Origin of the sequence: Kocuria sp. CCUG 69068 (genome assembly GCF_020833785.1) — a bacterium.
In the GTDB taxonomy this organism is placed as follows: Bacteria; Actinomycetota; Actinomycetes; order Actinomycetales; family Micrococcaceae; genus Kocuria; species Kocuria rosea.
Window position 1 is genome coordinate 1 of record NZ_PDDL01000022.1, and the last position, 44,304, is coordinate 44,304.

Annotated in this window: 42 protein-coding genes; 27 read left to right on the top strand and 15 right to left on the bottom strand. The window is 74.6% G+C overall.

What is annotated here, in order from left to right:
- Nucleotides 1-312 (top strand): TspO/MBR family protein (locus CRM73_RS06430; protein ID WP_229587195.1); only part of this gene is annotated, 312 nt, incomplete at its 5' end.
- A gap of 26 nt (nucleotides 313-338) precedes the next feature.
- Here CRM73_RS06430 and CRM73_RS06435 read toward each other — a convergent pair.
- From CRM73_RS06435 to CRM73_RS06445, 3 genes are all read right to left on the bottom strand, one after another.
- Nucleotides 339-2,471 (bottom strand): S8 family serine peptidase, encoded by a 2,133-nt coding sequence (locus CRM73_RS06435; RefSeq protein WP_229587196.1) that lies wholly within the window; start codon nucleotides 2,469-2,471, stop codon nucleotides 339-341.
- A gap of 237 nt (nucleotides 2,472-2,708) precedes the next feature.
- Nucleotides 2,709-4,364 (bottom strand): S8 family serine peptidase, encoded by a 1,656-nt coding sequence (locus tag CRM73_RS06440; RefSeq protein ID WP_095651200.1) that lies wholly within the window; start codon nucleotides 4,362-4,364, stop codon nucleotides 2,709-2,711.
- 203 nt (nucleotides 4,365-4,567) lie between these two features.
- Complete coding sequence (locus CRM73_RS06445; protein WP_229587198.1) at nucleotides 4,568-4,990, bottom strand: hypothetical protein; 423 nt, start codon at nucleotides 4,988-4,990, stop codon at nucleotides 4,568-4,570.
- Between the two features lie 126 nt (nucleotides 4,991-5,116).
- Between CRM73_RS06445 and CRM73_RS06450 the strand changes: the two genes are divergently transcribed.
- The 3 genes from CRM73_RS06450 (at nucleotide 5,117) to CRM73_RS06460 (ending at nucleotide 8,230) form a co-directional block, all read left to right on the top strand.
- Complete coding sequence (locus CRM73_RS06450; protein ID WP_217987552.1) at nucleotides 5,117-5,728, top strand: malonic semialdehyde reductase; 612 nt, start codon at nucleotides 5,117-5,119, stop codon at nucleotides 5,726-5,728.
- A 93-nt stretch (nucleotides 5,729-5,821) separates the two neighbouring features.
- On the top strand, nucleotides 5,822-6,994 hold the full coding sequence (locus tag CRM73_RS06455; RefSeq protein WP_095651201.1) for a type III polyketide synthase: 1,173 nt from the start codon (nucleotides 5,822-5,824) through the stop codon (nucleotides 6,992-6,994).
- Nucleotides 6,995-7,003: 9 nt separating this feature from the next.
- On the top strand, nucleotides 7,004-8,230 hold the full coding sequence (locus CRM73_RS06460; protein WP_095651202.1) for an NAD(P)/FAD-dependent oxidoreductase: 1,227 nt from the start codon (nucleotides 7,004-7,006) through the stop codon (nucleotides 8,228-8,230).
- Nucleotides 8,231-8,271: 41 nt separating this feature from the next.
- Here the strand turns inward: CRM73_RS06460 and CRM73_RS06465 are convergent, their stop codons facing one another.
- From CRM73_RS06465 to CRM73_RS06510, 10 genes are all read right to left on the bottom strand, one after another.
- Complete coding sequence (locus tag CRM73_RS06465; RefSeq protein ID WP_136341376.1) at nucleotides 8,272-9,363, bottom strand: DUF2267 domain-containing protein; 1,092 nt, start codon at nucleotides 9,361-9,363, stop codon at nucleotides 8,272-8,274.
- Between the two features lie 203 nt (nucleotides 9,364-9,566).
- Nucleotides 9,567-10,889, bottom strand: a complete 1,323-nt coding sequence (locus tag CRM73_RS06470) for an MFS transporter (RefSeq protein WP_095651204.1) — start codon at nucleotides 10,887-10,889, stop codon at nucleotides 9,567-9,569.
- Nucleotides 10,876-12,510 (bottom strand): ABC transporter ATP-binding protein, encoded by a 1,635-nt coding sequence (locus CRM73_RS06475; RefSeq protein ID WP_095651205.1) that lies wholly within the window; start codon nucleotides 12,508-12,510, stop codon nucleotides 10,876-10,878. The genes CRM73_RS06470 and CRM73_RS06475 overlap by 14 nt, the downstream gene beginning before the upstream one ends.
- On the bottom strand, nucleotides 12,503-13,345 hold the full coding sequence (locus CRM73_RS06480) for an ABC transporter permease (RefSeq protein ID WP_095651206.1): 843 nt from the start codon (nucleotides 13,343-13,345) through the stop codon (nucleotides 12,503-12,505). Before CRM73_RS06480 ends, CRM73_RS06475 begins: the two co-directional genes overlap by 8 nt.
- Entirely contained in the window at nucleotides 13,338-14,279 is a 942-nt protein-coding gene (locus tag CRM73_RS06485; protein WP_095651207.1) for an ABC transporter permease, read from the bottom strand. The genes CRM73_RS06480 and CRM73_RS06485 overlap by 8 nt, the downstream gene beginning before the upstream one ends.
- A gap of 43 nt (nucleotides 14,280-14,322) precedes the next feature.
- On the bottom strand, nucleotides 14,323-15,744 hold the full coding sequence (locus CRM73_RS06490; protein WP_229587199.1) for an ABC transporter substrate-binding protein: 1,422 nt from the start codon (nucleotides 15,742-15,744) through the stop codon (nucleotides 14,323-14,325).
- Between the two features lie 346 nt (nucleotides 15,745-16,090).
- The gene (locus CRM73_RS06495; protein WP_017834815.1) at nucleotides 16,091-16,849 is read right to left on the bottom strand and encodes an alpha/beta fold hydrolase; all 759 of its coding nucleotides are present in this window, start codon (nucleotides 16,847-16,849) and stop codon (nucleotides 16,091-16,093) included.
- A 66-nt stretch (nucleotides 16,850-16,915) separates the two neighbouring features.
- Complete coding sequence (locus tag CRM73_RS06500) at nucleotides 16,916-18,139, bottom strand: PLP-dependent aminotransferase family protein (protein ID WP_229587200.1); 1,224 nt, start codon at nucleotides 18,137-18,139, stop codon at nucleotides 16,916-16,918.
- A complete protein-coding gene (speB, locus tag CRM73_RS06505; RefSeq protein WP_095651209.1) occupies nucleotides 18,136-19,203 on the bottom strand; it encodes an agmatinase in 1,068 nt (355 codons plus the stop codon). Before speB ends, CRM73_RS06500 begins: the two co-directional genes overlap by 4 nt.
- A gap of 82 nt (nucleotides 19,204-19,285) precedes the next feature.
- Entirely contained in the window at nucleotides 19,286-19,852 is a 567-nt protein-coding gene (locus CRM73_RS06510; protein WP_017834812.1) for a helix-turn-helix domain-containing protein, read from the bottom strand.
- Nucleotides 19,853-20,031: 179 nt separating this feature from the next.
- On the opposite strand from CRM73_RS06510, the gene CRM73_RS06515 reads away from it, so the two are divergent.
- The 5 genes from CRM73_RS06515 (at nucleotide 20,032) to CRM73_RS06535 (ending at nucleotide 26,864) form a co-directional block, all read left to right on the top strand.
- Complete coding sequence (locus tag CRM73_RS06515) at nucleotides 20,032-21,492, top strand: sodium:solute symporter (protein ID WP_115163497.1); 1,461 nt, start codon at nucleotides 20,032-20,034, stop codon at nucleotides 21,490-21,492.
- Complete coding sequence (locus CRM73_RS06520) at nucleotides 21,489-23,012, top strand: cytosine permease (RefSeq protein ID WP_229587201.1); 1,524 nt, start codon at nucleotides 21,489-21,491, stop codon at nucleotides 23,010-23,012. Before CRM73_RS06515 ends, CRM73_RS06520 begins: the two co-directional genes overlap by 4 nt.
- Nucleotides 22,999-23,655, top strand: a complete 657-nt coding sequence (locus tag CRM73_RS06525) for a cyclase family protein (protein ID WP_095651243.1) — start codon at nucleotides 22,999-23,001, stop codon at nucleotides 23,653-23,655. The genes CRM73_RS06520 and CRM73_RS06525 overlap by 14 nt, the downstream gene beginning before the upstream one ends.
- 119 nt (nucleotides 23,656-23,774) lie before the next feature.
- A complete protein-coding gene (locus CRM73_RS06530) occupies nucleotides 23,775-25,196 on the top strand; it encodes an NAD-dependent succinate-semialdehyde dehydrogenase (protein WP_229587202.1) in 1,422 nt (473 codons plus the stop codon).
- Nucleotides 25,197-25,280: 84 nt separating this feature from the next.
- On the top strand, nucleotides 25,281-26,864 hold the full coding sequence (locus tag CRM73_RS06535) for a thiamine pyrophosphate-binding protein (protein WP_017834806.1): 1,584 nt from the start codon (nucleotides 25,281-25,283) through the stop codon (nucleotides 26,862-26,864).
- A gap of 112 nt (nucleotides 26,865-26,976) precedes the next feature.
- Here CRM73_RS06535 and CRM73_RS06540 read toward each other — a convergent pair whose 3' ends face one another.
- Complete coding sequence (locus tag CRM73_RS06540; protein WP_229587203.1) at nucleotides 26,977-27,960, bottom strand: cation diffusion facilitator family transporter; 984 nt, start codon at nucleotides 27,958-27,960, stop codon at nucleotides 26,977-26,979.
- The gene (locus CRM73_RS06545; RefSeq protein WP_229587204.1) at nucleotides 27,960-28,439 is read right to left on the bottom strand and encodes a transporter substrate-binding domain-containing protein; all 480 of its coding nucleotides are present in this window, start codon (nucleotides 28,437-28,439) and stop codon (nucleotides 27,960-27,962) included. Before CRM73_RS06545 ends, CRM73_RS06540 begins: the two co-directional genes overlap by 1 nt.
- Nucleotides 28,440-28,710: 271 nt before the next feature.
- On the opposite strand from CRM73_RS06545, the gene urtA reads away from it, so the two are divergent.
- From urtA to CRM73_RS06635, 18 genes are all read left to right on the top strand, one after another.
- Nucleotides 28,711-29,967 carry an urea ABC transporter substrate-binding protein gene (gene urtA, locus CRM73_RS06550; RefSeq protein ID WP_095651214.1) on the top strand — a complete coding sequence of 419 codons (1,257 nt, stop codon included), beginning with the start codon at nucleotides 28,711-28,713 and terminating at the stop codon, nucleotides 29,965-29,967.
- Nucleotides 29,968-30,027: 60 nt separating this feature from the next.
- Nucleotides 30,028-30,912 carry an urea ABC transporter permease subunit UrtB gene (gene urtB, locus CRM73_RS06555; RefSeq protein WP_095651215.1) on the top strand — a complete coding sequence of 295 codons (885 nt, stop codon included), beginning with the start codon at nucleotides 30,028-30,030 and terminating at the stop codon, nucleotides 30,910-30,912.
- Entirely contained in the window at nucleotides 30,909-32,102 is a 1,194-nt protein-coding gene (urtC, locus tag CRM73_RS06560) for an urea ABC transporter permease subunit UrtC (protein ID WP_229587205.1), read from the top strand. The genes urtB and urtC overlap by 4 nt, the downstream gene beginning before the upstream one ends.
- Nucleotides 32,099-32,977: an urea ABC transporter ATP-binding protein UrtD gene (urtD, locus tag CRM73_RS06565; protein ID WP_197722654.1), complete on the top strand. Its 879-nt coding sequence runs from the start codon at nucleotides 32,099-32,101 to the stop codon at nucleotides 32,975-32,977. The genes urtC and urtD overlap by 4 nt, the downstream gene beginning before the upstream one ends.
- On the top strand, nucleotides 32,977-33,669 hold the full coding sequence (locus CRM73_RS06570; RefSeq protein WP_035923281.1) for an ATP-binding cassette domain-containing protein: 693 nt from the start codon (nucleotides 32,977-32,979) through the stop codon (nucleotides 33,667-33,669). The genes urtD and CRM73_RS06570 overlap by 1 nt, the downstream gene beginning before the upstream one ends.
- 142 nt (nucleotides 33,670-33,811) lie before the next feature.
- A complete protein-coding gene (locus CRM73_RS06575) occupies nucleotides 33,812-34,114 on the top strand; it encodes an urease subunit gamma (RefSeq protein WP_017834798.1) in 303 nt (100 codons plus the stop codon).
- Nucleotides 34,115-34,145: 31 nt separating this feature from the next.
- Nucleotides 34,146-34,523 (top strand): urease subunit beta, encoded by a 378-nt coding sequence (locus tag CRM73_RS06580; protein ID WP_109243089.1) that lies wholly within the window; start codon nucleotides 34,146-34,148, stop codon nucleotides 34,521-34,523.
- On the top strand, nucleotides 34,520-36,232 hold the full coding sequence (ureC, locus tag CRM73_RS06585; protein ID WP_229587207.1) for an urease subunit alpha: 1,713 nt from the start codon (nucleotides 34,520-34,522) through the stop codon (nucleotides 36,230-36,232). Before CRM73_RS06580 ends, ureC begins: the two co-directional genes overlap by 4 nt.
- Before the next feature lie 66 nt (nucleotides 36,233-36,298).
- On the top strand, nucleotides 36,299-36,787 hold the full coding sequence (locus CRM73_RS06590) for an urease accessory protein UreE (RefSeq protein WP_017834795.1): 489 nt from the start codon (nucleotides 36,299-36,301) through the stop codon (nucleotides 36,785-36,787).
- A complete protein-coding gene (locus tag CRM73_RS06595; RefSeq protein ID WP_229587208.1) occupies nucleotides 36,768-37,490 on the top strand; it encodes an urease accessory UreF family protein in 723 nt (240 codons plus the stop codon). The genes CRM73_RS06590 and CRM73_RS06595 overlap by 20 nt, the downstream gene beginning before the upstream one ends.
- Before the next feature lie 39 nt (nucleotides 37,491-37,529).
- Complete coding sequence (gene ureG / locus CRM73_RS06600) at nucleotides 37,530-38,183, top strand: urease accessory protein UreG (RefSeq protein ID WP_017834793.1); 654 nt, start codon at nucleotides 37,530-37,532, stop codon at nucleotides 38,181-38,183.
- Entirely contained in the window at nucleotides 38,180-39,031 is an 852-nt protein-coding gene (locus tag CRM73_RS06605) for an urease accessory protein UreD (protein WP_035923288.1), read from the top strand. Before ureG ends, CRM73_RS06605 begins: the two co-directional genes overlap by 4 nt.
- A gap of 142 nt (nucleotides 39,032-39,173) precedes the next feature.
- Nucleotides 39,174-39,395 (top strand): hypothetical protein, encoded by a 222-nt coding sequence (locus CRM73_RS06610; protein ID WP_109221332.1) that lies wholly within the window; start codon nucleotides 39,174-39,176, stop codon nucleotides 39,393-39,395.
- Nucleotides 39,396-39,486: 91 nt separating this feature from the next.
- On the top strand, nucleotides 39,487-40,434 hold the full coding sequence (locus tag CRM73_RS06615; RefSeq protein WP_229587209.1) for an alpha/beta hydrolase: 948 nt from the start codon (nucleotides 39,487-39,489) through the stop codon (nucleotides 40,432-40,434).
- 136 nt (nucleotides 40,435-40,570) lie between these two features.
- The gene (locus tag CRM73_RS06620) at nucleotides 40,571-41,044 is read left to right on the top strand and encodes a hypothetical protein (protein ID WP_017834789.1); all 474 of its coding nucleotides are present in this window, start codon (nucleotides 40,571-40,573) and stop codon (nucleotides 41,042-41,044) included.
- Between the two features lie 105 nt (nucleotides 41,045-41,149).
- Nucleotides 41,150-42,565 (top strand): histidine kinase, encoded by a 1,416-nt coding sequence (locus CRM73_RS06625; RefSeq protein ID WP_109221334.1) that lies wholly within the window; start codon nucleotides 41,150-41,152, stop codon nucleotides 42,563-42,565.
- Nucleotides 42,565-43,269, top strand: coding sequence for a response regulator transcription factor (locus CRM73_RS06630; protein WP_017834787.1), 705 nt, complete (start codon nucleotides 42,565-42,567; stop codon nucleotides 43,267-43,269). Before CRM73_RS06625 ends, CRM73_RS06630 begins: the two co-directional genes overlap by 1 nt.
- Complete coding sequence (locus CRM73_RS06635; RefSeq protein WP_017834786.1) at nucleotides 43,266-44,168, top strand: hypothetical protein; 903 nt, start codon at nucleotides 43,266-43,268, stop codon at nucleotides 44,166-44,168. Before CRM73_RS06630 ends, CRM73_RS06635 begins: the two co-directional genes overlap by 4 nt.
- Nucleotides 44,169-44,304 lie beyond the last annotated feature (136 nt).

The following is a 44,304-nucleotide window of genomic DNA, read 5'->3' on the forward strand; positions in this document are numbered from 1 at the left end:
CGCGGCCCGCGGGTGCGGACGATCCGGCGCCCGGGGTGCGCCCCGTCCGAGGCGGCACGGCGCGAGCGCGGCTACCGCCGGGCGCTCGCGCTGAACCTCGCCCTCAATGCGGGGTGGAGCTGGGTCTTCTTCACGAAGCACGACACCGGCCTGGCCACCGTCACGGCCGCGGCGCTGACCGTCAGCACCGCCGATCTCGCGCGCCGGGCGGCGCAGGCACGGCCCCTGCACGGCGCCGCCCTGCTCCCCTACGCCGGCTGGTGCGGCTTCGCCACGGTCCTGAGCGCCCGCATCCACCAGCTCAACTCCTGAAGCGGGTCCGGGCGGCCCGGGCCCGCTCAGCGGGCGGAGACCGTGATCGCGCCGTGGCGGTAGCCGATCGATCCGCCCTGGAAGCGCTGGACGACCGTGTCCCCGGAGCGCTGCTCCGGGGTCACCGGGTAGCCCAGGCGGCCGTGCTCGCCCCGGAGGTCGGCGTGGGCCCGGCCGATCGCCCCGCGCACGGGCTGCGCGCCGGTCGCGGGCGACCACAGGATCCTGCCCCGCTCGAAGGACTGGTGCGCCCCGCCGGCCGGGCCGCGGTGCTCACCGCCCAGCGGGTGCCCCAGCAGACCCGTCTCCGCGCCGAGGGCCGCCCAGCGCGCGCCGACGGCGCCGTGCACGGGGGCCGCACCGGTCCCGGCGCTCCAGACGACCGTGCCCCGCTGGAAGTGCTGGTGGACGCCGCCGGCGCCGTTGTCGCGCTCCCCGGTCCGGGGATAGCCCAGGAGGCCGTTCACGCCGCCGGCGCGGTTCCAGGCGCCGCGCACACCGCCGTGCACCCACCGGGCGCCCGAGTCCGCGCTCCAGTAGACGGCTCCGCGCTCGAACTCCTGGTAGCAGCCGTCCTGGGCGAGGCCGCACCGTTCGTGCGAGCGCGGCGCCCCGGTGGAGGCGCCGATCCGGGCGTGGAGGGCGCCGATGGCGCCCTGGGTGCGGTAGCCCTCCTGGAGCGTGGCCCGGGCGACGGCGGCCCTGGGGTGCACGAGCCCTGCGCCGCAGCCGCCCGGGCAGGACCCGGGCAGGGGCCGGGCCGTGGCGGCCAGGACCTCCTTGACCTGGGCCGGGGAGAGGGACGGGTCCGTCTCGCGGACCAGCGCCACGACCCCCGCGACCGTGGGGCTGGCCATCGAGGTGCCGTACTTGTAGGAGTAGGTGCCGCCGCCGGGCCGGGCGCTCCCGGTGTCGGCGGTGGACAGGATCTGCCGGGAGGGGTCCCCGCCCGGGGCGGCCAGCGTGACCCGGCCCCAGTTGGAGTACCCGGCGCGGGCGCCCTGGGCGGTGCTGGCGGCCACGGTGATCACCCCCCGGCAGTTGGCCGGGGACTCCATCCTGGCGTCGCGATCGTGGTTGCCCGCCGCCACGACCACGCTCGCCCCGCGGGACAGGGCCCGGTCGATCCCGTCCTGCAGGGCGGCCGGGCACGTGCTGGAGAGGAAGCCCAGGCTGAGGTTCACCACGGTCGCCGGGTGGGGGTTCGCCGGGACGGCGTCGACGTCCTCGCCGGCGGCCCAGGCGATGGCCACGGCGATGTCGGACACGTACCCGTCCCCGCAGGCCCCGAGGGCGCGCACCGGCAGGAGCGTCGCGCCGTGGGCGACACCGGCCACACCGGTGCCGTTGTTGCCCCGCGCCGCCGCGATGCCCGCCGTGTGCGTGCCGTGCCAGGAGGAGGAGCGGGCGGCGGAGCCGGATCCGCACTCGCCGGGACCGGCGTGGTCCCCCTCGTCCCGTGGGTCCGGGTCCCAGCCGTCCCCGTCGCGGGAGTGGCCCGGCTGCACGCCCCCGGCGTGCAGGGAGACGAAGTCGTGGCCCGGTGCCACGTTGGCGTCCAGGTCGGGGTGGGACGTGATCCCGGTGTCCACGACCGCGATGGTCTGGCCCCTGCCGGTCGCCCGGTCCCAGGCGCTGGGCAGGTCGAGGCCTGCCGCGGCGGGCTGGAGGTTCCACTGCGACGTCGCGTAGTACGGGTCGTCGGGCACCGCGGCGATGCTCGCGAGATGGTCCGGCTCGGCGTACTCGACGGCCGGGTCCTCCTCGAGGGCGCCGGTCAGGGTCTCGAGCTGTTCCGCGTCGAGGAGCCCGTCCGCCGCCACGACCCGGGCCGAGTCCACGGTCCGGCTGATCTCGTCCAGCAGGGGCGCCGCCGCCGGCTCGCCCGCCGCCGCGCCCCCGGGCGCGATCCGTTCCGCGGCCTCCGCGTAGACGCGCTCGCGGGCCCGCGGGGCGGGTTCCGCGCCGTCCTTGAACTTCACGATCACCCGGTCGGTCGCGCCGGGGCTCCCGGCCCCCTCCGCAGCGGGCGCGGGCGCGGGCGCCGGTGCGGCGGGCACGGTGGCCTCGGCCGGGGGCCGGGCCGCGGCGGGGGCCGCGGCGCCGGCCAGGATCAGGACCAGGGCGGCCGTCAGGGCGCGGCCGTGGAAGGACGTCATGGACTCTCCAGCCGGTGGGGGGGGTGCAGCGCGCAGCGGGGGAGCTGCGGCGCGCCGACCACGGGAAGGGGAGTCGGCGCCGCTGCGCTCAGCGTACGGAGCGTCTGCTCGTGTTACCGAATGGGAAGATCCATGCTTTTCGCTGGACTTAGAGGTGGTCCCGGAGGAACGGCCCGGGGACGACGACGGCGCCGCCCACCCCGAGCGGGTGGACGGCGCCGGCGGGCGGGGCGAGGGTCAGCCGGCGGCGGGGATCGCCCACCACTGGGCCGGGAGGACCTGCTGCCAGCGGGCCCCGAGGCCGGAGTTCCAGACGATCCAGCCGTTGGCGAACTCCTGGAAGCAGGGCGTGCCGCCCAGGGCGCACAGCTCCCGGGAGCGGGCCTCGCCGGTGGTCGCGCCGATCTTCCGGTGCAGCGCCCCGATGCCGCCCGCGGTGCTGAAGGGCTCGCCGCCCTGCACCGCGACCAGCGCGGAGACCGGGTCGACGATGCCGGCGCCGCAGCCGGGCGCGCACCCGCCGGGGGCCTGCCGGGCCGTCGAGGTCAGGGCGTCCTGGAGACCCGCCACGCCCAGCCCCGGGGCGAGCTCCCGGAGCAGCGCCACGGTGCCGGCGACCGCCGGGGCCGCCATGGACGTGCCGTTGCGCTCCGTGTACGTGGGTGCGCCGAGGCCCTGCGCCCCGGCGTTGCCGGTCGAGAGGATCTGCGCGTAGGGGTCCCCGCCCGGGGCCGCGACCGTGACCGAGCCGAAGTTGGAGTAGGGGGCCAGCGCGCCCGAGACGTCCGTCGCGGCGACCGAGATCACGCCGGCGCAGTTGGCCGGCGCGGACTGCGCGGCGTCCACGGCCTGGTTGCCCGCGGCCACGACCACGGGGATCCCGCGGTTCACGGCCTCGCTGATCGCGGACTGCAGCACCGCCGGGCACTCCCCCGGCACGCCGAGGCTGAGGTTGATGACCGTCGCGGGGTTCGGGTTGGCGGCGGCGCCCGCCACCGGGGCGCCGGCGGCCCACAGGACGCCGGCGGCGACGTCGGTGATGTACCCCTGGCTGCAGGCGCCCACGGCGCGCACGGGCAGGATCCTCGCGTCCGGGGCCACCCCCGCGACGCCCAGTCCGTTGTTCGCGTCGGCCGCGGCGATGCCGGCCGTGTGGGTGCCGTGCCAGGTGGAGCTCGGGGGCATGGGGCTGTTGGGGCACAGCACGGCGTCGGGGTAGTCGCCCATGTCCGTCGGGTCGGCGTCCCACCCGTCGCCGTCCCGGCCGTTCTGGGCCGTGGAGACGAAGTCGTAGCCGGGCAGGACGTTGGCGTCCAGGTCGGGGTGGGCGGTGATGCCGGTGTCCACGACGGCGATGGTCTGCCCGGCGCCGGTGGCCCGGTCCCACGCGAGGGGCATGCCCAGTCCGGCCGGGTCGTCCCACAGGCTCCACTGCAGCGCGGCGTAGGACGGGTCGTTCGGCACGGCGGTGGTGGTCGCCAGGAGGTCCGGCTCCGCGTACTCCACGGCGGGGTCCTGCTCCAGGGCGGTGGTCAGCGCGTCGAGCTCGGCGCCGGCCAGCATCCCGTCGGTCCGCACCACCTGGGCGCCGTCCGCGGTGGCCGTGGTCTCCACGAGCCCGGCGCCCCCGGACCGGCCGGCGGCCTGCGCGTACACGACGTCGCGGGAGTCCTCGGGGGCGGTGCCGTCCCGGAACTTCACGACGACGCGGTCGGTCGCCGCCGCCGTTGCCGAGTCGGCACCGGGAGCGGTTCCGGTGGTCGCCGGGACCGGCTGGACGGCCTGGCCCGCGGTCGCGGCGGCCCCGGGCTCCGCCGCGGCGGAGCCCAGCGGGACGAGGGCGAGGGCGGCCGCGAGCGCGAGGGAAGCGGTGGTGCTGCGGGTGGTGGTCAAGGATTCCTCCGGCCGTCGGGACGGGAGGCGGGATGGTGCGCACGGCCCACCCCCCGATGGACTGGAGCGAGAGCGATCCCCCTGCGGAAACGGAGCCCCCACTCCTGTGCTCTGCCCAGCGTAGGGACGGTGTGCGTGTGTGACCGAATGCGAACCCCGTGGACCGGGGTCCGGGGGACGCCCCCGGGCCGGGCGGCGGGCCCTCAGCCCGCCCGGGCGATGCGCAGGGCTGTGGCGATCAGGGGGACCTGCAGGGGGAGCCGCACGAGCGTCACGGCCCGCCGGACCGGGGAGCCGCGGCGGGCCCGCCAGGCCATGGTGACGTTGCCCGGCCACACGCCCACGAACAGGGCGGCCGCGGCCCAGCCGCCGGCGCGGCGGGTGCCGGGACGGAGCAGCAGCGCCCCGACGCCGATCTCCGCCGCCCCGGAGCCCAGCGTCCAGGCGCGGGGCGGGCCCGGCAGGGACCGCGGGATCAGCCCGTCGAAGAGCGCGGGCCGGACGAGGTGGAGCACGCCCGTCCCGCACAGGGCCGCGCCCAATCGGAGGGCGCGTGCCGCCTCGGCGCCGGAGCGGGCCGCGCGGCGGTCCGGTCCGGACAGGAGCTGCGGGAGACGGAGGGGCATGGGGCCAGGGTACCCAGCGGGAGGCGCCGCGACGTGACGGACGGCACACGACGTCCCCGGCATAGACCCGCCCCGCTCTTTGTTGACGTGTACATCAAGATGACCGTGCCTCCGAAAGGACACCCCGTGGCCCCCGAGACCCTGCAGGACCAGCTCACCCTCGACGCCCTCGCCGCCGACCTCCTCTTCCGCGAGGCCCGCACGGCCTCGGAGTTCCTCGACGACCCCGTGGCCGACGAGCAGCTCCGGGCGGCCTTCGAGCTCGCCAAGATGGGCCCCACGGCCATGAACATCCAGCCGCTGCGCGTGACGTGGATCCGCTCCGCGGAGGCCCGGGAGCGCCTGCTCCCCCACATGGCCGAGGGCAACCGGGCGAAGACCGCCGCGGCGCCCGCCGTCGCGGTGCTCAGCTACGACGTGGACTGGCACGAGCACCTGCCCGTCGTCTTCCCGCCCGCCGCCGGCAACCAGGAGATGTTCGCGGGCAACGAGGAGCTGCGCGCGCAGATGGGCCGGGACAACGCCCACCTGCAGGCCGGGTACTTCGTGCTGGCCGTGCGCGCCGTCGGTCTCGCCGCGGGCCCCATGGGCGGTTTCGACGCCCCCGGGGTGGACGCCGAGTTCCACGCGGGGACGAGCCTGCGCGCGCTGATGGTCGTGAACATCGGCGCCCCCGCCGCCCCGCGCCACGACCGGCTGCCGCGCCTGGACTTCGACGCCGCGACCCGCACTGTCTGAGGCGGCCCCGGGCGGACCCGCCGGCCGCGGGTCCGCCCGGCCCCCGCGCGCCCTCCGTGGCACCTGTCGGCCCGAGGACGGATACTGGACGGGATGACGCCCGCACTCCTGTCCCTCGGCACGGCCCTCCCGCCGCACGTGCTCGAGCAGACCGACGCCCAGGACCTCTACCAGGCCCAGCCCGGCACCGACCGGCTCAACGCCCGGCTGCTGCGCACGGTGTTCGGCGCCTCCGGGGTTCGGCGCCGGCACACGGTGCTGTCCGAGCTGGTCGAGGACGGCGCCCGCGCCGGATCCCCGTACATCACGGAGGACGGCCGGTTCCTGACCCCCCTCACCGGCGTCCGGAACCGGACCTACGTGGAGCAGGCCCCCGCGCTCTTCGCCGAGGCCGCGCGGGACGCCCTCGCCCGCTGCCCCGGGCTCGACCCCGCGACCGTCACCGACGTGGTGACCGTCTCCTGCACCGGCTTCTTCGCCCCGGGCCCCGACTACCAGCTGGTCCGGGACCTCGGCCTCGACCCGGCCGTCCGCCGTGCGCACATCGGCTTCATGGGCTGCCACGGCGGGCTGATCGGGCTGCGCCAGGCCGCGGCCATCGCCACGGCGGACCCGGACGCCGTCGTCCTGCTCGTGGCCGTGGAGCTGTGCACGCTGCACCTGCGCCCGGCCCGGGACCCGGACGCCATCCGGGGGGCCGCGCTCTTCGCCGACGGCGCCGCGGCGGCCGTGGTCAGCGCGCGGGCCCCCGAGGGCGTCACCCCGCTGCTCGAGCTCGACCGGTTCCGCACCCTCGTGATCCCGGACGGGGAGGACGCCATGGCCTGGACCATCGGCGACGCCGGGTTCGAGATGATCCTCGGCGCCGCGGTGCCCCAGGTCCTCGAGGACAACATCCACACCGCCCTCGCCGCGCTGCTGGACGGGCCGGAGGGGCCCGTCGACCGGGACCGCATCACCGACTGGGCCCTCCACCCCGGCGGCCGCGGCATCCTCGACAAGCTCGAGGACACCCTGGGGCTGCCGCCCGAGGCGCTGCGGGAGTCCCGCGACGTGCTCGCCACGCGCGGCAACATGAGCAGCGTGACCGTCCTGCACGTCCTGCGCCAGGTGATCGACGCGGCCCCGGCGGACGAGACCCGCACCGTCTGCGCCCTGGCGTTCGGGCCGGGCCTGACCGTAGAGTCGGCGCTGTTCACGATCCCCGCCCGGGCCGCGGCACCGGCCGCGGAGCTCGATCCCGCCGCGGCCGTCCCGATCCGCTAGGAGGTTCCCGTGGACCACGACGTCGTCGTCGTCGGCGCCGGGCTCGCCGGCCTGCAGTGCGCCCACCTGCTCGAACGGCACGGACTGGACGTGGTGGTGCTGGAGGCCTCCGACGGCGTCGGGGGCCGGATCCGCACCGACACGGTCGACGGCTTCCGCTGCGACCGCGGGTTCCAGGTGCTCAACCCCGCTTACACCGAGCTGCGGCGCAGCGTGGACGTCGCGGCCCTGGGGATCCAGAAGTTCGACGCCGCCGCCGGGGTCCGCCGCGGCGACGGCATCGACGTCCTCGCCGACCCCCGCCGCGTCCCCTCCCGGCTGCCGGGGACGCTGCGCAGCCCGCTCGTGGAGCTGCGCCGGCTGCCCGCCCTGGCGGCCTGGCTCGCCCCGGGCCTGGACCTCCGCGCACGGCGCCGGGAGCGGCGGGACCTGCCCTGGCACGAGTCCCTCGACGCCGCCGGGGTGCGGGGACCGCTGCGGGACCTGGTGCTCGAGCCGTTCCTGGCGGGCGTGATCCTCGAGGACGAGGGCCGCACCTCGGCCGCCTTCGTGCGCGAGCTCGTCGGCTGGTTCCTGCTCGGCACCCCCGGCCTGCCCTCCGGGGGCATGGGCGCGCTCCCGGCCTGGATCCACGACGGGCTCCGGTCCCCGGCCGTCCTCGGTGCCCGCGTGGAAGCGGTGGAGCGCACCGGGAACGGGTGGACCGTGGGCGCCGGGGACGCCGCCTGGCGGGCGTCCTCCGTGGTCGTGGCCACCGAGGGCCCGGCCGCCGCCCGGCTCCTGGACCTGCCGGACACCCCCATGAAGGGCGAGGCGACCTGGTGGTTCGCGGCGGACGCCGCGCCCTCCGACCTCGGGTGCCTGGTCCTGCCGGGCGAGTCGACCGGCCCGCTCGTCGACACGGCCGTGGTCAGCAACGCCGCCCCCAGCTACGCCCCGGACGGCCGGGCGCTGATCCAGGCGACCGCCCTCCTGCCGCGGGGCGCCGAGCTCCCCGCCGAGGCCGACGTCCGCCGGCAGCTGGGCACGATCTGGTCCGCCGACGCCGCCGCCTGGGACCTGCTGACCGTGCACGAGGTGCGCCGGGCGCTGCCGGAGCAGCCGCCCGGGCTCGTGGCCGACCGGCCCGCCGCCCTCGGCGACGGCCTGTACGTGTGCGGCGACCACCGCACCGACGGCTCGACCCAGGGCGCCCTGCGCTCCGGGCGCCGCGCGGCCGAGGCCCTGCTGGCCTGAGCCCGCTGGTTGCGGGGGGGGGGTGACCCGGCCGCGCCGGGTCAGTCGTCGTAGGTGTCGGCGAGTCGGCGGCGCTGGTGCTCCCGGCGGCTGTAGGTGGCCTCGCGGATGGCCTCGTCGCTGTCGAAGTTCGAGCCCAGGGCGCCGGCCAGGGTGCCCAGCGACGCGGCGAGCCAGGACAGGTGCAGGTAGTCGAGGAGATCGACGGGATGGCCCAGCTGGGACTCGAGGTAGCCGGCCTCGATCACCGCCAGGCCCACGAGGAGCAGCATCGCCCACAGGAGTACGTACATCAGGGCCACGCTCAGCCACACGGTGATGACGGTGGAGGCGTTGTCCGACCGGGACCGCCAGGGTTCGCCGTCGTCCGCGGAACGGTTCCACAGGCCGTTGTGGAGGATGAGCCAGCCGCTGAGCGCGGCGGTGACCACCACGCTGATCGTGGCCAGCCGGAGCGGGGACAGGACGTCGGACATGTTCCAGATGGAGGCGTAGAAGATGCCGAAGGCGCCGGTGGCGGCCGCGGCCGCCACGCAGCTGGCCAGGGCCGGCAGCAGGCGCCCGGGCTGGTTGCTCAGGATCATGCCGATCAGCAGCCGCAGCCGGTTCATCCGCCCGGGAAGCACGACGTAGGCCGCGCCTCCCGCCTCCCCGGAGGAGACCTTGCGCGCCGCCGCCCGTCCCAGGGCCCCGTGCACCGCGGACGGCGAAGGGGCGTCCTCGGCGCCGTCCCGGATCGCGCCGACCAGGGCGGCCAGCAGCCGGCAGGCCTTGCGGGAGAAGTGGTCAGCGCCCAGGCCCGGCAGCGAGACCAGCGCCGCGGCGTCGGCCGCGCCGACCTCGCAGAGCAGCGGTTCCCCGTCGTGGACGCGCGGCAGGTCCGTCAGGTACACCACGAAGTCCCACCCGTGCTCCTCGCGCAGCCGGCCGGCCTTGTCCAGCAGCGGGATGTTCCCCTCGGCCGTCAGGGGCAGGGTCTCGCGGCTGACCTCCACCGTCCAGGAGATCTCCGGGCCGGAGCGTTCCCGGCCGGAGCGTTCCGCGAGCGCCCGCGGCAGGTCCTCGGCCACCCGGCGGGCCACCTTCTCCGGCAACCCCGGATCAGCGAGAACCCCTACGGTCAGTGACTGCACATGGCCTCCTCCCCCGAGCGCACGGCACGTGGCGCCGCGGCCTCGGAGGCTGCCCCGCGGAGCAGCTCGACGTCGTCCCCCGAGCTTAGCCATCGGCAGGCCGACGACCGGACGGAACCAGTGGGGCGCCGGTGCGCGAGGTTCCCGCCGCCGTTGCGGAGCCCCGTCCCCTGCCGAGGAGCAGGCCCCGCGGCCGCCGGTCGTCAGCGGGTTCGTCGAGCCGGTGCCGTGGTGGAGGGCGCGTCGGCGGGCCGGGCGGTGCGGTGGCCGCGGAGCACGGTCGGCAAGCCCGCGGCGGCCAGGAGCGCGAGCACGACCAGAGGCGCCCAGGGGGTGCCGGGCCACCAGTGGTGCCGGTCGGTGAGATCGAGCAGCTGCCCGAGCACGGCGTTGCCGGCCAGCACGGTGATGCCGCCGCAGGTGGCGGCCAGCCCGTAGTAGGCGCCCCGCCCCGAGGTGGGTCCGTGCGCCGGGACGAACGACGGGATCAGGGACAGGATCGTGGGGGTCAGGAGCATGTGGCCCAGGATCAGGACGGCGACGGCGCCCATCAGCGGCGCCATCGAGCCGGAGGCGGTCCCGGGGTGCATCGAGGTCGCGGCGACCAGGGTGAACGCGCCGGCTTCGAGCACGAAGCCGACCGCCAGGGCGGCGCCGGGGCCCATGCGCAGACCGGCGGCGGAGACCGGCAGCTGCAGCAGCAGGGTCAGGACCGAGGCGAGCAGGAACAGCGCGCCGAGCCAGGCACCGTCGAGGCCTCGCCGGCCCAGCTCGACGGGCACGGCGAAGTAGAGCTGGTGGTAGGCCAGCATCTTCATCCCGGCCAGTGCGCAGAACGTCACGAAGCGCCGATCCCGCAGGCAGGCCCACCGGGGGCCGGCCGCGGAGGGCGCCGCGGCGGGCAACGCGGCGTCTCGGTCCGGCTGATGGTGGGCCGGTTCGGCCGGGAGCAGGTACCAGAGCAGGACCGTCACCGCGGTGAACACCCCGATCCCCAGGAACAGGGCCGCGTCGAATCCCCAGCCCAGGAGGAACGACCCCAGCACCGGGCCCAGGACGGCGCCGATCTCTCCGGTGATCGCCAGCCACACGAACACCGACCGCCGGCGGCCGGTCCGGCGGCCCGGGCCCTCCGTCCCCGCCGGCTGGTCGGCGTGGGAGAGCCGGGACTCCAGGGCGGGTGAGAACAGGGCGCCCCCGGCACCGGTGAGCACCGCGCCCAGGAGGAACAGGGCGAAGTCGGACGCCGCCGCCAGCGTGGCGTAGCCGACGATGCGCACCAGGCAGCCGGTGAGGACGGCCCGGCGGGCACCCCACCGGTCGGCCAGCATGCCGCCGATGAGGAACATGCCCTGTTGACTGAAGGTCCGGGCTCCCAGCACCAGTCCGATGGCCGCGGCGCCCAGGCCGTACTCGGTGCCCATGGCTCCGGCCAGGAAGGGCACCACGGCGTAGAAGCCGAGGTTGAACACCAGCTGCGCGCCCAGCAGGGTGCGCGTCTCGGCCCGGTGGTCACGGAAGGGCATCGAGCTGCTCCTCGGACAGGCGGTGGGTGTCCAGGATCGCGCACACCTGGGGCAGTGCCGCCGCCACCAGCTGCCTGCTGTGCTCGTGGCGCGGTCGGGCGAAGAGCTCGGAGGTCTCCGCGAGCTCGACCAGGCGGCCCTGGAAGAGCACCGCGACCCGGTGGCTCATGTAGCGGACGACGCTCAGGTCGTGGGAGATCATCACCAGCGACAGGCGCCGGTCCCGGTGCAGGCGCAGCAGCAGGTCCAGAACGGTGCGCTGGGTCACCGCGTCCAGGGCCGAGGTGGCCTCGTCGCAGATGAGCACCGCCGGTTCCAGCAGCAGTGCTCTGGCGATGGTGAGCCGCTGCAGCTGGCCTCCGGAGCACTGGCCGGGACGCCTGTCCAGCAGCTCCGGCTCCAGTCCCACCTCCCGCACGACCTCGTGGATGCTCGCACGCCGTTGCCCGGGCGTGCCGTTCCGGTGCCGCAGGAGGGGGGCCTCGAGGCTGGTGCCCAGCGGCATGCGGGGATCGAAGGAGTCGTGCGGGTCCTGGAAGACGAGCTGCACGTGCGAGGCCGCCGCGCCGGAGCCGGCGCGGTCGGCGCCCGGGGTGCTGGTGACCCGTCCGCTGTCCGGTGCCTCGAGTCCGACGATCAACCGGGCGAGCGTGCTCTTGCCGGAGCCAGACTGGCCCAGCACCCCGAGGATCTCGCCCTCCCGCAGGTCGAGGGACACCCGGTCCACCGCGGGACGGGCCTCCCGCCGCCTCGGCCCGAAGCGCTTGGTGAGGTCGTCCAGCACCACGAGGGGGCGCGCCCCGCCGGTGGCGGGCGGAGTCCCGGTGGGGGTGAGGGCAGATGCCTCCAGGAGGGCCTTCGTGCACGTGCTGCGCGGATCGTTGAGCACGGTGCCGGCCGGCCCGGACTCCTGCACGCGCCCGGCGTCCAGCACCACGACCCGGTCGGCGTAGGCGGACACGGTGGCCAGGTTGTGGGTGATGTAGAGGACCCCCAGCCCTCGGTCGCGCCGTTCGCGGTCGATCAGCTCCAGGATCTGCCGCTCGAGCACCGTGTCCAGGGCTGACGTCGGCTCGTCGGCCAGCAACAGTCCGGGGCGACCGGCCAGGGCCAGGGCCACCATGGCCCGTTGGGCCATGCCGCCCGAGAGCTGGTGGGGACGTGCCCGGGCGCACCACCGAGGGTCCTCGAACCCCACTTCGGCCAGCAGTTCCAGCGTCCGTGCACGAGCCTGCGTGCCGCGGAGGCCGGCATGGAGCGTCAGCGGTTCCCGCAGGTGCTCGCCGACGGTCCGGCGGGGGTTGAACATGCGCTGGGGCTGCTGGTAGAGCATGCCGATCCGGCCGCCGCGCACACGGTTCAGCTCCGCTTCGCCGGCCCGGGCGAGGTCGGTGTCACCCAGCCGGATCGTCCCGGCGTCCCGGTGCACCTGCGGGGGCAGCAGGCCCAGGACGGACATGGCCGTCAGGGTCTTGCCCGACCCGGAGGCGCCCACCAGCGCCACGAACTCCCCCGGAGCCACGGTGAGGTCGACGCCGGACAGGAGGGGGCGGCCAGCGGCGCCGTCCGCGCCCGGCCGGTGGCTGAGGTGCAGGCCCTCGACGACGAGGCGCTCAGACATCGTGTTCCGTCCGCGACGATGCCGGCAGCAGCATGCGGGTGCTGCTCATGTGCGCCAGCCGTTGGCCGATCAGGGTCACGCACAGCGCAACGGTGAAGACCACCAGGCCCGGGGCGAGGACCGTCACCGGCGCCCGGACGGCGTACGGCTGGGCCGCGGCCAGCATCGCCCCCCAGTCCGACTGCGGCGGCTGCACCCCCAGCCCCAGGTAGGACAGGGCGCCGACGGTGATCAGGAACTGGCCGAACCGCAGGGCGGCCTGCCCGAGCAGGGGCCCGGACAGGTGCGGCAGGATGTGCCGGAGGACGACGAAGGACGGCGAGCACCCCAGGACACGCGCGGCCTCGACGAAGCCGCGGGCCGAGACGTCGTAGGCCAGTGCCCGGGCCAGCCGGGCGAAGGGCGTCCAGCCGGTCACGGTCAGGGCCAGGAGCAGGGACAGGGGGCCGGGACCCAGCACGGCGACCAGGAACAGGGCCACCACCATCTCCGGCAGCGCCAGCAGGACGTCGTTGGTCCGGGTGAGCAGCTCGTCCACCCACCCCCGGCGGCGGGCGCTCAGCACCCCGATCCCCGTGCCGATCGCAGCGGTCAGCACGGTGGCCACGGCGGCGGTCACCAGGGAGAACCGGCCGCCGTCGAGCAGCCGGCTCAGGGTGTCCCGGCCCAGGTGGTCCGTCCCCAGCCAGTGCGCCGGGCCGGGCGGGGCGAGCCGTGCCGTGAGGTCCTGGGCTGCCGGCGGGTACGGTGCGATCCAGGGCGAGAACACCACGGACAGCACGATCAGGGCCAGGAGCGCCGCCGCCGCCCGGACCAGGACGGGCCGGTCACGCATGACGCCCCCTGATCCGGGGGTTGAGGATGCCGTGCACCAGATCCGCCGCGGTCGTCAGGACGACCGCCAGTCCCACGACCACCACCACGCCGCCCTGGGCGAGGGGGATGTCGCTGTTGCGGACGGCGTCGAACAGCAGCCTCCCCATGCCGGGGATCGCGAAGACGACCTCCACGATGACGGACCCGCCCAGCAGACCGGCGAACCACACGGCCACCAGCGTGGTGAGGGGCAGCAGACCGTTGGGGAGCACGTGGCGCCAGACCGCCTGCGGGTGGCTGAGTCCCCGGGCCCGGGCGGCGACGACGTGCTCGGCGCCCAGCGCCTCGAGCATCCCCTCGCGCACCGCCGAGGTGAAGTAGCTGATGGGGCGCAGGGCCAGGACCGCCACCGGAAGGACCGCGGACGCGGGGCCCTCCCACCCGGCGGAGGGCAGCAGGGACAGCTGCAGCGCGAAGACCAGCACGAGCATCGGGGCCAGCCAGTACTCGGGCATCGCGATGAAGGCCTGGGTGACCGTGGTGATCACCCGGTCGGCCGGGCGCCCCTCCTGCAGGGCGGCCACGGCCCCCAGCACCACGGACACCGCGGCCGCCACCCCGAGGCTCACGACCACCAGGCTCACGGTGATCCACAGGGCGGGCAGCACCTGCTCGATCACCGGTGTCCGGCTGGCGTAGGACAGGCCCAGGTCACCGCCGGCGAGCCGGCCGAGCCAGCGCAGGTACTGCACCGCGAGGGGGTCCTGGAGTCCCAGCTCGAGCGCCAGCCCCTGGGCGGCGGCGTCGTCGACCACCTCCCCCGCCACCCGCGACCGGATGATCTTGCGCACCGGGTCCCCCGGGGTGACGTAGGGGATGAGGAACACCACGAAGGACGCCAGCAGGACGGTGACCCCCAGGGTCGCCGTCCTCCTGGCGAGGAACGCCGTCATCGACGCCCCCGCGCTCGCGGGGCTCTGCGGCTGCCGGTCGTGCTCACGAGCCGGACTTCGTCGTCTCCGCGCGCAGCACGTACCGGGACAGCGGGTCCTGGACGTAGTTCTGCAGGTCGGTGCGGACCGCGTCGATGGCCTGCTCGTTGACCAGCCAGACGTTCACGGCCTGGTCCTCGAGGATCTTCCCGGCCTGGGCGTACAGCTCGTAGCGCTGCTCGGCGTCGGCGGTCCCGGCGGCCCGGGCGATGAGCGCGTCGTAGTCCTCGTCGCAGAAGTGGCTGAGGTTGTAGCTGCCCTCGCACGTGTAGTCGGCGGTGAGGAACCCGATCGGGTCGGCGATGTCGATCAGGCGGTTGCGCTGGCTGAGCACCATGTCGTAGTCCCCGGACAGCAGGTCCGGCTCCACCGCGGCGTACTCCTTGGTCGTGATGGTGACGGGGACGCCGACGCTCTCCAGGTTCTCCTGGATGACGGTGGCCACGTCGGCGAACTCGGCCCGCTCCACGATCGCGATGATCTCCAGCGGCCGCTCGGCGGTGTAGCCGGCGGCGTCCAGGAGCTCCTTCGCCGCCGCCACGTCCTGCTGCGGCGTCTCGGCCTCCTCGCCCGCCCAGGGCTCGGACGAAGCGAAGGGCCCGGTGCTCGGCAGGGCCGCGCCCTCGTAGACGCTGCCGGCCAGGGCGTCGAGATCCAGTGCGGAGCGGACGGCCCTGCGGAAGTCGACGTCGTCGAACGGCGCCCTGCCGTTGTTCATGTACAGCGTCGCGGTCCGCGGGGACTCGGCCTTGAGGACCTCGACGCCGGGATCGGCCTCCAGCGCGGACAGGTTGGCGACGGGGATGGACAGGGAGACGTCGGCCTCGCCGGTCTGCACCTGCGTCGCCCGCGTCGCCCCGTCCGTGATGAACCGGACCTCGGCCCCGGCGAGCTGCACCGGTCCGCCCCAGTAGTCCTCGTTCCGGTCCAGGGTCAGTGACTGCTTGGGCTGCTCCGAGACCGGGGTGAACGGCCCGGTGCAGTGCCCGAACGGGTCCACCGCCCCGCCCTCGAAGGCGGCGGGGGCCAGCACGCCGGTGTTGACACTGGCCAGCCGGTAGGGAACCAGGGGGCTCTCCTCCGGAGTGGTGACCCGCACCGTGCGCTCGTCGACGGCCTCGACGCCGCTGACGACGGCCGGGCTGAAGGCCCGGGCCGGGACCTCTGCGTCCAGGACGTTCTGGAGCGAGGTCACCACCGCGTCGGCGGTGAGCGGGGTGCCGTCCTGGAACTGCACGCCGTCCCGCAGGGTGAAGTCCCACTCCGTGGGGGAGACCTGGTCCCACTCCGCGGCCAGGGCCGGGACGATCTCCCCCTGGACCTCGTCGTAGCGGGTCAGGGTCTCCAGGCAACCGGACAGGGACAGGATGTAGGCGGCGTCGCTCTCGAGGGCCCAGTCGGCCACCGGTGCACGGAAGTTGTCCACCACGATCCGCTGGCCGGTATCCGCCGCCTGCTCGCTCCCTCCGTCCCCGCCGCTGAAACCGCACCCGGACAACGTGAGAACGGCGACGGCACCCGTCGATGCCGCTACCCGGAAAACTGCGCGCACAGAACCACCTCAGTTCGACGTCCCTGGACAGAGCGCCCGCCGAGGACATGTGAATGATCGGGGAATCCCCCGGAGGAGAGGTTAGGCTACCCTCAGTCCCCGGTCCACTCGGCGGACCGGGATCGTCACGAACGGGACCGGATCCGGCGTCCGCCGCGGAGGTGCCGGTGCTCCGTCGGGGCCGTCCGCCCGACGGCGACGCCCCGTCGGGCCCGTTCCGTCAGGATCCCGGCCGGCGCCGTCTCGGGGCGAACGTGGCCGGCTTGTCGGCGGCGTGGAAGTCGGTGATCAGGCGCGCGCACAGCTGCGGCTTCTCGACCAGTACGCCGTGGGAGGCGTGCGGGACCACGGCCAGCTCCCCGTGGGGCAGAGCGCGGTACGCGGCCACGGCGTGCTCGAGCCGCACCTCGTCGTCGTCGCCGACGAGCACCAGGACGGGGAGGTCGAGGCCCGCCAGGTCCGCGTCCGTGAAGACCGGCCCCTCCTCGTGCATCCGCCGCAGCTTCGCCGCGACCTCGCCGTAGTGCTCGCGCCCGTCGGGGGAGACCTCCGCGTAGGCGTCGACCATGAAGGCCGGCACCTCCGCCTCGCCCGCCAGGACGCCGGGCTCCCACCCGTCGCGGTGGTGCACCCCCGCCGCCAGCACCAGGTCCCGGACCAGGTCGGGACGGCGCAGCGCCACGGTCAGGGCGACGACGGCGCCGTCGCTGTACCCCAGCAGGTGCACCGGGGCGCCGGCCTCCTCCTCGAGGAAGGCGATCGTGTCCTCGGCCATCGCCGCGTAGGAGAGCGGGCCCTCCCGGTCGGGGGTGCGGCCGTGCGCGCGCTGATCGGGGGTGATCACCCGGTACCGGCCGGCCAGTTCCGCGACCAGCGGGCCCAGGGCCCGGGAGTCCGTGCCCCCGGGGTGCAGCAGGACGAACTCCGGCCCGCTTCCCCGGGCGCGGAACCACAGTCCCCCGGCCCGCTCCTCGCTCATGCGGTCAGTATCGCCCCTCCCGGGGACACCGCACCAGCTCCGGGGGCGGCGCCGAGGCCCAGCAGGTCAGTCGCACAGCATCTCCCCCACCCGCCGGACCCCTTCGGTGATGTCCTCCGGCGAGGCCGCGGAGTAGGCGAGGCGCAGGCTCGTGGAGGCGCGCCCGTCCGCGTAGCAGGCGCCGCCGGGCACCAGCACCACGCCGTGCCCGATGGCCCGGCCCAGGAGGTCCCCGTGGTCGAGGGCCGGGTCCAGGTCCAGCCACGTGAAGAAGCCGCCGGCGGGACGCGTCCAGCGCACCCCCTCGGGCATGAACCGCTCGAGGGCGGTCATCATGGCGGCGCAGCGCGCGCGGTACAGGTCCACCGCCCGGTCCAGGGCGGGCCGCCAGTGCTCGCTGGCCACGTACTCGGCGGCGAGCTCCTGGCCGAGCACGGACGGGTGGATGGTCACGGCCTCGGCCGCGATCTGCAGCCGGGCCCGCACCGCCGGCGCCGCCGCGATCCAGCCGACCCGCAGCCCGGGCGAGAAGATCTTGGAGAAGCTGCCCAGATGGATCACGGTGCCCGGGTCCAGCGAGTACAGGGACGGGAGCCGGTGGGCGCGGTCGAAGCCGAGCAGCGCGTACGGGTCGTCCTCGAGGATGAGCACCCCGCGCTCGGCGCAGACCTCCACGAGCCGCCGGCGCCGCTCCTCGGTGAGGGTCACCCCGGTGGGGTTGTGGAAGTTCGGGATGGTGTAGACGAACTTCACGCTCCGGCCGGCGGCCCGCAGCCCGTCGATCCGCCCGGCGACCGCCTCGGGGTCCAGTCCGTCGTCGTCGACGTCCACGTGGGCGACCTCGACCTCGTAGCTGCCGAACACGCCGAGGGCCCCCACGTAGGTGGGGCCCTCGGCCACGACCACGTCCCCCGGGTCGCAGAACAGCTTGGTCACGAGGTCGAGACCCGCCTGGGACCCGGCGGTGATCTGGATCGTGTCGGGCGTGGTCTCCGCGCCCTGCAGGCGCATGAGCTCCACGACCAGCCCCGGCAGGCGCCCGATCCCGGCCCCGGAGCCGTACTGGAGCACCTCGGGGCCGCGCTCGGCGAGGATCCGCGCCGACATCGCGGCCACCACGTCGTGCGGGAGCACGCTCATGTCCGGGTTGCCGCCGGCCAGGGAGATGATCCCGGGGCGCATCGCGATCTCGAACACGGCCCGGACCGGGGAGGGGCGGAACTCCTCGGAGCGGTGGGCGAACAGCGAGGTGTGGTCGGGCCGGGGGGCCACGGCCGCGCCCCCGGTCACCGGCCCTCCCCCGCCGGGGCCTGCGCCGGGACGGCGTCCCCGTAGACGTGCCCGGCCAGCCCGTAGGCGGGTCCGCCCGGCGCCGCGCCGGGTCCCAGCGCGAGGAGGCTGATGAGCTCGTAGGCCACGTGGGCGGCCGCCACCCCGGTGATCTCGGCGTGGTCGTAGGCCGGGGCGACCTCGACGACGTCGCAGCCGACCACGTTCGTCCCGCGCAGCCCGCGCAGGATCTCGAGCACCTCCCGGCTGGTCATGCCGCCGGCCTCGGGGGTCCCGGTGCCGGGGGCGTGGGCCGGGTCCAGCACGTCGATGTCCAGCGAGACGTAGAGCGGGCGGTCGCCGACGCGCTCGCGCAGGTGCGCGACGACGGCGTCCACCCCCAGCCGCATGACGTCGGCGGAGGAGACGATGCCGAAGCCGAAGCGGGCGTCGTCGTCGAGGTCCTCGGTGCCGTAGAGCGGCCCGCGGGTGCCGACGTGGCACACGGCGTCCGTGTCGAGCAGGCCCTCCTCGAACGCCCGGCGGAAGGGGGTGCCGTGGGTGTACTCGGCGCCGAAGTAGGTGTCCCAGGTGTCCAGGTGGGCGTCGAAGTGCAGCAGCGCGACCTCGCCGTGGCGCGCGTGGGCGGCGCGCAGCAGCGGCAGGGCGATGGTGTGGTCGCCGCCGATCGCCACGAGCCGGGTGTCCTCGCCCATGAGCTCCTTGGCCTGGGCCTCGATGGAGGCGATCGCCTCGGGGATGTCGAAGGGGTTGGCCACGATGTCCCCGGCGTCGGCGACCTGCGCCCCGGCGAACGGCGAGACGTTCTGCGCGGGGTTGTAGGGGCGCAGCAGGCGCGAGGACTCCCGGACGTGGTTGGCCCCGAACCGGGCGCCGGGCCGGTAGGAGACGCCGGCGTCGAACGGCACGCCCACCACCGCGATGTCCGTGTGCTCGACCTCGTCCGTGCGCGGCAGGCGGGCGAACGTGCCCAGCCCCGCCCAGCGCGGGGTCAGGGCGGCGTTGACGGGTCCGACGACGGGGGCGCCGTCCGGGGTGGTGCCGGTGATGCGCTCGGGGTTCATGGTGTGCGGTCCTCTCGGTGGATGCTGACGGGGGTGCTGACGGGGGTGCCGGCGGGGGCGGCGGACGGGCCGGGCGGGGGGCTCACGAGCCGAGGATCCACAGCAGCACGGCGTCCTCGGTGCCGGGGTTCTCCCAGGTGTGCGGTTCGGAGCCGGGGAAGGTGACGGTGTCCCCGGCCGCCAGGTCGAAGGTGCGGTCCGGGACGTGCAGCCGGAACCGGCCGCTGATCAGGTGCAGCACCTCGGTCTCGCAGTCCATGCTGTACATCGCGTCCTCGCCCCGGCCCCCGGCGGCCACGCGGGCCCGGATGACCTGGACCTGGCGCTGGGCCGACGGCGTGACGAGCTGCTCCTCGATGCCCTCGCCGCCGAGGTCGATGTGCGGGGCGTCCTCGAGCCGGACCAGCTCCACGTCGGCGGGCCCGGCGAAGAGCGCGCCCACGTCGATCCGCAGCACCTGGCACATCCGCACCAGGGAGTCCACGGACGGGGAGGTGATGTCCCGCTCCACCCGGCTGACGAAGCCCTTGGTGAGGCCCGCGGCGGAGGCGAGCTGGTCGATGGTCATGTGGCTGCGCCGCCGGTGGTTGCGCAGCCGCGACCCCACGGCGGCGGTGTGCCCGGAGCTCTCGATGGGCAGTGCTTTCACGACGACGACGCCTCCTCCCGGACGGTTTTACCCGCCCGTCACGACCCGGACCCGTTCCCAAAACATGATCTGCATCATACTATGTGGGACAACTTTTGTTTCTTGTAGAGCAACCCCGTTCCGGGGAGGCTCCCGATCGACCCCGTGGGCGCCCGCGCCCCGAGGAAGCAGCGACACCCATGAACGTGCTGATCATCGTGCTGTACCTGGTCGCCATGGTGGCGGTCGGGCTCTGGGCCAGCCGCCGGGCCCACGACGCCGAGGACTACCGGGTGGCCGGCCGCCGCCTGGGCCCCGGCTTCTACACCGGGACGATGGCCGCGGTGGTCCTCGGCGGCGCGTCCACCGTGGGCGGGGTGGGCCTCGGCTACACCTACGGCATCTCCGGGATGTGGCTGGTGGTGGCGATCGCCACCGGCCTGGCCGCGCTGAGCCTGTTCTTCGCCGGCCGCATCCAGTCCCTCAAGGTGTTCACCGTCTCCCAGATGCTGCAGCTGCGCTACGGCGAGCGCGGCGGGGCCAAGGCGTCCTCGTTCGTGATGCTGGCCTACACCGTGATGCTCTCGGTGACCTCCACCTCCGCGTACGCCGCGATCTTCTCGGTCCTCTTCCCGCTCGACCGGTCGTGGGCGATCCTGCTCGGCGGCGTGGTGGTCGTGGCCTACTCCGTGCTCGGCGGGATGTGGTCGATCACGCTCACCGACATGATGCAGTTCGTGTTCATGACGGTCGGCATCTTCCTGGTGCTGCTGCCGTTCTCCCTCTCCGCGGCGGGCGGCTGGACCGGGCTCGAGGACCGGCTGGACGCCACGTTCTTCACCTGGGACGGCATGGGCACGCAGGCGATCGTCACCCAGTTCGTGGTCTACGGCTTCGGCATGCTGATCGGCCAGGACATCTGGCAGCGCGTCTTCACCGCCCGCTCCCCGCAGGTCGCCCGCTGGGGCGGGCTCGCCTCCGCGGCCTACGTGGCGCTCTACGGCGTGGCCGGGGCCGTCATCGGGATGACGGCCGCCGCCGTGGCCCCGGACCTCTCCTCCCCGGACGACGCGTTCGCCACGATGGCGCAGCAGTACGTCCCGGCCGGGCTCGGCGGGGTCGTGCTCGCGGCCGGGGTCGCCGCCATGATGTCCACGGCCTCGGGCGCGCTCATCGCCGCGGCCACGGTGGCCCGCGTCGACGTCGTGCCGACCCTGAGGTCCCTGCTCACCCGGCACGCGGCCCCCGCCCCGGAGGGCACCGCCGAGGCGCTGCGCGGGGACCGGCTCTACGTGCTCGTCTTCGGCGTGGTGATCACGGTGATCTCGATCTTCGTCTCGGACACCGTCACCGCCCTGACCATCGCCTACGACATCCTGGTGGGCGGCCTTCTCGTCGCCATCCTCGGCGGGCTCCTGTGGCGGCGGGGGACGAGCCTCGGCGCGGCCCTGTCCATGCTCGTCGGGTCCGTGGTGACCGTGGCGTCCATGGCGGTCTTCGGCGTGCTGGCCAACGCCCCCATCTACCTGGGACTGGCGAGCTCCGCGCTGGTCTACGTGGTGGTCTCGCTGCTGTCCCGCCCCACGCACGCCGGGGTGCTGCGGCAGTGGAACGAGCGCCTCGCGGGCTCCGGCGCCGACCGCGCGGAGGCCCGCCCGTGAGCGCCTGGTCCCGGCTCTCGGACCACCTGGACGAGAACTCCGAGGGCTACGGCCCGCTGCGCGGCACGCTGGGCGCGGGCCGGATCGGGATGATCTGGCTCGCGGCGAACCTGGTGGTGACCACCCTGCTGACGGGGACGCTGTTCGTGCCCGGGGTGTCCTGGCCCACGGCCCTGGCCATGATCGTCCTGGGCACGCTGATCGGCGGGGCGGTGCTGGTGCTCGTGGGGAACATGGGCACCCGCACCGGTCTCGCCACCATGTCCCTGACCAAGGGCTCCTTCGGCCTGCGCGGGTCCTTCCTGCCGGTGGCCGCGAACGTGGTCATCCTCATGGGCTGGAGCTGGGTGCAGGCGATGCTCGCCGGCGTCACCGTGAACTTCCTCGTGGCGCAGGCGACCGGCTACTCGAACCCGGTGCTGTTCTCGGTGCTCTGCCAGGCGCTGGTCGTGGCGCTGGCCGTCCTCGGCCACGAGGGCATCGCCCGGGTGGAGCCGTGGCTGGCGGTGGTGATCCTGGGCATCATGGCCTGGGTCTTCACGGTGGCGTTCACGTCCTACCCCGTGGCCGACTTCGCCGCCCTGCCCGTGGACCCCGGAGCGGGCTGGTCCTCCATCGCGGTCCTCGACGTCGTCATCGCCACGGCCATCTCCTGGACCGTGCTCTCCGCGGAGTTCAACCGGCTCGCGCGCCGGCAGTCCGCGGGCATGATCGGCTCCGGCACGGGGTACGTCCTGTCCACGGTGGCGGCCATGAGCCTGGGGGCCACCGCCGTCGCCTACGTGGTGCTCGACGGCGGGGAGGCGGTCGGGTTCGACCCGACGGTGCTCGTCGCCGCCTTCGGCGCGCCCCTGGCGGTGGTGGTCTTCCTGTCGGTGATGGCCACCAACACCATGGTCGTCTACGGCATGGTCTCCTCGGTGGTGAACCTGACACCCTCGCGGAGGCTGCGGTTCCTGCCCACGGCGCTCGTGCTGGGGGCCGTGTCGGTCCTCGGGTCCACCCGGCTGGGCCTGCTGGACCAGTTCACCGAGTTCCTGGTGCTGATCGGCTCGCTGTTCATCCCCGTCTTCGCGATCATGCTGGTGGACTACTACGTGGTCCAGCGCGGCGCCTACGCGGCGGACATCCTGCGCGGTCGCGGCGGCCGGTACTGGTACCGGGGCGGGGTCAACCCCGCCGCCGTGGCGGTGTGGGCCGTCGGCGCGGTCTGCTCGCTGGTGCTCACCTACGTGCTGCCGAGCCCCGTGGGCGCGACCATTCCCACGTTCGTCCTCTCCGCGGCGCTCTACCTGCTCTGGGCCCTGGCGGCGAAGCGGATCGTGCCGGGCGGGCCGGTCCAGCGCCACCTCGCCGAGGCGGGGAGGAACGGGACGGACGGGGCCGGGGCGCGGGACGGGGCCGCCGCGCCCGAGCGGACCGGCGGACCCTGCACGGTCGGCGCTGTCGGCACTGTCGGCACTGTCGGCACTGTCGGCGCGGCCGGCAGGCCGGAGGAGGCCGCCGATGCGCCTCGTTGACCTGAGCCACCCCGTGGAGGCCGGCATGCAGGTCTTCCCGGGGGACCCGGCCGTGGACTCCCGGCTCGCGGCGTCCGTCCCGCGGGACGGCTTCCAGGTGGCCGAGCTGCACCTGGGCACGCACAGCGGCACGCACGTGGACGCCCCGCTGCACACCGTGGACGGCGGCTCGCCCGTGGACGAGCTCGACCTCGCCCGCCTGGTGGGACCGGCGCGCATCGTGCACGTGCCGGAGCTCCGGGAGCACGAGGTGATCCGCTGGGCGCACGTCCGCGCACAGCTGGAGGACGTGCGGGCCGGCACGATCGTGCTGTTCCGCACCGACTGGTCCCGGCACTTCGGCACCCCGCGCTACCTGGCGCACCCGGTGCTGGACGTGGAGATCGCCGAGCGCCTGCTGGCCGCGGGCGTGCACGTGCTCGGCACGGACACCCTCAACCCGGACCGCACCCCGGACGCCGGCGCGTCCGGCCCGCCCGAGCTGCCGGTGCACGCGGCGGTCCTCGGGGCGGGCGGGGCGATCGTCGAGAACCTGACGAACCTGCACGCCGTCGACTGGCGGGACCCGCTGGTGAGCGTCCTGCCGCTGCGGCTGCGCGGACTGGACGGCTCCCCGGTGCGGGCGGTGGCGATGCAGCCGTGAGCCCCGCGCCGCCGCTGCCCGGTCCCCGCCCCGGGACCACGACGCCACCGACGCCGACGCCGCCGACGCCGACGCCGACGCCGACGACGACATCCGATCACTCCCGAGGAGACCCCGCCATGACCGCCGACGCCCGATCCACCGCCCCGTCCGCCTACCGGTCCGTCAACCCGGCGACCGGCCGGGTCCTGGCCGAGCACCCGACCGCCACCGATGCCCAGGTGCAGGAGGCCCTGGCCGGCGCCGACGCCGCGTTCCGCGCCTGGCGGACCCTGCCGATCGAGGAGCGGGCGGCCGTCGCGGCCCGCGTCGGGACGCTGTTCGCCGAACGGATCGAGGAGCTGGCCGCCGTCATCACCGAGGAGATGGGCAAGCCGCTCGCCGAGGCCCGGGACGAGGTCGCGTTCTGCGCCGAGATCTTCGCGTACTTCGCCGAGCAGGGCCCGGCCCTGGCCGCGGACCAGCCCATCACGGCCTCCGGCGGCGGCCGGGCGGTGGTCCAGAAGCGTCCTGTGGGGGTGCTGCTGGGGATCATGCCGTGGAACTACCCCTACTACCAGGTGGCCCGCTTCGCCGCCCCCAACCTGGTGCTGGGCAACACGATCCTGCTCAAGCACGCCGAGTCCTGCCCCCGGGCGGCCCTGGCCCTCCAGCAGCTGATGGACGACGCCGGGGTGCCGGCCGGCGCCTACGCCAACGTCTTCGCGAGCCACGACCAGGTCGCGGACATCATCGCCGACCCGCGGGTCCAGGGGGTGTCCCTGACCGGCTCCGAGCGGGCCGGGGCGAAGGTCGCCGAGATCGCCGGGCGGAACCTGAAGAAGGTCGTCCTCGAGCTCGGCGGCTCCGACCCCTACGTCGTGCTCGACACCGACGACGTGCGCGAGTCCGCCCGGACGGCCTTCGCCACCCGGATGGGCAACACGGGCCAGGCGTGCAACTCCAACAAGCGGATGATCGTCATGGCGGACCTCTACGACGAGTTCGTGGCCGAGCTGACCCGCCAGGCCGAGGCGCTGACCCCGGGCGACCCGGCCGAGGCCGCCCCCGGGACCTTCGCCCCCCTGTCCTCCCGGGCCGCGGCCGAGGGACTGGCCCGTCAGATCCGGGCCGCCGTGGACGCCGGCGCCACCCTGCACGCCGGCGGGCGGCTGCTCGAGGGCCCGGGCGCGTACCTGGAGCCCACCGTGCTCACCGGGATCACCCCGGACATGGCCGCCCACCACGAGGAGCTCTTCGGCCCCGTGGCCGTGGTCTACCGGGTGGCCGACGACGCGGAGGCGCTCGCCCTGGCCAACGACACCCCCTACGGCCTGGGCGGGGCGGTCTTCAGCACGGACCCCGACCGGGCGCGCCGACTCGCCGAGGGCCTGGACGCGGGCATGGCCGCCGTCAACGCCGCCGAGGCCGAGGGCGCCGAGATGCCCTTCGGCGGGGTCAAGCGTTCCGGCTACGGCCGGGAGCTGGGCCCGCTGGGCATGGACGAGTTCGTCAACAAGCGCCTGCTCTACGTCAAGGACCGGACTGCCGGGGAGGGCTGAGCGCCCGCCGCACGGCCCGATCCGCCCGGCCCGATCTGCTCCACCTGCCCCACACCACCCGCCCCACCCCTTGGAGGACCGCTCATGACCGCCCGCAGGACCACCGCCCGTGCCGTGCTGGAGACCCTCCGGGGCTACGGCGTCGACACCGTCTTCGGCATCCCCGGGACCCACTCGCTCGAGTTCTACCGCCCGTTGCGCGAGCTGGGCATCCGGGCGGTCACCACCCGCCACGAGCAGGGCGCCGCGTACGGCGCCGACGGGTGGAGCCAGGTCTCCGGGCTGCCGGGCGTCGTCATCACCACGTCCGGGCCGGGCCTGCTCAACTCGCTGTCCGGGGCGGCCACGGCCTACGCCGAGTCCCGCCCGATGATCATCCTGTCCCCCGGCCGTCCGGTGGGCCACGACTTCCGGGACATCGGCTCGCTGCACGAGACGAAGAACCCGTCCGCGGCCGTGGACGCGATCGTCGGCCGCAGCCGCCGGGTCACCAGCGGGGCCGAGGCCGTGACCATGGTCCACGACGCCTTCCGGGACTTCGCCCACTCCCGCCCCCGGCCGGTGCACATCGAGATCCCGCTGGACGTCCTGGAGGCGGAGCTCGACTACACCGACCGGCAGGTGGCCCCGCGCCGGCTCGGCGCCCCGCAGCCGGCGCCGGTCGACGACGTGCGCCGCGCCGCCGAGGTGCTGCGGGACGCCGAGCACCCTGTCATCCTCGCGGGCGGCGGCTCGCTGGCCGCCGGCGCGCGGCTGCTCGAGCTCGCCGAGCTGCTCGAGGCGCCGGTCATCACCACGACCAACGGCAAGGGCGCGATCCCCGAGCGGCACCGCCTCTCGCTGGGCGCCGACCTGCGCCTGTCCACCGCACACGAGTTCCTGCGCTCCGCCGACGCCCTGCTGGTGATCGGCTCGAAGGTGGGCGAGGCCGAGCTGTGGGGCGGGGACATCACGCCGCGGGGCCCGGTCGTGCGCGTGGACATCATGCGGGACCAGATGCTGTGCAACCTGGACCCGGACATCGAGCTGCCCGGCCACTCCGCGGCCGTGGTCCCGCAGCTCCTCGAGGCGATCGGCCCGCTCGCCCCGCGCCCCCCGCGCGACCTCACCGAGGTCTTCGCCCGGCTCGACGACGAGGGCCGCCGCACCGCGCCCGAGCTCGCGGCGCTCAACGAGACGATCATGGCGGTGGTGCCCGAGGACACGATCATCGGCGGCGACTCCTCCCAGGTCACCTACCTGGGCTCCACCACGTTCTTCCGCGCCCAGCTCCCGCACTCCCTGCTCTACATGGGGACCTACGCGACCCTGGGCTACGGCCTGCCCGCCTCGATCGGGGCGAAGCTCGCCGCCCCGCACCGGCCCGTGCTGTGCCTCGTGGGCGACGGCGCCCTGATGTTCTCGATCCAGGAGCTGATGACCGCCGTGGAGCTCGGCGTGGACCTGCCGATCGTGTGCGTGGACAACGGCGGCTACGGCGAGATCCGGCAGAACATGACCGACCGGGACATCGACCCGCTCGCCGTGGACCTGCGGCAGCCGGACTGGCCCGCGCTCGCGGAGGCCTTCGGCGCGGCCGGGTTCGAGGCCACCATGGAGAACCTGGCCGAGAAGGTCGTCGAGGCGCTCGCGGTCGAGGGGCCGAGCCTGGTGCACCTGAAGATCTGACCCCGCCGAGGGGTCCGGTTCCACCCACATCCCTGCCGAGGGGTCGCCTCCTGTCGGAACACAGCCCGGACGGCCTCGGGACAAGACCCCTCGGGCAGGGGCAGGGAGCGCGTCAGCGCGGGACCTGGTCCTCCGGCAGCTCCGCCACGGGGGCGAGCACCACGTCCTCGATCTTCCAGTCCAGGTCCGCGCAGCGCTTCCGGGCGGCCGCGAGCTGCTCGAGCGTCGGGACGACCCCTTCGGCCGGGACCACGAAGGCCTCCACGTGGAAGACGTGGCCCTCGTCGCGGACCCGGACGCCCACGTCCTGCACCCAGGGCTGCTGGCGCAGCACCGTCTCCATCTCCTGGAGGAGAGGGTGCGGCGCGGCGTCGTCGTAGGTGGTCGGGCGGGAGTCCACGAGGTCGGCGACGGCCCCCTTGAGGTTCGTGGCCCCGTCCTTGAGGATCGACGCGGAGACCACGAGCGCCGCGACCGCGTCCGTCCACCACAGGCCCATCCCGATGCCCAGCACACCGACCGCCGTGGCCAGGCCGGTCATCCAGTCCGCCTTGTTCATGTCGGCGTCGGCGTAGAGCACCTTGTCGTGGAGCTCCTCCGCGAGCCTCATCTTCATCCGGCCCAGGACCACCGGCGGGATGCTGGTGAGCGTCATCGCCGCCACCATCAGCCACCCGGACCACACCGGCGTGCCGAACAGGTTCGTGACCCCGATCGGAGGCCGCTCGCCCCGCAGGAGCCCGGAGCCGGAGTCGACCACGAGGAACGCGCCCATCGCCAGGAGCGCGACCGCCGCCACGAGGTGGCCCACGCCCACGGAGCGGTGGTAGCCGTAGGGGTGGCGCGGCGTGGGGCGCCGGCCGGCGACGCGGACCGCCACGAGGAAGGCGAGGGGCGGCAGGAACGAGAGCGAGTCCTCGATCCAGGCGACCTTCATGGCCTGGGACTGCCCTGCCACGAGCGCCACGACGGCCACGGTCACGGCGAGCACCCCGAGGGTGATCTTCTCCAGGCGCACCGCACGCGCCAGGGTGCGCGCCTGGGCGCCGGTGAGCTCGGTGGACCCGAACCGGGCCTTCGCCCCGGACTGCGACATCACCCCTCCTCCCGTTCCACCAGGAACGTCTCGAGCTCGGTGAGGAAGCCGTTCTCCCCCAGCCGGGTGGCCAGCACGATCTTCTCGGTGCGGCCGTCCCCCGTCTCGATCTCCGTGTGCGGGCGGGTCAGCGCGGCGTGCTTCTCCCAGGGGGACGTCTCGGTGAGGCCCGCGACGACGACGTCGAGGTCGCCGCCCTCGAGCGAGCGGATCAGGTGGCTCTCGGCGCCGGAGGACCAGACGACCTCGGCGTCGATCCGCTCGGCGAACTCCTCGACCAGCTCGACCTCCACCCCCGAGGGACGGCCGCTGTCGGCGACCTCCGTCCAGGGCGAGCTCTCCGAGACCCCGGCCCGCAGCTCACCGCCGCGCACCCGGTCGAGGGTTCCCTCCGGGTCCTTCGGGAACCCGGAGCCGCACCCCGTGACCAGGGCCGCGGTCAGCACCGCCACCGCGAGCGGGCGCACCGAGGGGGACATCGCCGCACGACCTTTCCCAGCACCGGGGCGGTCCCGGCGGACCGCGCTCTCCATCTGTCCTGAGCATACGGAGTTCCCTCGGACGGCGCCGCTGCGGGACCGGTCGACACACGCCCGAAACCGGGCGCCGCGTCCGACATCGCCGGGAAACCTCTGCGCCGCACCCCGGAAATCCCGGCTGGCTAGCGTCGCTCCCATCCCGGCGGACCGGGTCCTGCCCGCAGGACCGCCGCCCGGCACCCAGCGACTCCTCCCCGGAAAGCAGGACGGCATGACGGTCCCCGCACGGCGCGCTCTGATCCCGGCCCTCGTGGCCGCCACGCTCCTCACGGGGTGCGGCGCGAAGTACGACCCGCGGCCGAGCGCAGAGGCGGCCCAGGCACCCTCGAGCTCGTGCGTGGACACCTCCGGGGACAGCGTGAAGGTGGGGCTGCTCAACTCCCTCTCGGGCACGATGGCCGTGAGCGAGACGACCGTCAACCGTTCCCTGAACCTCGCGATCGAGGAGATCAACGCCGACGGCGGGGTGCTCGGCAAGGAGCTCGACCCCGTCACCGAGGACGGCGCGAGCGAGCCGACGGTGTTCGCGGAGAAGGCCGCCAAGCTGATCCGGCAGGACTGCGTGGCCGCGGTGTTCGGCGGCTGGACCTCCGCGAGCCGCAAGGCCATGCTCCCGGTCTTCGAGGCCCAGGACTCGCTGCTGTTCTACCCGGTGCAGTACGAGGGGCTCGAGGCCTCCCCCAACATCTTCTACACCGGGGCCACCACCAACCAGCAGATCGTCCCGGCCCTCGACCACCTGCGGGAGCAGGGGCACCGGCGGATCTTCCTGGTGGGCAGCGACTACGTCTTCCCCCGCACGGCGAACCGGATCATCAACGCCTACGCCGCGGCCCACGGCATGGAGGTGGTGGGCGAGGAGTACGTGCCGATGGGCTCGACCGAGTTCTCGACCATCGTCAACAAGCTCCTGGCCTCGGACGCCGACGCGGTGTTCAACACCCTCAACGGCGACTCCAACGTGGCGTTCTTCCGCCAGTACACCTCCGTGGGCCTCGAAGCCGGTGAGGTGCCCGTGGTGTCCGTGTCGGTCGCGGAGGAGGAGGTCCCCGGGATCGGCGTGGAGAACGTCGCCGGCCAGCTGACCTCCTGGAACTACTACCAGACCGTCGACACCCCCGAGAACGAGCGGTTCGTGCGGGCGTTCCAGGACCGGTACGGCGGCGGGCGGGTCACGAGCGACCCCATGGAGGCCGCCTACACGTCCGTGCACCTGTGGCGGGCGATGGTCGAGAAGGCCGGGTCCTTCGACGTCGACGCCGTGCGCGAGGCCGCCGACGGGACCGTGGTCGAGGCCCCCGAGGGCACCGTCGAGGTGGACGGGGAGACCCAGCACGTCACCAAGACCCCGCGCATCGGCCGGATCCGCGAGGACGGGCTGATCGAGACGGTCGAGGAGGCCGCCGAGCCCGTGGCCCCCGACCCGTTCCTGACCGGCTACGACTGGGCCGACGGCGTCTCCGGCTGAGCCGCCCCGCCGCCGCCGGCACCGCCCCCGACGCCCCGCAGACCGAGAGAAGAGCCGTCCATGGAAGTCATCGTCAGCCAGTTGTCCGCCGGGCTCAGCCTCGGCTCCATCCTCCTCCTCGCGGCCGTGGGGCTGTCCCTGACCTTCGGGCAGATGGGCGTCATCAACATGGCCCACGGCGAGTTCATCATGGCCGGCGCGTACACCGCGTTCACGGTCCAGCAGGTGCTCGGCCACGCCGGGGTCTCCCTGCTGCTGTCGATCCCGATCGCGTTCCTCGTGGGCGGGGCCCTCGGCCTGCTGGTCGAGGGGCTGCTGCTGCGGCGGATGTACCACCGGCCGCTGGACACGCTGCTCGTCACCTTCGGGGTGTCCCTGGTCCTCCAGCAGGTGGCCCGGGACGTCTTCGGCGCCCCCAGCGTGGACGTGCGGCTGCCCGAGCTGCTGCAGGGCCCCGTGGAGGTCCTGGGCGTCCCGGTCCCGGCGTCCCGCGTGTTCCTGCTGGCCCTGGCCGTCATTGTGGTCGCCGCCCTCGCGCTCGTGCTCCACCGCACCTCCCTGGGCCGCCGGATCCGCGCCGTGGTGATCAGCCGCGACCTCGCCGAGGTCAGCGGGATCTCCTCCCGGCGCACCGACCAGCTGACTTTCTTCATCGGCTCCGGGCTCGCCGGCGTGGCCGGGGTGGCGCTGACCCTCGTGGGCTCCACGAGCCCCACCCTCGGCACCACCTACATCGTGGACGCCTTCCTCGTGGTCGTCGCCGGCGGCATCGGCCAGATCCGCGGGGCCGTGCTCGCCGCGGCGGGCCTGGGCGTGCTCCAGGCCTTCGTCGAGTACTCCACGACCGCCTCGATCGCCAAGGTCCTGGTGCTGGTCGCCGTGGTCGCCTTCCTGCAGCTGCGCCCCCAGGGGATCTTCAGCGTCCGAACGAGAGGTCTGGCATGAGCACCACCAGCGCACCCCGTCCCGCCGCCGCGTGGCGCGACCGGCTCACCGGGCCCCGGGGGGCCGCCGCCGGGCTGGCCCTCGGCGCGCTGCTGCTGCTCGTCCTGGCCCCCCTGACCCTCGGCGGGTTCGGCCTGGGCCTGCTCGGCAAGTACCTGTGCATCGCCATGGTGGCCGTGGGCATCGGCCTGGCCTGGGGCCGCGGCGGGATGCTCACCATGGGCCAGGGCCTGTTCTTCGGCCTCGGCGCCTACATCATGGCCATGCACCTGCAGCTCGCGGACACCCGGCTGCTGGGCGAGCAGGTCCCCGAGTTCATGCGGCAGAACGGCGTCACCGAGCTGCCCGCCGTGTGGGCCGTGTTCGCCCACCCGGTGGCCGCCGTGCTCGGCGTGGTCCTGGTGCCGGCGGCGGTGGCCGCGGCCCTGGGCCTGGCGATCTTCACCCGGCGGGTCAAGGGCGCCTACTTCGCGATCCTGTCCCAGGCCCTCGCCGCGGCCTTCGCGGTCTGGCTGATCGGGCAGCCCGTCCTCACCAACGGCTCCAACGGGCTGAGCAGCTTCCGCTCCCTGTTCGGCTACGACCTCGCCGACCCGCGCAACCAGCTGCTCCTCTACCTCGTCACCGCGGCGCTGCTCCTGGCCATGGTGGCCCTCACCTGGCAGCTCCACCGCAGCCGGTGGGGCGAGCTGCTCGTGGCGGTGCGGGACCAGGAGGAGCGCGTGCGCTTCCTCGGCCGAGATCCTGCCCTCGTGAAGACCGCCGCCTACGTCCTGGCCGCGGTGATGGCCGGGATCGGCGGGGCGCTGTTCGTCCCGGTGGTGGGGATCGTCTCCCCCGCCGACGTCGGGGTGATCCCGTCCATCGCGTTCCTCATCGGCGTGGCCGTCGGCGGCCGCGCGACCCTGCTCGGGCCCGTGCTCGGCTCGATCGCCGTGTCCTTCGCCGAGACGTCCCTGGCCTCCGCGTTCCCGTCCTTCTGGGTGTACCTCCAGGGCCTGCTCTTCGTGCTGGTGGTCGGGTTCCTGCCCGGCGGCATCGCCTCGCTGCCCGGTGTGCTCCGGCGTCGTCGCCGCACCCCCGCGACCGCCCCCGGCGACGGCGACGGCCACGACTCCGGAGGGGCCACCACCCCCGACGACCCCGTCCCCACCCCGGCAGCGGCCCTGGCCGCGGAGGAGGCCCGATGAACGCCGCCGCACGCCCCGAGATGCTGTCCGCGCGCCGCCCCGAGTGGAGGAGCTCCCTGCTGGGCCGCACCCCGCCGCAGCCCGGCGGGCTGCGCACGGGCCGCCCCTCCTACCTCGAGATCACGGACCTCACCGTGTCCTTCGGGAGCTTCACGGCCGTGGACGGCGTGGACCTCGTGGTCAACCAGGGCGACCTGCGCTTCCTCATCGGCCCCAACGGCGCCGGGAAGACCACCCTCATCGACGCCGTGACCGGGCTCGTCCCGGCGCGCGGGTCGATCGACCACGACGGCCACCAGCTGGTGGGCCGCAGGACGCACCGGATCACCCGGCTGGGCGTGGGCCGCACCTTCCAGACCGCGAGCGTCTTCGAGCAGCTCACGGTCCTGCAGAACCTCGACATCGCCGCGGAGGCCGGCCGCCCGCCCCTGTCCCTGCTCGCCGCCCGGCGGTCCGTGTCCCGGGAGGTGGAGGAGGCCCTCGAGATCATCAACCTCTCCGCCCTGCGGGACGTCCCGGCCGGGGTGCTGGCCCACGGGCAGAAGCAGTGGCTCGAGATCGGGATGCTGCTCGTGCAGAAGGCGCAGGTTCTGCTGCTCGACGAGCCCGTGGCCGGGATGAGCCACGAAGAACGGGAGCAGACCGGTGAGCTGCTGCGCCGGATCGGCGGCGACCGGATCACGATCGTGGTGGAGCACGACATGGAGTTCCTGCGCCGCTACGCCACCTCCGTCACCGTGATGGCCGACGGCCGGGTGATCAGCGAGGGCTCCGTGGCCCACGTGCAGGCCGACCCGCGGGTCCAGGAGATCTACCTGGGCACCGCGGCCACCGCCGCCGCCACCGCAGCCGACTCCCGGGAAGGGGACTCCTGATGCTCGAGCTCCAGGACGTGCACACCGGCTACGGCCGCACCGAGGTGGTCCACGGCGTGGACCTCACCGTCGGTGGGGACGCCGTGGTCGCCCTCCTCGGCCACAACGGGGCGGGCAAGACCACGCTGCTGCGGGCGGTCGTGGGCCTCAACAGGGTGACCTCCGGCCGGATCCTGCTCGACGGCGAGGACATCACCGGGCTCAGCGGGCACGCCCGGGTCCGCCGCGGCATGGCCTACGTCCCGCAGGGCCAGCGCTCCTTCGGCGGGCTCAGCGTCCGGGAGAACCTCCAGGTGGTGGCCGACGGCCGGCGGAACGGGCGGGCCGCCGTCGACCGGTCCCTGGCGATGTTCCCGGCCCTCGAGGGGCTGCTCGAGCGCCGGGCCGGGCTGCTCTCGGGCGGGCAGCGCCAGCAGCTGGCGATCGCCCGCGCCCTGATCACCGAGCCGTCCCTGCTGATCCTCGACGAGCCCACCGAGGGCATCCAGCCGTCCGTGGTCCAGGAGATCGAGCAGAAGATCCTGCAGCTGGCCGCCGGCACCGGGATCCGGGTGCTGCTGGTGGAGCAGCGGATCGGCTTCGCCCTGGGCTCGGCCACGGACTGGTACGTCCTGGACTCCGGGCGGGTCAGCGCCTCCGGCCGCGCCGGGGAGCGGGCCGAGGAGCACGCCCGGGCGGCGCTCGCCCTGTGAGCCGGCGCGGGCGCACGCGCCGGGGCGCCTGCCCGGGCGCCCGCGCCCCGGCACGTGCCGGAAACACCCGGTGAACCTCGCCGAAACACGGAGCTCCTACGGTGACGACTGTCCCTGAGCACCCGCCGTCCCGAGGAGAGCCGTGCACCTGACACCCCGTGAGCAGGAGAAGCTGCTGGTCGTCGTGGCCGGCGACCTCGCCCGGCGGCGCCGGGACCGGGGGCTGCGGCTCAACCACCCGGAGGCGGTCGCCCTGATCACCGCCGAGCTGCTGGAGGGCGCCCGGGACGGCCGGACCGTGGCCGAGCTCATGTCCTGGGGCTCCACGATCCTGGCCCGGGCGGACGTCATGGAGGGCGTGCCGGAGATGGTCCACTCCGTCCAGGTCGAGGCGACCTTCCCGGACGGCACCAAGCTCGTCACCGTCCACGACCCCATCCGCTGACCCGCCCGCCCCCGGCACCGAAGGAGCGCCCGTGATCCCCGGAGAGTACGTCCTGCGGCCCGAGCCCGTCGTGATCAACGCCGGCCGGCCCACCATGGAGCTGGACGTGGTCAACCGCGGCGACCGCCCCGTGCAGGTGGGCTCGCACTTCCACTTCGCCGAGGCCAACCCCGGCCTCGAGTTCGACCGGACGGCGGCCCGCGGCTTCCGCCTGGACGTCCCCGCCGGCACCGCGGTGCGCTTCGAGCCCGGCGACCGCAAGCGCGTCCGGCTCGTCGCCCTGGCGGGGCGCCGCGAGGTCCACGGCCTCGCGAACCGGGTGAACGGGCCCCTCGACGCCCCCGGCACGGACGCCCCCGGCACCGACGGCGGCCCCCGCCCCGACGCTTCCGGGAAGGAGCAGGCATGAGCCACGAGATGTCCCGCGCCCAGTACACGAGCCTCTACGGGCCCACCACCGGGGACCTGGTGCGCCTGGCGGACACCGAGCTGTTCCTCGAGGTGGAGCACGATCGCACGGTCCCCGGGGACGAGGTGGTCTTCGGCGGGGGCAAGGTGATCCGGGACGGCATGGGCCACAACGGGCGGCTGACCCGGGACGAGGGCGTGGTGGACACCGTGGTCACCAACGCCGTGGTGCTCGACGCCTCCGGGATCTACAAGGCGGACGTCGGCATCCGGGACGGGCACATCAGCGGGATCGGCAAGGCCGGCAACCCGGACATCATGGACGGCGTCGACATCCTGATCGGCGCCTCCACCGAGGTGATCGCCGGCGAGGGCCGGATCCTCACCGCGGGCGGGATCGACTCCCACATCCACTTCATCGGCGCCGACCAGATCGGCACGGCCCTGTCCTCCGGGATCACCACGATGTTCGGCGGCGGCACGGGCCCCGCCGAGGGCTCCAACGCCACCACGATCACCCCCGGCGCGTGGCACCTCGCCCGCATGTTCCGGGCCCTCGACGGCTACCCGATGAACTTCGGGCTGCTCGGGAAGGGCCACGCGAGCGCCGCCGAGCCCCTCGCGGAGCAGATCCGCGCCGGCGCCGTGGGGCTCAAGATCCACGAGGACTGGGGCGCCACCACGGCGGCGATCGACACGGCCCTGGGCGTGGCCGACGAGTTCGACGTGCAGGTGGCCATCCACACCGACACCCTCAACGAGTGCGGGTTCCTCGAGGACACGGTGGCCGCGATCGGTGGGCGCGTCATCCACACGTTCCACACCGAGGGCGCCGGCGGCGGCCACGCCCCGGACATCATCCGCATCGCGGCCCTGCCCCACGTGCTGCCGTCCTCGACGAACCCCACGCTGCCCTTCACCCGGAACACGGCGGAGGAGCACCTGGACATGCTCATGGTCTGCCACCACCTCAACCCGGACATCCCCGAGGACGTGGCGTTCGCGGACTCCCGGATCCGGCCCGAGACGATCGCCGCCGAGGACGTGCTGCACGACCTGGGCGTGTTCTCCATGACCTCCTCCGACTCCCAGGCCATGGGCCGCGTGGGCGAGGTGGTGCTGCGCACCTGGCAGCTCGCCGACCAGATGAAGCGGCGCACCGGGCCCCTGCCCGAGGAGACGGGCCGCGGGGACAACGCCCGGCTGAAGCGCTACGTGGCCAAGTACACGATCAACCCGGCGGTCGCGCACGGGATCGCCGACGTCGTGGGCTCGGTCGAGCCGGGCAAGTTCGCGGACCTCGTGCTGTGGGACCCGGTGTTCTTCGGGGTCAAGCCCCACGCCGTCCTCAAGGGCGGGCAGATCGTGCACTCGCTCATGGGCGACCCCAACGCCTCGATCCCCACCCCGCAGCCGCAGCTGATGCGGGACGCGTTCGGCGCGAAGGGCACCGCCCCGCACGCCAACTCCATCACCTTCATGTCCCGCGCCGCCGTCGAGGCGGGCGTCGGCGAGCGCCTGGGCCTGCGCAAGCGGGTGCTGCCCGTGGGCGGGATCCGCGGCCTGACCAAGCAGGACATGCGGCACAACCACGCCACCCCGGAGATCGAGGTGGACCCGCAGACCTACGAGGTCCGCGTGGACGGCGAGATCGCCACGTGCGAGCCCGCCGAGGAGCTGGCCATGGCCCAGCGCTACTTCCTGTTCTGACCGGCCCGCCGCCCGGGCCCCGCACACCCTGAGACACCCCGAAGCCCCACGAGAGGACCCGCACCCGTGATCGTCGAAGCCGTCCTCGGCAACCTGGCCGAGCTCACCGAGCCGGAGCGCGCCGGCCTGCACCTGGAGCGGGTCGCGCTCTCCGGGCCCGAGCTGCGCAAGCGCGTCCAGCGGGTCGTGACCGACCACGGCACCGAGGTGGGGATCCGGCTGAGCTCGCGGCGGGAGCTCAGGGACGGCGACATCCTGCACCGGGACGGCCACAGCGCCGTCGTCGTCTCGACCCTGCCCACCGACGTCCTGGTGGTCGCGCCCGCCACGATCGAGCAGATGGGCTTCGTGGCCCACTCCCTGGGCAACCGGCACCTGCCCGCCCAGTTCCTCGGCCCCGCGGCCGGGGTCCCCGAGCTGCCCGGCCACGACGGGGTCATGGTGCTCCAGTACGACCACACGGCCGAGGCCTTCCTGCAGGGCGCCGGGGTGCGCTTCGCTCGCGTCGAGCGGCAGATGGAGGTCCCCTTCCGCCATGCCGAGCACACCCACTGAGCACTCCCCCTCGGGCGCCGCCGGATCGCTCGCCGGGACGCTCGCCGTGCTGCAGCTGGCCGACTCCGCCCTGCCCACCGGCGCGTTCGCCCACTCCCTGGGGCTCGAGACCTACGTGGACGACGGCACGGTCCACGACGAGCCGAGCTTCCTGGCCTGGGTCCGGCACTGCCTGCACCACCAGGTGGTGCCGGCGGAGGGCTGGGCGGTGCGCGCGGTCGCCACGGCGGCCGACGACGACGCCGTGTGGCGCGCCGACGACCTGCTGGCCGCCCAGGCCCTGCCCGTCCAGGTGCGGGACGCCGCGACCGCGATGGGCCGGCGGATGACCGACATCGGCGCCGAGAACTTCCCCTCCCCCCGGCTGCTGGCCTACGCGCAGCGCCAGCGCACCGGGACGAGCCGCGGCAGTCCCGCGGTGGCCTTCGCGCTCGTGGGCGCCGGCCTGGGCGTGACCTGGGAGCAGCTGGCCGGCGCGTACCTCTTCTCGACCGTGACCTCCCTGACCCAGAACGCCGTGCGCGGCATCCCCATCGGCCAGAACGCGGGCCAGCGCGTGCTGCGCGCCCTGCACGAGGACGTCGCCCGCGGCGTCGAGCGGATCGGGGCCATGGCCGACCACGAGGCCGGGGCGACCAGTCCCGGCCTGGAGATCGCCCAGATGCGCCACGCCTGGCAGCGGGCCCGCATGTTCATGTCCTGACCCACCACCGCACCGACCGCACCGACCCAGGAGCTCACCATGACCACCGTCTCCCCCGCCCCCTCCGCGCCGACCGGCCGCGGCCCCGTGCGCATCGGCGTGGGCGGGCCCGTGGGCGCCGGCAAGACCCAGCTCGTGGAGCGGGTCACCCGGGCGCTGATCCACGAGGTCTCGATGGCCGCGATCACCAACGACATCTACACGATCGAGGACGCCAGGATCCTGGCCCGCAACGGCGTGCTGCCGCTGGACCGGATCGTGGGCATCGAGACCGGCGGCTGCCCGCACACCGCGATCCGCGAGGACACCTCGATGAACGAGGCCGCGATCGAGAAGCTGTGCGCCCAGCACCCGGACCTGCAGATCGTGTTCGTCGAGTCCGGCGGGGACAACCTCTCCGCCACGTTCAGCCCGGAGCTGGTCGACTTCTCCATCTACGTCATCGACGTGGCTCAGGGCGAGAAGATCCCCCGCAAGGCCGGGCAGGGCATGATCAAGTCCGACCTGTTCGTCATCAACAAGACCGACCTCGCCCCGCACGTCGGCGCCGACCTCGACGTCATGGCCGCGGACTCCGCCGTGTTCCGCAAGGACCGCCCGTTCTGCTTCACCAACCTCCGGACCGACGAGGGCCTCGAGCGGATCCTCGCGTGGATCCGGCACGACGTGCTGATGCTGGACATGGTCCCGTGACCGCCGCCGCGCCGGCCTCCGCGCCGACGGGCCGGCTCGAGCTGGTGCTGGTGCCCCGCGGGGACCGGACCGTGGCGGCCCACCAGTTCCACGCCGGCGCCCTGCGCGTGCTGCGCCCGCACCACCTGGACGGGTCGGGGCAGCCGTGCTTCGTCGTCGTCAATCCCGGCGGCGGGTACCTCGGCGGGGACCGCTACGAGCTGGACGTCACGGTCGGGGCCGCCGGCACCGCTCTGGTCACCACCCAGTCCGCGACCAAGGTCTACCGCACCCCGACCGCCCCCGCCCGCCAGGACGTGCGTCTCGCGCTCGGCCCCGGCGCGGTCCTCGAGTACCTGCCGGACCAGCTCATCGCCTACGAGGACGCCGACTACGTGCAGTCCACGACCGTGACGATGGACCCCTCGGCCTGCCTCGTGGCGGGCGAGGTGGTCACCCCCGGGTGGGCGCCGGACGGCACCGTCTTCCGCTACCGCGGCGTGGTGCTGCGCACCGAGGTGCTGATGGGCGGGCGCACGGTGGTCCTCGACAACCTCCGCCTGCGCCCGGGCGAGGATGCCGTGGCCGGGCTCGGCTTCCTGGAGGGACGCACGCACCTCGGCTCCCTGCTGGTCGTGGACCCCCGGGCGGACCGGGAGCTGGTGGAGGAGGTCCACGGCCTGCTCGCCGCGGCCGAGGCCCGGGTGCCGGGGCTGCGGTGCGGGGTCTCCGAGCTGCCGGTGCCCGGCCTCGTGGTCCGCGCCCTGGGCCCCGGCTCCGCGGAGCTCACGGCCCTGCTCCTGGACGTCTCGGCGCTGCTGCGCGCGCGGTGGACGGGACAGCCGCGCGTGGCGCTGCGGAAGTACTGAACCCCGCCGGCCCTCCCTCCGGGCCCGGGGCGGCCCCCGGGACCGAGGAGAGGACATGGGACGTCAACCAGCCGGAAACGCCGCGGCCACATGCCGGGACGAGGATGGGGGAACCGGGCGCACGAGACGGAAGGGGCTCCCCATGACCGCGAGCAGCAGATGGATCCTGGGCCTGGCCCGGGTGCGGCCGGGTGATCGGATCGAGGCCTGGGAGCACCGGCAGCCCCGCTTCACCGGCACGGTCAGCGAGGTGGTCCCGCAGCTGGGGATCGCCTGGGTCCTCGAGGACCGCACGGGACTCCGGCGGCTGGTCTCGATCCGGGGCCACCGGCTGCGCCGGTCCGAGCTGGTGACCTCGGCCTGACCGCCCGGGACCCTGGCACCGGCGCCGGAACGCGCGCACGATGGACCCCACGGGCGGGCACCAGGACCCGCCGCGGCCGGTGGAGGACACGATGCCAGAGGCTCTCACGTTCGACTCGGGCGGCGTCCCGTGCGCCGCCGCGCTGTACCGCCCGGCGCCGGCCGGCGCCGCGGCGCCCTGCGTGGTCATGGGCCACGGCTTCACCGGCACCCAGGACCAGCTGGCCGAGCACGCCGCCGGCCTCGCGGAGCACGGCCTGGCCGTGCTGACCTTCGACTACCGGCGGTTCGGCCGCAGCGGCGGCGCACCCCGGCAGATCGTGGACGCCGCGGAGCAGCTCGAGGACTGGCGCGCGGCCGTGCGCCTGGCCCGCTCCCTGCCCGGCCTCGACCCGGCCCGCACCGCGCTGTGGGGCAGCTCGCTGTCCGGCGGGCACGTCCTGCGGCTGGCCTCCGAGGACCGGCGGGTCCGGGCCGTGGTCGCCCAGGTGCCGGAGTTCGGCAAGGGCTCCGAGAGCACGGCCGGCGAGATCCGGGCCAAGAAGCAGCAGGAGCACATCCCGCTCGGGCTGCTCCTGCGGACCACCGTCCGGCTGCTGGCCGCCGCGGTCCGCGACGAGCTGCGGGGACGGCGCGGGCTCCCCCCGCGCTGCATCCCGGTGTTCGCGCTCCCCGGGGACGTGGGCGCGATCATCGACCCGGACAGCGACCGGTACCTGGAGCACGCCGTGAGGACGGGTCCGTCCTGGCGCAACGAGTTCGCGCCCCGGCTGCTCCTCCACCCTCCCGTGTACCTGCCGGGCACCGCCGAACGGGTGCGGGCGCCGCTGCTCGTGTGCGTCGCGGAGCAGGACACCGAGACGGATCCGCGGCGGGCCGCGCGGATCGCCCGGGCGGCGCCGCGGGGCGAGGTCGTGACGTACCCGGTGGGGCACTTCGCGGTCTACGAGGACCCCGTGCGCTCGCGCGTGCTCGAGGACCAGGCCCGGTTCCTGGTCCGCCACCTCCGCCCCGGGGCGGAGCCGGCCGGCGGCCGCTGACGGTTCCCTCGCCCGGAGCGGCCGAGGCTCCGTCTGCCGGGGGAGGCCCCGGGGCGGGCCGCGCCGATACCGTGCTGGGAGCGGCCCCGGCGACGGACGCGGGCCGGCCGCGCCGACCTCCCCCGGAAGGACCCAGATGATCGACGCCCTGCAGGAATTCACCTCCTCCCTGCCGCCGCTGCTCCAGTGGCTGGGGGTGGTGGTGGCAGGAGCGATCCCGTTCGTCGAGTCCTACTTCGGGTCCGTCGTCGGCGTCCTGGCCGGCCTCGACCCGGCGATCGCCGTCGGGGCCGCTGTCGTCGGCAACGTCGCCTCCATGCTGGCGCTGGTCCTGGGCGCGCACGGCCTCCGCCGCAGGTTCGCCGGCGACCCCCGGGAGCCCTCGCCCCGGCAGCAGAGACTGCGCCGGGCCTTCGACAAGTACGGTGTGGCCGGCGTGAGCCTGCTCGGCCAGACCATCCTGCCCAGCCAGATCACGGCCACCGCCATGGTCTCCTTCGGCGCGGACCGCAACGCCGTCATCCGGTGGCAGATCGTCTCCATCGTCCTGTGGGGCGTCGCCTTCGGCACCCTCGCGGCCATGGGAGTCGGCCTGCTGGACGCCGGCTGAGCCGCGCCGGCGCCCGGAGCGCCGGACCGGGGTGCGGAAAACCGCAGGCGCACCAGGTGGAGAACGTCGCTGCGGCGACGACCCCCGCGACCGTAGCGTGAAGGCATGAGCACACCGCACGAGACCCGGCCCCTTCCACCCGTACCGTGGGGCAGCCCCGGCACCGATCCCGGCACCGGTCGTGGGACCCCGGACGACGCCCCCCGCCCCGCGGGCGGTTCCCGGCCCGCGGGCCCCGCCGCCGGGGCCCGGTCCCGGGAGTGGGGACCGTGGTCCCCCAGGACCCTGTTCTTCGGCACCACCGACCTCGTGGTGGACGCCGCGCTCGGCACGCTGTGGCTGACGGCCCTCGTCTCCCTGGTCTCCGCCGGCTTTGCCTCGCTCGCCGCCCTGGTGGGCGTGGTCCTGCTCGTGGCCGCGATCTACGCGGTCCGCGGGATCGAGTGGGTCGAGCGCCGCCGCACGCAGGCGGCGTTCGGGCTGCACCTGCCCGCCCCGCGCCGGCGCCGCTCGCCCCGCGCCGACGGTTGGCGGATCGTCCACCAGTGGTGGCTGGACGTCTCCGACGCCGCGTTCTGGACGGGACTGCTGCACCTGCTCCTCACCACGGTCCTGGGCTGGGTCGCCGTGGCGGCCCTGGCCGGCACCGGCGCCGCCGTCGCCCTGGCCTTCGCGCCGCTCTACGCGGCGCCGAACAACCCGCTCTGGCCCTCCGAGGTGGTCGGGACCTGGCCGGACTGGGCCGTGGTCCTGACCGGGATCACCATGGCCCTCCTCGGGCTGCTCGTCGTGGTCCTCGCCGTGGCCGCGCACCGGGGCCTGTCCCGGCTGCTGCTCCGGGTGGACGAGGCGGCGGAGCTGCGCCGCCGGGCCGCCGAGGCCGCGGCCGCCCGCGAGACCGCCGTCCGCGGCGCCCGCACCGAGCGCTCCCGGATCGAACGCGACCTGCACGACGGCGTGCAGCCCCAGCTCGTGTCCGTGGCCATGAACCTGTCGATGGCCCAGCGCCGGATCGACCACGACCCCGCCGGGGCCAAGGACCTCATCGGGGAGGCGCATGCCACCACCAAGGCCGCGATCGCCGAGCTGCGCCGCCTGGCCCGGGGCTTCCACCCGGCGGTCCTGGAGGACCGGGGCCTCGATGCCGCCCTCTCCGCCGTGGCCGCCCAGTCCCCCGTCCCGGTCGCCGTGGACGTGCGGGTGCCGCGGCTGGCGCCGGAGACCGAGGCCGCCGTGTACTTCGCGGTCTCCGAGGGCATCGCCAACATCGTCAAGCACGCCCAGGCCGGCGCCGCGTCGGTGCGGGTGGGCCTCGAGACCGATCCCGCGGGAGGCACCCGCGTGGTCGCCCGGATCGCCGACGACGGCCGCGGCGGCGCCGTGGTGGTCCCCGGCGGCGGCCTGTCCGGGATCGCCGACCGGATCCGCTCCGCGGGCGGGCACTTCTTCCTCGACTCCCCCGCGGGCGGGCCGACCGAGCTGACCGTCGAGCTGCCGGTCGACCGGGGGGCGGGATCCTGATGCGCATCGTCATCGCCGAGGACGCCGTCCTCCTGCGCGCGGGCCTCGTCCGCCTGCTCACCGAGGCCGGCCACGAGGTGGTCGCCGACGTCGACACCGCGGAGGACCTGCTCCGGGCCGTCGAGGAGCACGAGCCGGACTTCGCCCTCGTGGACGTGCGGCTGCCGCCGACGTTCACGGACGAGGGCATCCGCGCCGCCGTCCTCGTCCGCTCCCAGCACCCGCGGATCGCGGTGCTCGTGCTCTCGCAGTACGTCGAGGAGCGCTACGCCTCGGAGCTCATCGCGTCCCGCCGGGACGGGCTGGGGTACCTGCTCAAGGACCGGGTCGCGGACGTCGACCAGTTCCTCGAGTCCGTGGAGACCGTGGGCGCGGGCGGCACCGTCCTGGACCCGGAGGTCGTCTCCCAGCTGCTCGTGCGCTCGCGGCACCGCCAGGACCTGGAGCTCCTCTCCCCGCGGGAGCACGAGGTGCTCGGGCTCATGGCCCAGGGGCTCTCCAACGCCTCGGTCGCCGCGAACCTCTTCCTCACCGAGTCCTCGGTGGAGAAGCACATCCGCTCCGTGTTCACCAAGCTGGGCCTCGCCCACGAGGACGGCGGCAACCGCCGCGTCCGTGCGGTCCTGCGCTACCTCGGCTACCCGGACCCCGGGCCCGGCCACACCCCGTCCGCAAACCCGTCCCACCAGGAGCACCGGCCATGAGCACCCACCCCGAGCACCCCGCCGCCCACGACTCCTCCCACGACGTCGTCAGCGACAACGAGCGCACGGCCTGGCTCGTCCCCACCGCCGTGCTCGGCGGCATCGGCGCCCTCCTCCTGCTGGGCGCCGGCGGCGCCACCGCCGCCGCGTCCCTGTCCGTCCAGGAGCACCGGGTGGACACCACCGTGACCGAGTCCGTGGACACGGTCGTGGTCGACGGCCGGTCGGCGGTCGTCGAGGTCGTGACGGCCGACGTGCCCGATCTGCGGGTGGAGTCCGTGTACGCCGGGTTCCGGCTCGAGAGCGCCCCCGAGCCCCGGGTCGAGGACGGCCGGCTGAGCATCGACGCCCTCCCGTCCCGCTCCTGGCCGGGCGCCGGCAGCGGGATGCACGTGCGGATCACCGTCCCGGCCGCGGACGAGCCCGTGGACCTGCGGCTCTCCGGGGACGCCGGCGCCCTGAGCGTCGAGGGCGACTTCGGCGACGTCCGGCTCGACACGGAGGCCGGCGTGATCGAGGCGAGCGGCAGCGCCCGCACCCTGTGGGCGTCCTCGGAGGTCGGCGCCGTGGACCTCGACGGGATCCGGGTCCGCGAAGACCTGGACGTGCACACCGAGGTCGGGGCCACCGAGGTCCGGCTCGTGGGCGAGGCCCCGCGGCGCGTGGCCGTCACCACCCGGGCGGGGGCCGTCGAGGCCGCGGTCCCGGACGCCGACTGGTGGACCCCCGCGGTGGCCGGCGCGGACGACCGCGACCCCGAGGACCTCACGGCGGCCACGGTCTGCGCCGCCGTCCCCGACGACCGCCCCTGCCTGTACGTGGCCTCGGCCGTGGGCGCGGCGGAGATCACCTACGGCGGCCGGTCCGCCGCCCCTGGCAGCGGGGCGTCCGGGCGGTAGACTGGACCCTGTTGTCCGGGTCGGGCGCACCGGGAGGGGGGACGGTGCGCACATCCTCCGAGGACCCCTGTGAACCCCCTGACCACCCCTTCCACGGCCGAGCGCGCGGCCCGCGTGCCCGCCGCCCCGGCCCCCG

Bases quoted from the DNA above. Each gene is read 5' to 3' on its own strand.
- CRM73_RS06435 (WP_229587196.1), bottom strand. From the start codon at position 2,471: ATGACGTCCTTCCACGGCCGCGCCCTGACGGCCGCCCTGGTCCTGATC.
- CRM73_RS06445 (WP_229587198.1), bottom strand. From the start codon at position 4,990: ATGCCCCTCCGTCTCCCGCAGCTCCTGTCCGGACCGGACCGCCGCGCG.
- CRM73_RS06455 (WP_095651201.1), top strand. From the start codon at position 5,822: ATGACGCCCGCACTCCTGTCCCTCGGCACGGCCCTCCCGCCGCACGTG.
- CRM73_RS06470 (WP_095651204.1), bottom strand. From the start codon at position 10,889: ATGCCCTTCCGTGACCACCGGGCCGAGACGCGCACCCTGCTGGGCGCG.
- CRM73_RS06475 (WP_095651205.1), bottom strand. From the start codon at position 12,510: ATGTCTGAGCGCCTCGTCGTCGAGGGCCTGCACCTCAGCCACCGGCCG.
- CRM73_RS06480 (WP_095651206.1), bottom strand. From the start codon at position 13,345: ATGCGTGACCGGCCCGTCCTGGTCCGGGCGGCGGCGGCGCTCCTGGCC.
- CRM73_RS06485 (WP_095651207.1), bottom strand. From the start codon at position 14,279: ATGACGGCGTTCCTCGCCAGGAGGACGGCGACCCTGGGGGTCACCGTC.
- CRM73_RS06495 (WP_017834815.1), bottom strand. From the start codon at position 16,849: ATGAGCGAGGAGCGGGCCGGGGGACTGTGGTTCCGCGCCCGGGGAAGC.
- speB (WP_095651209.1), bottom strand. From the start codon at position 19,203: ATGAACCCCGAGCGCATCACCGGCACCACCCCGGACGGCGCCCCCGTC.
- CRM73_RS06515 (WP_115163497.1), top strand. From the start codon at position 20,032: ATGAACGTGCTGATCATCGTGCTGTACCTGGTCGCCATGGTGGCGGTC.
- CRM73_RS06525 (WP_095651243.1), top strand. From the start codon at position 22,999: ATGCGCCTCGTTGACCTGAGCCACCCCGTGGAGGCCGGCATGCAGGTC.
- CRM73_RS06530 (WP_229587202.1), top strand. From the start codon at position 23,775: ATGACCGCCGACGCCCGATCCACCGCCCCGTCCGCCTACCGGTCCGTC.
- CRM73_RS06535 (WP_017834806.1), top strand. From the start codon at position 25,281: ATGACCGCCCGCAGGACCACCGCCCGTGCCGTGCTGGAGACCCTCCGG.
- CRM73_RS06540 (WP_229587203.1), bottom strand. From the start codon at position 27,960: ATGTCGCAGTCCGGGGCGAAGGCCCGGTTCGGGTCCACCGAGCTCACC.
- CRM73_RS06545 (WP_229587204.1), bottom strand. From the start codon at position 28,439: ATGTCCCCCTCGGTGCGCCCGCTCGCGGTGGCGGTGCTGACCGCGGCC.
- urtA (WP_095651214.1), top strand. From the start codon at position 28,711: ATGACGGTCCCCGCACGGCGCGCTCTGATCCCGGCCCTCGTGGCCGCC.
- urtB (WP_095651215.1), top strand. From the start codon at position 30,028: ATGGAAGTCATCGTCAGCCAGTTGTCCGCCGGGCTCAGCCTCGGCTCC.
- urtC (WP_229587205.1), top strand. From the start codon at position 30,909: ATGAGCACCACCAGCGCACCCCGTCCCGCCGCCGCGTGGCGCGACCGG.
- urtD (WP_197722654.1), top strand. From the start codon at position 32,099: ATGAACGCCGCCGCACGCCCCGAGATGCTGTCCGCGCGCCGCCCCGAG.
- CRM73_RS06570 (WP_035923281.1), top strand. From the start codon at position 32,977: ATGCTCGAGCTCCAGGACGTGCACACCGGCTACGGCCGCACCGAGGTG.
- ureC (WP_229587207.1), top strand. From the start codon at position 34,520: ATGAGCCACGAGATGTCCCGCGCCCAGTACACGAGCCTCTACGGGCCC.
- CRM73_RS06595 (WP_229587208.1), top strand. From the start codon at position 36,768: ATGCCGAGCACACCCACTGAGCACTCCCCCTCGGGCGCCGCCGGATCG.
- ureG (WP_017834793.1), top strand. From the start codon at position 37,530: ATGACCACCGTCTCCCCCGCCCCCTCCGCGCCGACCGGCCGCGGCCCC.
- CRM73_RS06610 (WP_109221332.1), top strand. From the start codon at position 39,174: ATGACCGCGAGCAGCAGATGGATCCTGGGCCTGGCCCGGGTGCGGCCG.
- CRM73_RS06615 (WP_229587209.1), top strand. From the start codon at position 39,487: ATGCCAGAGGCTCTCACGTTCGACTCGGGCGGCGTCCCGTGCGCCGCC.
- CRM73_RS06620 (WP_017834789.1), top strand. From the start codon at position 40,571: ATGATCGACGCCCTGCAGGAATTCACCTCCTCCCTGCCGCCGCTGCTC.
- CRM73_RS06625 (WP_109221334.1), top strand. From the start codon at position 41,150: ATGAGCACACCGCACGAGACCCGGCCCCTTCCACCCGTACCGTGGGGC.
- CRM73_RS06630 (WP_017834787.1), top strand. From the start codon at position 42,565: ATGCGCATCGTCATCGCCGAGGACGCCGTCCTCCTGCGCGCGGGCCTC.
- CRM73_RS06635 (WP_017834786.1), top strand. From the start codon at position 43,266: ATGAGCACCCACCCCGAGCACCCCGCCGCCCACGACTCCTCCCACGAC.